The sequence below is a fragment of the Rhodococcus sp. DT1 genome, assembly GCF_049844875.1.
Lineage (GTDB): Bacteria > Actinomycetota > Actinomycetes > Mycobacteriales > Mycobacteriaceae > Rhodococcus.
On the sequence record NZ_JBNCLW010000004.1, the window covers coordinates 516,610 to 566,277 of the forward strand.

A 49,668-nucleotide genomic window follows, 5' to 3' on the forward strand; every position below is an offset into this window, starting at 1 on the left:
TGTTCCTGCTGCCGTACCTCGCGGTCGGCGCGACGATCACCCTGCTGCCTGCCCCGGACATCCCGGAGATCCTGCGCCTGGTCGAATCCGAGCGGATCGGATCCCTGTTCCTCGCCCCCACCGTGTGGGTCCCCCTGGCCAACCATCCCGATCTGGACACGCGCGATCTCTCGTCGCTGCGCAAAGCGCAGTACGGCGCGTCCATCATGCCGGTCACGGTGCTCAACCGGTTGCGCGAGCGCTACCCCGACCTGGGCTTCTACAACTGCTTCGGCCAGTCCGAGATCGGCCCCCTGGCCTGCGTGCTCGGGCCCGACGAGCACGCCGACCGCCCCTCGTCGTGCGGGCGCGCGGTGCTGTTCGTCGAGACCCGCGTCGTCGACGCCGAAGGGAACGACGTTCCCGACGGCGAACCGGGTGAAGTGCTCTACCGGTCGCCGCAGTTGTGCCTCGGCTACTGGGAGAACCCGGATGCGACCGCGGAAGCCTTCCGCGACGGCTGGTTCCACTCCGGTGACCTCGTCACGCGCGATCCGGAGGGGTACATCACCGTCGTGGACCGGATCAAGGACGTGATCAACACCGGCGGCATCCTCGTCGCCTCCCGTGAGGTAGAGGACGCCCTCTACACGCACGGGTCCGTTGCGGAGGTCGCCGTCATCGGGACCCCCGACGAGAAGTGGATCGAGGCGGTCACCGCGGTGGTCGTGCTCAAGGACGGTCACACGGTCACCGAGCGCGAACTCGTCGACCACGTACGGAACCGGCTCGCGGCGTTCAAGGTGCCCAAGATCGTCCGCTTCGTCGACACGCTCCCGCGCAACCAGAGCGGCAAGCTGCTCAAGCGGGAACTGCGCGCCGTCTGACCGGAGGCCGCGTCGGGCACGCCGGCCGGCACTGTGACATCCAGCCGTTCCGGCGGGACATCAACGAAGGGGACACATGAGGAACAAGCACGTGCCGTCGTGGCACGACGACGAGGTGCGGGCACTGTCGGAACTGGCGGGCGATTTCTTCGAACGTGAGGTCATGGCGCACGCGGAGAAGTGGGACGAGCAGCGTTGCATCGACCGCCACGTATGGCTCGAGGCAGGCAAGCTGGGGCTGCTGCTGTGCTCGGTTCCGGAAGAGTACGGCGGTGGCGGCGGCACGTTCGCGCACGACCTCGCCGTGTTCGAAGCGCAGGGATACTCCGGCGACCTCGCGCTCGGCATCTCCGTGCACAGCGGCATCGTTGCGCACTACATCCTGGAGTACGGCACGGAGGAGCAGAAGCGGACCTGGTTGCCCGGGATGGCAACCGGCGAGATCCTCGGTGCGATCGGCATGACCGAGCCGGGAGCCGGTTCGGATCTCAAGGCGATCAAGACCAGCGCGATCCGCGACGGCGACGAGTACGTCGTCAACGGGTCGAAGACGTTCATCACCAACGGGTCGTCGGCCGACGTCATCGTCCTCGCCGTCAAAACCGACCCGAAGGCCGGTGCCAAGGGCGTCTCGCTGCTCATCGTCGATCTGCGCGACTGTGAGGGCTTCGCGGTCGGGCGCGTGCTCGACAAGGTGGGGCAGCATGCCGCCGACACGTCGGAACTGTCGTTCACGGACGTGCGGGTGCCGGTGTCGAACCTGCTCGGCGAAGAAGGACAGGGCTTCGCGCAGCTCATGGCGCAACTCGTGCAGGAACGTCTGATCATCGGCGCGCAGGCGGCCGGCGCCATGCAGCGCGCGGTCGACGAGACCGTTCGGTACACCAAGGCGCGACAAGCGTTCGGGCACAGCCTCTTCGAGTTCCAGAACACGGCGTTCGAGCTTGCCGAGTGTCAGACCATCGCCCGCACCAGCCGCATCTTCCTCGACCACTGCATCGAGCAGCACCTGCGCGGTCGGCTCGACCCCGCCGATGCGGCGATGGTCAAGTACTGGCTCACCGACAAGCAGTGCGAGGTCGTCGACCGGTGTGTCCAGCTGCACGGCGGCTACGGCTACATGCGGGAGTACCTCATCGCCCGGATGTACGAAGACGCCCGGGTACAGCGCATCTACGCAGGTGCGAACGAAGTCATGAAGGTGCTCATCGCACGGTCGCTGTAGCAGCGGCCCGCGTGGTTGCCTCGATGGGCGAGTTACCTCACCACGGCCTTCTCGTGGTGAGGTACGCAGCCATTTCCTGACTCTGGCGACGGTGCGCCCGGCGATGTTCGGCGCGCGCCTCTCCGGAGGCGTTGAGCTTTCGCTCCTCGTCGGACTCCGGGATCACCGGTGGCACCGCGGTGGGTCGCCCGTCGTCGTCGATCGCCACGAACGTCAGGAAGGCAGTCGCTGCGATGCGGCGGTCTCCGCTGCGCAGATTCTCGGCGGTCACCTTCACGAACACTTCCATCGAGCTGTGACCGGTCCAGGTGACGAACGACTCGAGGCACACCGAGTCGGTCTGGTGCACAGGTGCGAGGAACGCCACAGAGTCGGTCGAGGCCGTAACCACGGATGCGCGGCTGTGGCGGGTCGCCGAAATCGACGCGGTCATGTCGATATCACTCATCAACTTCCCGCCGAAGAGGGTGTTGTGATCGTTGACGTCGTTGGGAAAGACCCTATTGGTCTTGACAACTCGTGATTCGCTGCAGGTTTTTGCTTCCACCGGGATCCTTTCGAGCGCGGGACCTGCAGGATCTCTGCCGATCGCACCTATCCAGCGTACGACTGTCGCCGGTGTGCGCGCCTACGGCCGCCGCTCGGATGTGAGGTGGACGTGGTGGTCGATGATCTTCGTCAGCATGGCGACGAGTTGCTCGCGTTCGTCGGCGTCGAGCGGCGCGAAAGCTTCGTCCTGCACGGCGGTGAGCACGCGTTCGAGTTCTGCCAGGCGGTCGCGGCCTTTCCGCGTGAGACTGACGATGTTGCGCCGGCGATCCTTGGGGTCGGAGGCGCGCCGGACGTACATGCGGTCGGCCAGTGCGTCGATGCATGCAACGACGTCGCTCCGGTCGAGACCGCATCGGCGTCCGAGTTCGACCTGGCTGGACGGGCCGAATTCGTCGAGGGCGGAGAGCATCCGGTAGTGATGGCCGCGTGCGCCGGCCGCATCGAGACGGTCGAACACCACGCGGTGCACCCGCATGGCGGACTGCGTCAGCAGAAAGCTCGGGAGATGGTCGAGCCGGGTCGGCACGGGATAGTTGTCGGGGTCGGACATTCGTACACCTCCCTGAGGTCGGCAGTCTGGCGGCGGGAATCGTGCCGATCGGTGACGGCTGTGGTCGTGGCGGCTGTGACAGCGCTGACGATCAGTGACGGCGGTGATCGGTGACCGCGGTACGCGGGCCTCGCCGCGGGACGCTCGAATATCCTCCGGATTCGACGAGCAGCCGCACGGCTCGATACCGATGCGGCCGAAGGGGTTCGAGGTACTCGACCATGCCGGCGTCGTCGAGCGGCGAACCGAGCAGTGCCCAGCCGACGACCGTGGCGAGGTGATAGTCGCCGACAGACAGGGCGTCGGCGTCGCCGAAGGCCCGCTGCGCGACTTCGGCGGCTGTCCAGACCCCGATGCCCGGCACCGAACGCAGTGCGCGACGCGCTCGCACGGGATCGTCGTCGACGAGACGCTCGAGCGAGTCGGCCAGCTGGGCGCACCGCACGATGGTTTTCGCCCTCGCGGGGTCGACGTTCGCGCGATGGAACTCCCACGAGGGAATTCGCCGCCACGACTCCGCGCTCGGCGGCACCCGCATGCCCTGCGGTGCGGGACCGGGTGCGGGCTCTCCGAAGCGGGTGACCAGGTGACGCCAGGAGGCGAACGCCGCGATGCCGTGCACCCGCTGCTCGAGGACGGCGGGGACGAGTGCTTCGAGTACGCGGCCCGTGCGAGTGATGCGCAGACCGGGCATGCGGCGGTGCGCCTCGGCGAGCGCAGGGTGAGCGGGAGCGAATCCGGACGGGTCGTCGTGGGCGCCGAGGAGTGCGGGAAGCCGATCGAGCAGTTCCCCGGAGCCGGGGCCCCACGCGAGACAACGGACCGAATCGGTCCCGGCCTGCGTGATCCGGTAGGTCACGGGACCCGTCTCCATGCGCGACACACGCCAGAGGGCACTTCCGTCACGGCGGTGGCAGGGGTCGCGGGGTCCGTGCTGCAGCGGGCGTAGGGTTTGTGCGACGTCGACGGGCCCGGGCACCCTCACGAGAGTGTCGACAGGTGCGGCATCGTTGACGGACGCGGTCACCGACCTACCGTACCTCTGTAGCGGTCGGACTTCTGTGACGGCCGCGACGGTTTCCCGGTGTCGGACGGAAAGGCTATGGTCGGCGACATGATCATCGTGAGCACCGACGGATCCTGCCTGCGTAATCCAGGCGGCGCCATCGGATGGGCGTGGGTCAATCACGAAGGACCGAGTGCATCGGGGGGTGAACGCTCCGGTACCAACCAGATCGCCGAACTCCGTGCGGTGCTCGAGGCACTGCGTGCGCATCCCGGTACCGAGCCCATGATCATCGAATCCGACTCGCAGTACGCCATCAAATGTGCGTCCGAGTGGCTGCCCGGATGGAAACGCAAGGGCTGGAAGACGTCCACGGGATCGCCGGTGAAGAACATCGAACTCGTGCGTGCCATCGACCGCGAACTCGTCGAACGCGCCGGACCGGTGCGGTTCCGCTGGGTACGCGGTCATGTCGGCAACCACTTCAACGAAGTCGCCGACACGCTCGCCGGCGAGGCGGCCCGGGAAGTCGCGGCCCGGCCCGGGCCCATCGAGGTACCCGACCCGCTGCCGCGCGCGGTGGCGCGGGCAGAGACGGCCAGAGCCGGAGACGTCGAACTCACGCTCTTCTGACGAGGTGTGCGGCCCGGCACGTCGCTCGAGGCCGCTCGGGTACGGTCGCGGCATGAGCGAGGTTGATCAGATCGCGCGGTTCCGGCGGGAACACGGCCTCGACGAACTCGTCGACGTGCACACCCACTTCATGCCCACCAGCGTCATGGACAAGGTGTGGGCATATTTCGACTCGGCCGGGCCGTTGGTGGGCCGGCATTGGCCGATTTCGTACCGGACCAGCGAAGAAGATCGGGTCGCGCAACTGCGGGCGTTCGGGGTGCGGTGCTTCACCTCGATGGTGTACCCGCACAAGCCCGACATGGCGGCGTGGCTCAACTCGTGGGCAGCCGATTTCGCCGGCCGCACTCCCGGTTGCCTCCATACCTCGACCTTCTATCCCGAACCCGGGGCGGGCGCGTATGTCACTTCTGCGCTCGACGCGGGTACGAAGGTGTTCAAGTCACACCTGCAGGTCGGCGACTACACACCCCTCGATCCGCTGCTGACCGAGGTGTGGGGACTGCTCGAGGACGCCGAGGTGCCGATCGTCGTGCACTGCGGATCGGGACCGGCGCCCGGCACCCATACGGGACCGGGGCCGATGGCGGAACTGCTGCGGCGGCACCCGAAACTCACGGTGATCGTGGCGCACATGGGGCTACCCGAATACGTCGACTTCCTCGATCTCGCGGAGAGGTACGAGCGGGTCCACCTGGACACCACGATGGCGTTCACCGACTTCGTCGAGGAGGACACGCCGTTTCCTCCGGAGGCTCTGCCGAGGCTCGACGTCCTGCGGCCGAAAATCCTTCTCGGAAGCGATTTTCCCAATATTCCCTACACGTATCTCCATCAACTGGAGGCACTCGCACGTGTCGCACCGGATTCGGACTGGCTTCGGGCGGTGTGCCACGACAACGCGGCCGCGCTGTTCGGAATCGAACAACGCGGCCGCTCGCCGGGGCAGGGTGACCGTGGCCGGCCGTCCCGTTCCTAGACGGTCACATCGCGTCTCCGGATCTTCCCGGTCGCGTTTCGGGGGAGTGCGTCGCCGGTGATCCGCCAGTGTGCGGGCACCTTGTAGTACGAGAGCCGTTCCGCGCAGAAGTCGCGCAGGTCCTGTTCACTGACGTCGGAGCCCGGACGGAGCACGACCACTGCCGCCACCTCCTGCCCCAGATCCTCGTGATCGACGCCGACCACCGCGCATTCCTGGACTGCGGGATGCTCGTCGAGCACCTGCTCGATCTCGGTGGGGTACACGTTCTCCCCGCCGCGAAGGATCAGATCCGAGCGTCGGCCGGTCAGCCTCAGCCGTCCCTGCTCGAGTACACCGAAGTCTCCGGTGCGCAACCAGCCGTCCTCCGTGATCGCCGCGGCGGTCGCCGCCTCGTCCTCCCAGTACCCCAGCATCACGAAGGGGCTGCGAACGCAGACTTCACCTTCGACGCCCTCGGGCACCACGTCACCGAGAGGATCGCGGATTTCCATCGCGACGGTGAGGATCGGTCGTCCGAGGGTTCCGGGGAACGCCTCGAGCTCGCCCGCGGTGGCTACGGCGACCGCGGTGCTGCACTCGGTGAGGCCGTAGCTGTCCACAAGAGCCTGGTCCGCAAACGGGAACTTCTCGCGCAGCCGCTTCTTGAAGGCCGGCGACGAGGGCGCGGAGGCCAGTGCGAACGCAGACAGCGACGACAGGTCGTAACGGTCGGTGTCCTTGTGCTCGAGCATGCGTGCGGCCATGGTCGGCACCGCACCCCAGTTGGTGACTTTCTCGCGCTCGATCAACCCGAAGACCTGATCGACGTCGAAGCGGCCCTCGGTCATCACGACGGCACTGCCCGTGGCCAGCCTGGGCACCGCGAGGTTGTGGAGGCTCGCGATGTGGAACAACGGCGAGGTCAGGAGATACCGGTTGTCGCTGGGCACGGAGTCGTCGTAGGTCCGGCCGTACATGTGCGCGACCATCGCGTCCGAGTAGCGGTGGTAGTCCACCACGGCCAGCAGGTTGCGCTGAGAATGCAGAGCTCCCTTGGGGCGTCCGCTCGTCCCGCTCGTGAACAGGATGACGGCGGGGTCGTCCTCGTCGACGTCGGACGTGGGAAGTTCCGCTCCGGTCCGCTCGGCGACCAGCCGTGGCAGGTCGTCTTCGACGGTGAGGACCGTGAACCCCGACAGGCCCGTCTGGGCGAGCACGTCGGCACGCTTGGCGTCCGTCACGACGACCTTCGGCCGCACGAGTTCGACACCGTAGGCGAGTTCGGACGCCGTCCACCAGGAGTTGAGGCCGACGGCGACGGCACCCAGGCATTGCGACGCCCAGAAGGCGACGATCCACTCGGGGGAGTTGGCGCCGAGGAGCGCGACCCGGTCGCCTTTGCCGACGCCGTACTCGTCGCGCATCGCGGTGGCCACCGCCGCCACAGCGTCGGCGTGCTCGGCGAACGACATCCGTCGATCGAGCGTGATCAGGTAGTCCCGGTCACCCCACGCCTTCGACGCGGCGACGAGATCGCCGACCTTCCGGTCCCGATTCCGGATCACCGGCATCCGGTTTCCGCGCACGTCCTCTTCGACGACCTCGAATCGTCCACCGGGCCCGGTGAGTTTCGAAGTGACTTGAATCAGCATCTGTTGGAGATCTGCGGGTGCTGTCATGGACGAGCCTTTCCGGTTGCCGACGACTACTCGTGTCACGTGACGCACAAGATGCCACGTCGCCCACCTTCCCGGAAGTGAGCCGTACCACTGAGTGGATGGACCTGTGGTGACGGTCACTATCAGGTCTCACTCACCGGGAGTGCCCAGGGTCGGGCACGATGCGCTGGCTACCTTCGCGTCACCCGACACGCCGATGTGATGCTTCGGCCCTCGCCGTCCACTGTATTCGAGCGGGGCTCGGTCGAGACCAAGGAGACCTCGCAGTGAAACGCAGTTCTACTACGAAACTGGTGGCGGCCTTGGCGGCCGCGATGGTGGTGACGTCCGCCTGTGCCTCCGACCGGGAAGGCGAGGCAGTCGTGTCCGCCGGATCGCCCACTGTCGCCGGCCAGTCGGCCGCGGCATCGGAGGCGACCTTCGGAACTCTCGAATCGCCCTGTGGTGCAGGTGATGCCGGCGGGTCCACCGACCAGGGTGTGAGCGATACCGAAATCCGTATCGGTTACGGAGACGACCGTGGGTTCGCGAAGAGTCCCGGCCTGAACAAGGAGATGGGCGACGCCGTCGCCGCCATGATCGACTGGTGCAACGAGCAGGGCGGCATCAACGGCCGCCGGATTGTGGGCACCCACTTCGATGCCGCGATGACGCAGGCCAACGCTGTCATGCAGAACGCATGCGCCTCCGAGTTCATGCTGGTGGGCCACGGGTTCGCGATGGATCAGACCTCGGAACAGACCCGGGTCGCCTGCAACCTCGCGGCCGTCCCGGCATTCACCGTCTCGCCCGACGCGGCGAACGGGCCGATGACCTATCAGGGTGTTCCGTTCCCCGTCGACTACGCGAACGGGTCGCAGTGGTTCCAGATCGCGGAGATGTACCCCGAACTCGTCGGTGAATTCGATGTCATCGACAGCACGATGCCCACGATCATCAGCGCGAACACCAAGGCCCGCTCGATCGCCGCAGCGGCCGGATTCAACCTGAAGAACTGCGGCGTCACGCTCAACTACGACGGCGAATCGAGCTACGTCCCGTTCGCCGAGAAGGTCAAGCAGTGCGGTGCCAAGGGCTTGTGGACCTCACGTTCGCCGGTACCCGCGGAGTTCAACTTCGTGAAGGCACTCGACCAGGTCGGCATCGATCCGATCCTCCTCGGCGAAGCCACCTGGTACGCCAACGCTGTTCCTGCCTGGAACGGTGAGACCGGCCTGCTCGACAACATGCACGCGGGCATGACGTTCCAGATGCTCGAGAACGCCGACACCGTCCCGGCGGTGAAGAAGTACACCGAACTCGTCGCCGAAGCCGGCGGCAAGACCGCACTCCTCGGTATGCAGGCCACCTCGTCGTTCCTGCTGTGGGCGACGGCCGCGAAGGAATGCGGATCGGACCTGACCCGCCAGTGCATGATCGACCAACTCTCGCAGATCCACGAGTGGGACGGCGGCGGGCTGCACGCCGTCACCGATCCGGGCAACAACATGCCCGCCACGTGCGGTCTCGTCGTGTCCCTGAAGGGCGCTGAGTACTCACAGGCGTTCCCCGCGGAAGCCGCCGAATTCAAATGTGACGACCGGTATCTCGTCGCCACCGACGCGAAGACATGGGGCACCGACCTGGGCCCGGACCGCATCTCCACGAAATACCTGAACCCGAACGTCATCAGGCCGACCGCCTGATCCGTTCGACCGGTGCCGGCGGCGTGATTCGCGACCGCCGGTACCCTCGAGCAGAGGTACTTGCATGGATACCTTCCTGACCTTCACGATCGTGGGGTTGGTGCTCGGATCGGTGTACGCCATCGCCGCATCGGGCCTCGTTCTCACCTACAACACGTCGGGCATCTTCAACTTCGCACACGGTGCGCAGGCCATGCTCGGGGCGTTCGCATACTGGCAATTCCGCTACGGCTGGGGACTGCCCACCCCGGTGGCGCTGCTTCTCGTGCTCGGAGTCCTCGGACCATTGATGGGGCTGGCGCTCTACGTCCTCATCATGCGCGGCATGCGCAACACGGCAGAGGTCACCAAGATCGTCGTCACGGTCTCGATCCTGCTCGGCATGCTGTCGGTGTCACATTGGTTCTGGCATCCCGAGCAAGCCCGGACGATGACGATGTTCTTCGGCGACCAAGCCAAGATCGACATCTTCGGGGTGGGAATCCGATACCACGAACTGATCTGCATCGCGGTCGCTGTCCTCATCGCGATCGGGTTGCGGGTCATGTTCACCCGCACCCGCTCCGGTGTGGCCATGCGCGGCGTGGTCGACGATCCGGATCTGTTGCGGCTCAACGGACACGACCCGGACCGGCTCGCCGCACTCTCGTGGATGCTGGGCTCGACGCTCGCCGTGCTCGCCGGCATCCTGGTGACCCCGATCAACGGCGGCACCCTCGAAGCGAACATGCTGACGCTGCTGGTGATCGATGCGTTCGCCGCCGCGATGTTCGGCCGGTTGCGGAGTATTCCGCGGACCTTCGCCGGTGCTCTGTTCCTCGGCCTGGCCGCGACCTACGTGCTCGCGTACTTCCCGACGGCGTGGACGTGGACGTCGAACCTGCGGGTGTCCCTGCCCATGATCGCGCTGTTCGTCGTGCTCATCGTGCTGCCGCAGGACCGTCTGCGCGGAGCGGTCACCCGAACCAGGGAGCGCTACCACGTGCCGTCGGTGCGCAAGGCTGTCGCGTGGGCGGTGGCTCTGGTGGTGATCGTCTACGCGATCCGGCTTCTGATGGTCACCTCGGCAATCACCACGCTGACCATCGGCATGACCTTCGCGATCATCGCGCTGTCGCTGACCTTGCTGACCGGTTATGCGGGCGAGATGAACCTGGCACCGGTGTCCTTCGGCGCGATCGCCACCATCGTGGCGTTCCACTTCGGGATCTCCGGCACAGGACTGGCAGCCCACCTCAACCTGTGGGGTGTCGCGCTGGGGGTCGCCGCGACCGCGGTGGTCGGTGGCCTCATCGCGTTGCCGGCGCTTCGGCTCCGAGGGCTGTACCTGGCGCTGGCCACCATGGCATTCGGAGTGTTCCTGTCCAACATGGTCTTGCGCGACACCACCGTGCACGAACTGTTCGGCATCAAGTTCTCCATCTTCACCGACGGGAACATCGCGATTCCGCCGCTGAAGGTGGGACCGCTGGACCTGCGCAACGACACCGTCTTCCTCATGACGGTCACGGTGATCTTCGCGGTGCTCGGCGTCGGTGTCATCGCTCTGCGCAACAGCGGTTACGGACGCCGCCTCGCCGCGATGAAGGACAGCCCCGCCGCGTCGGCGATGCTCGGACAGAGCCTCGTCCGGCTCAAGCTCGGTGTGTTCACGCTCTCGGCCGGTATCGCCGGCCTTGGTGGCCTGTTCATGGCGAGCGCGATGGGATCGGTGTCCAACGAGAGCTTCTCGATCATGGTCAGCCTGTCGTTGCTGATGCTCACCGTGGTGGCCGGTATCGGCTACGTATCGGGGGCCCTCTTCGGCGGCCTGATGTCGGGGGTCGGATTCGCGGTCATCATGACCTCGTTCGCGAATCTCGCGGCAGACCAACCGGAACTCGCGGGAATGTGGACGTTCCTCGGCCACGTCGCGGCGGTGAGCCCGGCGCTGATCGGCATCGGTGTCGCGGCCAATCCCAGCGGCAGTGTCCACCAGGTCGTCGAGGGCTACCGCCATCTCGCCAATGCGAAACCCGTCCTGGTGGGCGGCGCCGCCGTGGTCCTGGTGTCGTACCTGCTCGCCCTTGTGGGAGTGCTCGACAACTGGTGGTTCGCGTCGATCACGATCGTGACGGTGTTCATGCTCCCGGTGATGGGGCAGTGGTTGATGCCCGAAGCGGTGCTCGGTGAAGAAGAAGCCGCGCGACGCCGCCCGCTGATCCCGGAACGGGTGGGTGTCGACGAGCCGTACAGCGCGGCGGTGCGCGACGAGATCGATCGTGAGCTCGGGATCTCCGAGTACCTGTCGACCCCGCCCGCCCGGACAGACAAGGAGCTGGTCACCAATGGCTGACACGCCGATTCTCGAAACCCGCGGTATCACCGTCCGATTCGGTGGCCACGTCGCCGTGAAGGACGTGAGTATCGAAATCGGGCGCGGCACCGTCACCGGTCTGATCGGACCCAACGGTGCCGGCAAGACCACCCTGTTCAACACGATCACCGGATTGCAGAAACCCTCTGCGGGCAAGGTGTTCGTCGACGGCCGGGACGTGACGACGTTGCCGCCGTTCAAGCGGGCCCGGATGGGACTGGCACGCACCTTCCAGCGTCTCGAGTTGTTCGTGTCGCTGTCGGTGCGGGACAACCTGCGGGTGGCCGGCGACATCCACAATGCGAACTCGCGCGGGCGGATCGACGTAGAAGCGGAAGCCGATCGGCTGCTTCGACTTACGGGTCTGAGCGACATCGCGGATCAGGATGTGTCCGACATCCCCACCGGGCGGGCTCGTGTCGTCGAGGTGGCGCGGGCACTGATGACCGATCCGCAGATCCTGTTGCTCGACGAACCGGCATCCGGTCAGACGGAGCAGGAAACCGAGGAGTTCGCCGCGTTGCTCACCGGTCTGGCCGACGACGGGCTCGCGATCTGCTTGGTAGAACACGACATTCCGCTGGTGATGAAGATCTGCTCCACGATCCATGTGCTCGATTACGGCGCAGTGCTGGCAAGTGGGGTTCCCGACGAGATCAAGAACGATCCCGCGGTGATCAACGCCTACATCGGAACCGAGAAGGAGGCGATATGAGTCCCGAACCCTTGCTCGAACTGATCGGTGTACGTGCGGGATACGGTTCCATCGAGGTCCTGCACGGTGTGGACCTCGCCCTCGCACCGGGAGCGGTCGTCGCGCTGCTCGGACCCAACGGTGGCGGCAAGACGACGACGCTGAAGGTGTGCTCCGGCATCCACCCGGTATCGTCCGGTGAGTTCCGGCTCGGCGGACATGTCGTGAACGGGGCATCGGCAGCCGAGTTGGCCCGCCTTGGGGTCTGCTCGATTCCGGAGGGGCGAGGGGTCTTCCCCAACCTGACGGTGCGAGAGAACCTGTGGATCGCCACCGGCACGGGTGTCACGCTCGCCGAACTCGAGGACGTGGCCTACGCACGGTTCCCCATTCTCGGTGAACGCCGGACTCAGCTGGCGGGATCGATGTCGGGTGGAGAACAGCAGATGCTTGCGTTGTCGCGGGCGCTCGGGACGAATCCCACGGTGTTGCTGCTCGACGAACTGTCCATGGGCCTGGCACCCCGGATCGTCTCGCAGATCTACGACATCGTGGGGGAGCTTGCGGCGGAAGGGGTCTCGATTCTCGTTGCGGAACAGTTCGCTCGGGCCGTCCTGCCCATCGCCACCAGTGCCGCGCTGATGCTGCAGGGACGCGTGGTGCGCGCGGGCGATCCGGCGGAGATCGAAGAAGAACTGTCTACCAGCTACCTAGGAGGATGACGATGACCACTGCGGTCGACGAACGACGTGAGCAATTCAAGCAGGATGTGGCTGCCCTGGGGCTGGGCACCACGAGCAACGGATCCGGCGGGAAGGGCCGAATTGCCGGCATGGTGCTGATGATCATCGGGGTGGCAGCCGCATTCGTCGTCTACATCGCGTCGCTGACCCTCTCGGACCTGCGAGACATCGCCTCGTATCAGCTGCTGAGCATGGGATTCATCGCGCTCACGCTGGTCGGCGCGGCCGTCTACGTGGCGTCGGTGGTCGCAAAGGTTCTGAGGTTGTGGCTGGTGCGTCAGCTCCTGGAGGGCAACGCGCAGACCGAGCGAATCGTCGAGGCCATGTCGCGCGACAAGATCTGACACGGTGAGCCGGGCACACCCGGCGCCCGAAACGGCAGGCCCGGCCTCGGTTCGTCGAGGCCGGGCCTGCCGTGGGTTCGAGCGGAGGGTGTCAGGAACCCGCTGCCTCGAGGCCGGTGGTGATGTCGGCGAGGATGTCGTCGATGTTCTCGATGCCGACGGCCAGGCGGACCAGGCCGGGGGTGACGCCCGCTGCCAGCTGCTCTTCAGCGGTGAGCTGCGAGTGGGTGGTGGATGCCGGATGGATCACCAGCGAACGGACGTCGCCGATGTTGGCGACGTGGCTGTGCAAGGTCAGCGCGTTGACGAACTTCTTACCGGCGTCGATACCGCCCGCGAGTTCGAACACCACGATGGCGCCGGGCCCCTTCGGCGTGAGCTGCTCGGCCCGATCGTGCCAGGGCGAGGACTCCAGGCCCGCATATGCCACCGAGGTGACCTCGGGCCGGGCTTCGAGGAACTCGGCCACCTTCTGCGCGTTGGCGACGTGGCGTTCCATCCGCAGGCTCAGGGTTTCGATGCCCTGCGAGATGAGAAACGCGTTGAAGGGCGAGACCGCCGAGCCGAGGTCGCGCAGCAACTGCACGCGTGCCTTGAGGGCGTACGCGGGAGCGCCGAGATCGGCGAAGACCACACCGTGGTAGCTGGGATCGGGCGTGGTGAAACCGGGGTGCCGGCCCTGCGTCCAGTCGAAGGTGCCGCCGTCGACGATGACGCCGGCGATTGCCGTGCCGTGACCGCCGAGGTACTTGGTCGCCGAGTGCACCACGATGTCGGCGCCGTGCTCGAGGGGACGCAGCAGGTACGGGGTCGCGACCGTGTTGTCCACGATCAGAGGCAGGCCGTTGTCGTGGGCGACGCCCGAGATGCCGGAGATATCGAGGATGTGGTTCTTCGGGTTGGCGATGGTTTCGCCGTAGAACGCCCGCGTGGTGGGACGCACGGCGTCGCGCCACTGGTCGAGATCGTCAGGATCCTCGACGAACGAGACCTCGATCCCGAGCTTGGGCAACGTGTAGTGGAAGAGGTTGTAGGTGCCGCCGTACAGGTACGGGCTCGAGACGATGTGGTCACCGGAGCCGGCGAGGTTGAGAATCGCGAACGTCTCGGCAGCCTGCCCGGAGGACAGGAGCAGCGCGGCGACGCCACCTTCCAGCGAGGCGATGCGCTGCTCGACCGCGTCCTGGGTCGGGTTCATGATGCGCGTGTAGATGTTGCCCGGCTCGGCGAGACCGAAGAGCGCTGCCGCGTGATCGGTGTTGTCGAAGGTGTAGCTGGTGGTCTGGTAGATCGGCAGCGCGCGGGCCTTGGTGTCGCCCCCGGCAGGCTGACCGACGTGGATCTGTTTGGTCTCGAAGCTCCACGACGCGCTGGGATCGACTGCTTCGGGGGTGTTGTCACTCATGGGTCTACTGCTCCGGATTCGGTGAGGTGAACGGGTCGTCGTGACGCTGACCTTGCGGCTCCGCGCGCGACGCCGTCGAATGCGGTCCGCGGGGGCCGGGGTGGGTGCGGGCGGTCAGCCGGCCGGGCACCCGCACATACACAGGCGACAGGCATGACGGTGCGGTCGCTGTGCCGACCGCTCGTACGTCTTGCTCACGGCTTCGACAATAACGGCTGGCGACGATTCCGACCAGGCCCATAGGAAACCGGGGCAGGTCAGGGGGTGTGGCCGGTGAACGCTACCTACAGCCTGTGTGTTGCCCTTTCGGAGCCGTGTGTGATCCTGCTAACGTGCTGGAACAGATTCTAGTTTCGTGGGGCGCGCAGGGTCGTGGCCAGTGCTTTTGGAGGTAAATTTGACCGCCGTCGACTTCTCGCTCGGGCATGCACCCACTCCCGCGAAGCGCGAACTACCACCTTCGATGATCGATCGGATGACGCTCATCCTCGAGAGTTTCGACAGCAGGGGAGCGCTCACGCTCGAAGAGGTCACCTGCCGTTCGGGGCTTCCCCGCTCGACGGTGCACCGCATCCTCGACCAGCTGGTCGGGCGCGGGTGGATCGACCACGCGTCGTTCGGATACTGCCTGGGAGCACGCGCGCTCGGACTCGGCGGTAGCGACACAGGGCATCGGCGTATCCGAGAGGCGGCAGCGCCGCATCTCCATGAACTCGCGCTGCAGACGGGCGCGGTCGTGCATCTGACCGTCCTCGACGGCAACGAGGTCCTCTACCTCGACAAGGTCGGGGGGCAATTCGCGTCGAGTGTCCCGTCGCGTGTCGGCGGACGTTTTCCCGCATATGCCACCGCATCCGGCAAAGCGATCCTCGCCTGGCTCGAGCCCGAGCGCGTCGACGCTCTCTACGGCAAGCGTCTGCCGCCGTGCACCGATCGCACCATCGGCGACAACGCGACGCTCCACCAGGAACTGAACCGCATCCGCAAGCGCCGGGGTGTCGCTTTCGAACGCGAGGAAGCCGCGTCCGGCATCGGATGTGTGGGCGTAGCGCTGCGCGGCGTCGACGGCCCTGTCGCGGCGCTGTCCCTGGCCGCAGACGCACGTTCGACCCGCCTCGAATGGGTGGCGCCGATCGTCGCCGACGCGGCCCGCAAGATCACCCGCACCCTCTTTCCGGATCACGACCGGGAAGAGACGCCCGGCACGGCACTGCCGGCGTCAGGCTCGCTCGACCGGGTCGTCGCCAAAGCTGCCGGAAGCCGGTAGGGCAGAGAACTCCGGGCGGAAGGGCGACTTCGCCGCGGAAGGCGGGCGGGCGACGTCAGCGTTCCGGGTGCAGCGCCATGTACCGCGCGGGCAGTTCTCCGCCGCCGTGCACGGCGAGGTCTGCTCCGTTCACGTACGACGCCAGCGGGCCGGCGAGAAACAGGCATGCACCCGCGATGTCGGAGGGCACGGCCATGCGCTGCATCGGCAGTGTCTTCGTCACGGCGGCACCGCCGTCTGCCCCGTACACCTCCGCTGCGGCTTCGGTCCGGATCAGGCCGGTGGTGATGTGGTTGACCCGCACTGCCGGAGCCCACTCGAGGGCGAGCGCCTTCGTCAGCGCGAGCAGTCCTGCCTTCGCGGCCGTGTACGCGGCGGTGCCGGGCTGCGGGTCGTGTGCCGACACGCTCCCGATGTTGATGATCGACCCGCCGTCGTCCTGCCGGCACATGACGGCATTCGCCGCCTGGGCGACGTAGAACGGGGCGAGCAGGTTGAGTGCGACGATCTTGTCGAAGAAGCGTGTCGAGACGGTCGCGGCGTCAGAATCGGGCGACCCACCGGCGTTGTTCACGAGAACGTCGAGACGGCCGAATTTTTCGACGGCCGTCTCGACGAGAGACTTCGCCTGCCCGGCATCGCGGATGTCGGCAGCGGTGAACGCGGCGGAACGGGAATCCACTGTGGGCAGCGTGTCGGGCGCGGTGCGACCGCATACGAGTACGTCCGCGCCGGCGGCCAGGAAGGTCTCGGCGATGACGTACCCGATGCCCTTGGTGCCGCCGGTGACGAGGACCGCGCGACCGGTGAAATCGGCAGGATTGTCGAAGAACATGCCGCGGAGACTATGACGAAATGTGCGCCGGTGCCCCGACGTTCCCGCTCAGCAGGTGCCTACAGCAGGTGCACCTTCTTGTAGAGGATCTTCGACGGTCCGCCGATCAGGCCCACGTTGTCGAGGAAGGTCATGAGCTTGGCGCCGGACTTGCGCACCCGGTCGTGGTGGTGCGTGTTGTTCCGGGCTTCTTCGAGGGCGCGCTCGGTGTCGAGGCCCGCGTTGGCGTAGACGTCCGGGTGGATCATGCTCTTGACGACGAAAAACACGACGACCGCGGTGTTGATCCGTTCGATTGCGAGCCGCAAGCGGCTCGCACCGTTCAGTCGGCGTCCCACTTCTTCACGGGCGAACCGGATGTGGCGCGCCTCCTCGAGGACGTGGATCTTCGAGACCGCACGTGTGACGGGCTGGACGCGTTCGTCGCGCATGAAGTCGCGCTGCATCATGTCGAGGATTTCTTCTGCGGCCATGACCGCGGCGTACGCGTTGGCGCCCTTGAAGAAGTGGCCCCACAGGCGGCCGAGGTGGTGGATGTAGCGGGGCGGCCCGTAGCTGGGCATGTTCAGCCGTTCGCCGGCCCGGGCGAACATCACGGAGTGGCGGCACTCGTCGGCGATCTCGGTGAGCGCGAACTGGACGTGCCGGCTGTGCTTGTCGCGATCGTAGACGTCGCGCAGAAGCATCTGCATGAGCAGGATTTCGAACCACAGGCCGGTGCTGGACACACTCGCGGCTTCGTTCTTGGTGAGTTCGATGCGCTGTTCGTCGGTGAGTTCGTCCCACAGGGCGGTGCCGTAGAGCGTGCTCCACTCGGGGGTCATGCCGAACTTGTCGTCGGGGACGGGGGCCTCCCAGTCCACTTCGACGACGGGGTCGTACGACTTGCGGGCGGACGAAGCGAGCAGGCGACCGGCAGTTTCCTCACGATCGGAAAGCCGGATGCCGGGTACGAAACCCTTGCTGGATTCGCGGGTGAGCGATGCGGTCATGTCTCCACCTTTTAGTGTGACGACGGGTAACTGTTAAGTGAGGTTAGCGTGATCGCGCGCACAGCACAACGTCTGCGTCCGACTCCGTGTCGGACGCAGAGAGGAGCGCGAGGGACAGCTACGAGCGCGCGGGTGCCCAGAGTGCCGATGCGATCGCGCCGACCAGCAGAATCGCGGCCATCGCCCACAAGCCCTGCTGCATGCCTGCCAGGAACGCGTCCCGCGCGAACTCCGCGAGCACGTCGCCCTGGGGACCCGCCTGTTCGGCGACCTCGACTGCCGCGGCCAGCGAATCCTGCACTGCGCCTCGTGCCGGTTCGGGAATCGTCGGTGCGATCGGATCGATCCGGTGCCCGTACGCGGCCGCGAGCACACTGCCCGCGAGGGCGACGCCGATAGCAGCGCCCACTTCGCGGGTCGCGTCGTTGACGGCCGACGCGACACCCAGTTGGTCCTCCGGCGTGTTGGTGACGATCGCGTGGGTCGCGGGCGCGGTGCAGACGCCGATTCCGATACCGGCGATCGACATCGCGATGGCGACGTCGGCGTACGACGAGTCCGCGTCCAGCAGACTCATGACGATCATCGACACCCCGATCAGGGCGAGCCCGACGCTCATGAGGATACGGAGTCCGAACCACCGCAACAACATCGGCACCCCGACCGAGAGCACCATCACCACCAGGAAGATCGGGGTGAGGGCCACGGCCGACATCAGCGGCGAATACCCGAGCACGAGTTGCAGGTATTGCACGATGAGATAGAAGACGCCGAATCCGGCGAGATACTGCAGTGTGAGGCCGCCTGCTCCGACCGCGAACGCGCGCTGGGAGAACAGCCGTACGTCGAGCAGGGGTGCTGGTGAGCGCCGCTCGACGAGCACGAACGCCACTCCTGCGGCCACTCCCGTGACCAACGCGCCGACGGTGAGTGCGTCGATCCATCCGCGCTGCGGGCCCTCCATCACGCCGAGGACGAACAGCCCGACCGCCGCCACGACGAGCACGGCTCCGACGATGTCGAACCGCGCCGGTTCCGCCGCGCGGGAGGACATGATCGTGGCGCCCGCGACGACGAGCACGGCCGAGATCACGGCGAACGCGGCGAAGATGAGCTTCCACGACCCGTATTCGAGAATGACGCCCGACCCGAGCATGCCGATGACCGCGCCGGATCCGGCGACCCCCGCCCAGATCCCGATGCCCCGGGAACGATGCTCCTCGGTGAACGCCGCGGTGATGAGGGACAGCGTCGCAGGCATGACGAGCGCCGCACCGACCCCGGCCACGGCGCGCGCCGCGATCACCCAGTTCGGATCGGACAGGAGCAGGGGAAGCGCCGACCCGATCCCGAAGACGACCAGGCCCGCCAGCATGACTCCGCGCCGGCCGAACCTGTCTCCGAGCGCGCCCGCCGGGAGCAGCAGTGCCGCAAGGGCGAGCGTGTATCCGTCGACGATCCACGTGAGCTGGGCTTGGGTGGCCCCGGTTTCGACCGCGATGTCCGGCAGTGCCGTGTTGAGCGACGCCATTGCCGCGATCACGGCGGCGACCGCGGCACATGCGACGGTGAGCAGCCACACCTGCGACCGTGTCATACGGGTCTTCTGGGCCGACGTGGCTGTTTCGGACACGGGTGCCTTCCGGACGAAGGTGGTACCGGAGCATGGGCGAGACTGCGGGCATCGTAACCGCTGATGTTCGGCCCTGCTCGAATTCTCCGGTCCCGTCGCGTCCACGCCGGATGCATCCTCTGATTCTCAACAGGGGATCCGGTGCAACTTCCAGTCGTTCCCGACCCCGACACTGCTTCGACTGCCACCGCTGGTAACCGAATGAATACGCTCTTCGTGCTTAAAATTTTGGCCGTGAGCCTCGTAATGCGTGTCAGATCAACGAATGTGCGAAGGCTGAAGAATCCCTCATTTGCGATCGGCACGCCGGTCCGCAGGTGAAACTGCACCGGGGACCAAGAGACCCAATGTCGAGTTCGTCGACGAGGGACCTACCCGTCCACCCATTAAGGCGGTCAAGGGTGGTTAATCGGCAAGTCCACTGATTAGTTGTCACAAAGCACGATCACTCAAGTCATGATCAACGAGGACAGTCACGCGGCAGGAATACCGACAACATACGTTGGCGACTGATCAAGCCACCGGGCTTGGTTTCGCTGGGTACCTGCAGAGTGGAGGAGGTGAAGATTCATGACCATCACCAAGAAGAACCCCAAGATCGTCGCTGTCGCCGTCCACCTTAAGGACGTTTCAGGCGCCCCTCGACCCGCACTCCTGTGGATTGAGGGGCGCCCAGCAACGCGCCTGCACTCACCAAGGAAACTCCGTGTCAGAAACTTTCACGTCTCCGCTCCTGGCCGCGGTGGTGACCAGAGACCATAACGCTAACTCGCTCACGCTCACCACCAAGGGAACTGAGTATGAGGTCAGCCACCCATCTCTCTCAGGGTTCGAAACAGTGCTCCGAAACCTTGATGGGACAAGCAGCCGTGAGGAACTAGCGGACATGAGCAGCCTCCCGCTATCCGAGATCGACGACATCCTTCGACAGCTGGACAGAGCAAATCTTCTCGACGACCCTCCGACTACCCGAGGCGCTAAGCGAGCGATCGAGGTCCAGTTTGAGCTTGAAGGCCTGATCAACGACGGCTTCGAGACTTACGTTGAAGCAGGGCGCTTCTGGCAAAACCTGAGCACCACTCCCATGGCGGTGTCGGAAGATGTGTATTACGGATTCGCGCTGCAGAACTGGCACTTCTTGTATCGCGAGAATCTCTTCGACTCCGCGGTCCTGACGTTCCCGAGTAGCAGTACTGTTCGAAAGCACGTCAACGAGTTTTATATCGAGGAGCATCGGCACGACGACATCGTGCTCGAAGCCTTCTCTGCCATCGGTCTGTCGCCCGATCAGGTTCAGCGTAGCCGCCCTCTCCGGACAACGACGGCGCTTGTCAACGCCCTCGGTTGGTGGGCGCGGACCGATCCCGTCTTTTTCTTCAGCACGATCAGTGCGCTCGAGGGTGGGATCGCTTCAAGGGGTGATTCAGACTCGTTCATTGAGGCGGCCGAGGTTAAGGGATTGCCGACCGGGTTCATTGAGCCTCTTCGGCGGCACGCAGCGATCAACAACGGGCACGACCACGGATCGATGAGTCGCCAGATTATGGCCATGCTTCCGCCACAAGGTGAGCGCACCGTGTCCCGGCTAAAGAGCCAGGTTCGACTGTTTATCGAACTGTACCGAGATTTTTACGATGGTGTGTATCACTATTACGCCAATCCCGGAAATCCGCTAATTCGTGAAGTTCCTTAGTGTCCCGCCATCGATTGATCTTATGAAAGGCGCAGCCAGTGTCCGCTGACATTGCAACGGATATACAAATGCCAAAGCTTCGCGACGTCGTTTCGGTCGATAAATCCGATGGTCGCCTGGCGCTTTCGGTGGGTGAACGAGAAATCGCGTTCTCGTTTGATGGAGATTTGGCGTATAGACAGGGCGAGGAATTCGTGTCGGATCTTTCCGGCGGTGGCCTATCGCGGGACTTGCTGATTTCAAAGTATCCTGCGCTGCCCATCGAGCATGCACTCAAGGAGTTGGATGAGGATGGCTTCCTGACGGAGTCGCCAGAGGTTCCGCCGGAAGGGATCACCGGCAGGCAGTTGTACCGGGAGGCTCGACGCGTCTATGACGCTGTTATGGCTGAGGCTGCTGATATATATCCGAACCAGGTGTCTGCAAAGTTGCTCGATGACACCGTGACCCGCGCCGAATTGATCGGGTACGCGATTGAGTACTACCATGTCGTCGCGTTTTGTCCACGAGTGTTGGCTCCCGGACTTTCTCAGGCTGACGATTACGAGGCGATGATGGCGTTCAGGCGCTTCTACCAGGCTGAACAGAATCATGATCGAATGCTCCTCAAGTCACTCTCAGCTGTCGGAATCGATCCACGTGTACAGGCACTCCAGCCACTCCCGGCGACCTTCTCCATGATGACCTCGCTGGGAATCTACGCCTATCAGTTTCCGCTCGCGATGAAGGCTGTGCTTTTTGTTCTCGAAGAGCCGCAGTTGGAGTTTAATGATGCGTTCCTACGTAACGCGAAACGACTTGGTTTACCGCAGGACTTCTGGAAGCCGATTAACGCTCATTCCGATGTGAACGAGGACGAAGATCACGAGGCGATCTCCCTCGACCTGATGTCTACCGTCGAGTATGTTGGCTCAGACGAAGCGCATGAAGTGCTTCTGCGAGTTGCCGACATGTGTGAACACCTCGTTGCCACCGGGCATGAGGTTACCGAGTGGTACGGCGGATCAGAGGATGTCAGGCTTCGTGTCTGGTAGCGGCGGCAGCCTGCCAAGTAGCGACACGGCTGGGACTGAAAAACCGACCTATCGGAATTTGCTTCGCAACCGAGCGTTCGCCGCGTTATTTGCAGGCCACGCGGTATCTATGACCGGAGATTTCGTCGCCTCCGTGGCCTTGGCCACGTGGATATTTCAAACGACCAGATCTGCGTTTCTAACGTCTGTAGCCATCAGCCTGGCGTTCGTCCCGAGCCTGATCAGTGTCCCGGTTGTCCCTTGGGTGGTGAGGCGGTTTAAGCCTCGGGGTAGCTTGTTGCTTTCTGCGTTCATTCCCGCTGTAATCACAGCATTCTTGGCGATGAATCTGACGAATGTGTGGGTCACGTTGACGACCATGCTGATAGTCGGCGTCTTCGGCGCTATCTACTTCGGTCTGAGAGCGGCCGTTCTGCCAGAGGTTCTCCCGCAGGAGGATATGTATGTTGCCGGGCGCGCGCTGCTTCGGATTTCCTCGCAAGCTACCCAAGTAGTCGGTTCGATCGCGGGTGGCGCCTTCATCATGACCCTCGGCGTGAGTGAAGCGTTGCTATTCAATGCCGCAACCTTTGTGATCTTGGCCGCGCTGGTGCTCGTGGGTGTCCCTGGGGCGCTCAAGTTCTCCGAGCACGGGGAATTCGAGAAGGACAAGGACAGTGTGCTTACCACGGTTGAAACCATCCTACGCACCCCTGGACTCGTCGGCGTGCTACTTCTCGGCTGGCTCGCACCGTGCTTCGCCATAAGCGTGGATGCACTGGCTGCACCGTACCTTGCGTCGACCGGGCGGGATCCGGCACTTCTGTCGTTGGTTATAGCCGCTAGCGGCGCAGGCATGGTCGCAGGCGACGTCGCAGCTTCGCGATTTCTCTCAAGTGAGCTTCGCGTGCGGTTGATCTTACCTGCAGCGGTCTTATTTGCCGGCGCTCCGATAGTTTTCCTTTTACAGCCGAACCTTGGATTCACAATCGCGATCGTGTTTTTCGCAGGGTTCGGAATTATGTGCCTGCCAGGGCTTGATTTATTAACAATACGACTTACCCCCGTGGCTATACGAGGAACGGTATTGAGTGTGCAGTTCCTTGTATTCCTTGGAATACAAGGGGTGGCTGCGCTCGTTTGGGGCATGCTCGGATCGGTATTTGCCCCCCATGTAGCGCTATCTGTGATCGGAGCGCTGGGCATCGTATTTATCGCGGGGGTGTATGTGACAATAGTCCGAGGCGCTGTGGACATGAGAACTGTTCGCGGAGAGGTCGTGGTTCAGGCATGAACATTGTCGTCGACAATCGGCTGTCGGAAGTAGAACTGTCCCGCACCCTGGATTTCCTGGTCGGCGATGCCTACTGGAACAGGTGGCGGTCTCGCGATCAGATTCGGAAACAGTTCGAGAGCGCTTGGAAGGTCTATGTTGCAAGGGCATCGGATTCCGGACAGTTGCTCGGCGCGGTTCGAGTGTCATCCGACGGTGTGAGCTACGGATACATCGCGGACGGGTTCGTATTCTCGGAGCGTCGAGGCGAGGGCGTTGGAAGCGCCATGCTCGAATGTCTGCTGTCCGATACCGAGGCAGAGGACTTCCGCTGGATGTTGCATACAGCAGACGCGCAGCCGCTCTACTCTCGATTCGGCTTTGTCGCCTACGGTCCGACGTATATGGAACGCCCGAGCAGACACAGTCGGCCCGCCGATTAGACACTGCGCACACAGGTCGGTGCCGGGCAGCTCCAAAGCGGTCCGGCCGGAGTCGAGGCTGAGAAGGTAATCCCGAGTCGAGAACCCAGGCTCGATCCGCCTCTGCCTTCGCCGCCGCGATTTCGGTGCGCACTCTTGTGACCTGTTCGCGTCGCCGGCGATCGTTCCTGCAGGAGATCACGCAGCAGGATCGGGTGGCGCAGCGGATCCTGCAGGGGACGGACCGTTCTCGTTGCGTGCGTCCTTGCTGCGATGCCGCGGAGGGCGCAACACGTAGGCGCGGGAGTGGCGGAAGTCTTTGACCCGCACGTTCCGCACGACGTGGAGCCGGAATTCGTCGTGGTCCTCGAGCGCCTCCGCGAGTTGCTCGTCGACCAGAACGGAACCGGGGCGAGCGGCACCGGTCAACCGTGCGGCGATGTTGACCACCGATCCGAACAGGTCGCCGAACCGGGCCAGCGCCGGGCCCGAGGCCAGACCGATCCGCAGGGCGGGTGTGTCCTCGAACGCGGCGAACGCTTGCTGCAGTTCGAGTGCGATCCGCGCGGCGTCGACCGCATCTTCGGAGGCGAACATCACCTCGTCGCCTACGGTCTTGATCACCCAGCCGGCGTGCCGGGTGATCACGCCGGACACCGCGGCTTCGAAGTGATCGAGCAGCACGTTGAGTTCGTCGGCATCGATACGCCGCGTCAACTGGGTGTACCCGACCATGTCGGCGAACCCGACGACGAGCGGACGGGTCTGCGCGTCCCCCTGTGCCCGGACGGCGGTGCGGTTGGTCGTGGCGACCAGGTGCCGACGCCACATGTAGCCCTGGAGGCTCTCGGCACGGTTCGCCACCCGGCGGAGGATGTCGTCGACGAACTCTCGGATCTCCTCGTCTTCCGGGGGTGTCGACGCGGTGCCGTACGCGGTGGAGAGCTGGGAGACGACATGGCTGCTCAAGAGGGCGAACTGCCATTCGCTCAGTCGCGACATCGATTGTCCCAGCGAACGCGCCGCGGATATCTCGGCGGAGGGGTCGACGGCGCCGCTGCCGAGAATCGCTGCGATATTGCGCAGGGCGCCGAGATCCCCGTCGGTGAACATGACCGCACCCGGGTCGGGGTCGACCGTGAATCCCAGGGCCTGCCACAACTGGCGGACCCGGGTCGGCTCCAGCCCGGCGAGGTCCGCGACCTCGCGCAAGGTGTATCGGCGAACGCCCAGCAGGGTGCGTTCGAGCTCGGCTCGGATCGTCGCAACCACCTCGGGGGTGGCCTGCGACCGCTCATCGGACGGGGTCACGAGACCATCCTTACCTGTCCTCCGGTTGCGGGGGCTGTAGATTCCGCCACCGGCGCTCGGTGTCGTGTCGTACACATGTGCGACAGTTGGCGTCGAAAAAGCGCCGGACAATCCAGCGAGCCGAGAAAGGACATGGCATGCCGCCCCGCACACGCGCGGACCATCTGACGGAGGAGCAACTCGGCGAGCTGAGTAATGCACTCGCAGAGGGTCGTCGCGCGACTGTATATCTCACCGACGGCATTCCGAGCCTCGGCATCGAACCCGGCGCGTCGGCGCGGGTGATCTCGGTATCCGGCACCACCGTCATGGTGCGGCCGAAAGGGGTCGACGACGAGTTGCCCTTCGAGTCCGACGAACTGCGCCTGACCCGGCAACCCGCCGGGGCGCCTGCGAAGAAGACAGCGGCCACGAAGTCCGCTCCCGCGAAGGCGGCGGCGTCGACGTCCCCGGCTGTGACCCCTTCTGCCGGGAGGCCTGCTGCCACCAAGCCTGCTGCACCCCAGCCTGGCGCCGCCGGTCCCGCTGCCGCCAAGCCCGCGTCGAGGCCTGCTCCTCCGGTGCGTGGTGCCCAGACCAAGAGCGTCGAGGAGACGAAATCCGTGAACGACACGACCCCCGGTTCCGCTGCACCCGCGTCGCCTGCCAAGCCGAAAGCCCCGGCGCGCAAGGGTAAGAAGGCGCCCACGATCAGCATCACCATCACCATCGACCCCGAGAGCGAATGGACCGTCGGAATCGCGCACGGCACACGGAAGGTCGGCAAGCCGGCAGCCGTGGCGCCCGACGCCGTCGAACGGGCCGTCAAAGAACTCGGTGATCCCGGTGCCGTCGAGGCGGTCCAGTCCGTGATCGACGCGGCCCGCAGCGCAGCCGAGGAACGTGTTGCGCAGCTCAGCCGCGAACTCGAGGAAGCCCGAAAAGCTCTCGAAAGTCTCGGCGCAACCCCGAAAACAGGCATCGACCTCTAGTACCCTCACAACGAAGGTCGCCCGCCGCGCGAGAGGGACACGATGTTCAAAAGGTTCGCTCTACTGGCCGCCGCAGTGATGGCGTTGGCGGGCGGTGGGATGGGGATAGCCACCGCAGCACCCCCTGTCACCCTCGGCGGTGGTTCGGGGATCACTCTCGGTGATGGTGGCCAGGACATCTACGACTGCACCCTCACCACCATCGGAAACGACGCCTCGGGTCGTCTCGTCGGCCTGACCGCGGCGCATTGCGGTCTCCCCGGCATGACCGTGAAGGCCGAGTACGACACCGCGGCCGGTCCCGTCGGGCGGGTCGTCTCCGCGAACACCGTGCTCGACTACGCGGTCATCGAGTTCGATCGCGGCAAGGTCGTGCCCGTCAACCGGGTGGGAAACACGTCCATCACCGGAGTAGGGGCTCCCGCCGGTTTCCCCGATATCGCGTGCAAAGAAGGCCGTACGACGGGCAACACGTGCGGTGTCGTGTGGGGCGACGTCTTCGGTTCGCAGGAAACCTGGACCCAGGTGTGCGTGATCGAAGGCGATTCGGGTGCGCCACTGGTCGTCGGCACGACGCTCGTCGCTATGGTCAACGCCTACCTGTTCGCGCCGTGTGCCGGCCCGCAGGTCGGAACGAACATCGACGTGATCTTCGGCGACATCGACGCTCGTGGCGGCGCGGGAGCAGGGTTCCGGCCGATCTAGCCGGAACGCCCACTCCCGCAAGACCGGTCGGCGGTCACCCGCACACCGCGCCGTGCGATGCCGAGCCGACGAGCTTGGTGTATTTGGCGAGCACACCACGTGTGTACCGCGGCGGCAACGGTTCCCACCCTTGCTGCCGCGCCGCCATCTCCTCGTCGCTCACCAGCACGTCGAGGACGCCGTTGGCCACGTCGAGCCGGATCCGGTCGCCGTCGCGGACGAAGGCGATGGGTCCGCCGTCGACTGCTTCGGGTGCGACATGCCCGACGCACAGGCCGGTCGTGCCACCGGAGAAGCGCCCATCGGTGAGCAACAGGACATCCTTTCCGAGACCCGCGCCCTTGATGGCGCCGGTGATCGCGAGCATCTCCCGCATCCCGGGCCCACCCTTCGGCCCTTCGTACCGGATCACGACGACGTCTCCCGCCGTGATGGTGCCGTCCTCGAGCGCGTCCATCGCCGAGCGTTCCCGCTCGAAGACTCGCGCGGTGCCCTCGAACACCGACTCGTCGAATCCCGCCGACTTCACGACCGCGCCGCCGGGAGCGAGGGTGCCGCGCAGGATGGTGATCCCACCGGTGGGATGAATCGGGTTGCTCAGAGCGCGCAGCACCTTGCCGTCGGGATCGGGCGGGGCCATGCCGGCGAGATTCTCCGACAGCGTGCGGCCGGTGACGGTGAGACAGTCGCCGTGGAGCAGTCCGGCGTCGAGCAACGCCTTCATGATCACCGGTACGCCGCCGATGTGGTCGACATCTTTCATGACGTGGGTGCCGAACGGTTTGACGTCGGCGAGGTGCGGCACCCGAGCGCCGACGCGCACGAAGTCGTCGAGGGTGAGTTCCACCTGCGCCTCGTGTGCGATGGCAAGCAGATGCAGGACCGCGTTGGTGGATCCACCGAACGCCATGACCACGGCAATCGCGTTCTCGAACGCTTCCTTCGTCAGGATGTCGGACGCGGTGATCCCGCGGCGCAGCATCTCCACGACCGCTTGGCCGCTGCGCCGCGCGAACCCGTCGCGCCTGCGGTCGGTGGCGGGTGGTGACGCGCTGCCGGGCAGCGACATGCCGAGGGCTTCGGCGGCACTGGCCATCGTGTTCGCGGTGTACATGCCTCCGCATGCGCCTTCTCCCGGGCAGATGGCCCGCTCGATGGCACCGAGGTCGGCTTCCGACATCAGGCCCCGCGCGCATGCGCCGACGGCTTCGAACGCATCGATGATCGTGACGTCGCGTTCGGTGCCGTCGGACAGTTTTGCGACACCCGGCAGGATCGATCCGGCATACAGGAACACCGACGCGAGGTCGAGGCGGGCGGCGGCCATGAGCATGCCCGGCAGCGACTTGTCGCACCCTGCGAGCAGTACCGATCCGTCGAGTCGCTCGGCCTGCATCACCGTCTCCACGCTGTCGGCGATCACTTCCCGCGACACGAGCGAGAAGTGCATCCCCTCGTGCCCCATCGAGATGCCGTCCGACACGGAGATGGTGCCGAACTCGAGCGGGTATCCCCCGGCCGCGTGCACACCCTCCTTGACGGCCTGCGCCAACCGATCGAGCGACAGATTGCACGGGGTGATCTCGTTCCACGACGACGCGACGCCGATCTGGGGTTTTTCCCAGTCGTCGTCGCCCATGCCCACCGCGCGGAGCATGCCGCGGGAGGCGGTCTTCTCGATTCCGTCGGTGACGTCGCGGCTTCGGGGTTTGAGGTCGGGCAGATGCTGCTCGGGCCGATCGGTCATGAGGCTCCGTGCCGGCGGGGGTCGCGCCCGGTGAGGGCGAGCAGGCGGTCCTGCACAGACGCATCGTCGCCGACGGGAACGGGATCGGCGAAGAGCCCGCTGCCCGCAAGCATGTCGCTCTGCGGCTCGAGGTCCTTCCAGACGGCGTCCACGAGAGCCGGATCGAGTTGCTCGTCCGATCCGGTGGCACGGGCGAGGTCCCACGCGTGCACGGTGATGTCGCCGACCTGCTGCCGCAGATAGTCGATGCACGGCACGGCGCCGTAGGACAGTTGGACTTCCTGGTCGGCCGGCGTCGCGGCCCACGCCTCGGTTGCCTGCTCGGAGAATGTGGACCAGTCGGCGGCAAGGTCGTCGCCGAGGGGTTCGAGAGCGGACTCGGCCTCTTCGAGTGTGCGTCCCGACAGCAACGGCGCCACCCAGCGTTGTTCGTCGACGACGTGCCGGACCAGAGTTGTGATGTCCCATTCGGTGTCGGGGGTGGGGGCGTGCCAGTCGGTGATCTGCGCGACGCGGCTGTCGAACTCGCGCCGAGCGGTGCGTTGTAGTGAAACCCAGTCGTTCGCCATGGTTCCCACCCTAGACACGGGCGGGCTGTGATCACGGCGATTTCAATCCGTGCGTCCGCGCTCGGCGTGCGTCAGGATCGACCGGGAGTCCGCCGTTCGCGGTGCCCGTCGCCGATCCGAGGAGAAATGCATGTCCGTCCCCATCGTCGAGCTCGCCCCCGGGCTGAACGTCAGTGCTCAGGGCTACGGCGCGATGTCGGTTTCCCCCGCATACGGACCGATCGATCCCGACGAGGCCCTCGCCACGCTGCACCATGCGGTGGACCTGGGAGTGACCTTCGTCGACACGGCGAACGTGTACGGCAACGGCACCAGTGAAACCGTGGTCGGGAAGCTGCTTCAATCTCGCCGCGACGAGGTGCAGATCGCGACGAAGTTCGGTCTGGTCGGCGCCATCGGCTCTGCCGGGATCGGCAACCGCCGCATCGACGGCCGTCCCGAATACGCGAAGCAGGCAATCGACGAATCACTCGCTCGACTCGGGGTGGACAGCGTGGATCTGTACTACCTGCACCGTGTCGATCCGGAGGTGCCCATCGAGGAGACCGTCGGTGCGCTCGCCGAACTCGTGCGGGCCGGCAAGGTCCGTCACATCGGATTGTCCGAGGCAACCGGCGACGAGGTCCGTCGCGCCCACGCCGTCCACCCGATCGCAGCGGTGCAGTCCGAATGGAGCATCGTGTCGCGAGATGTCGAACGACACGTGGTGCCGACGGCCGCCGAACTGGGCATCGGGTTCGTGCCGTACTCACCCGTGAGCAGGGGCCTGCTCACCGATTCGTTCGACCCGGAGCAGCTCGGGGAGGGAGATCTGCGGCGCAGATTCCCGCGATTCGCGTCCGGTGCCCTCCCAGGCAACCTCACTGTGCGAGACGAGGTCCGGACGGTCGGCGACGAAGCCGGAGTGACGGTCGCGCAGGTCGCGCTGGCGTGGCTGGACGCGAAAGGCCGCGAGTTCGGTCTCCCGTCGGTGTCGATTCCCGGCACCCGGTACGCCGCGCGGGTCGCCGAGAACGTGGGCGCGCTCGACGTCACGTTGACACCGGACCAGATCGCGCGGCTCGATCTGCTCGCCGACAAGGTCGCCGGACCGCGGTCCGCAGACCCACAGTGGGTGTCGCTCGGTCGCGAGTAGTCGGCGTCGCTCTCGAGCGTGGGAGTAACGTTCGTCCACCATGAGGGCGTGGCTGGTCTGGAGTGTCGGAGTATTCGCCTACATCGTGGCGGTCCTGCACCGGACGGCGTTCGGCGTTTCCGGGCTTGCCGCGACCGAGCGTTTCGAGATCTCCCCGGCGGTGCTGTCGGGGTTCGTCGTCCTCCAGCTCGTCGTGTACGCGGGCATGCAGATCCCCGCGGGAGTGCTCCTCGATCGGTTCGGTTCGCGCTGGGTCATCGCGATCGGTGCGGCGGTCATGGCGGTGGCTCAGTTGGTGCTCGCCACCACGGAGTCGTTGCCGATCGCCTATATCGCCCGGGTTTTCGTCGGCGCGGGTGATGCGCTCACGTTCATCTCGGTTCTCCGGCTGGTGCCGGTGTGGTTCGCACCGCGCCGGGTGCCTCTCGTCTCCCAGCTGACCGGGATCCTCGGCCAGATCGGGCAGGTGCTGTCCGCGGTTCCGTTCGTGCTGGTGCTCACCGGTGTGGGATGGACGGCGGCGTACGGCAGCGCCGCGTCGATCGGTGTGTTCGCCTGCATCCTCGTCATCGCGACGGTGCGTGATGCGCCGTACGGGGACGCGCCGGCGTCACAGCCGATGGGACTTCGCGAGTTGGTCGCACAGATCGGTGTGGTGTGGCGCCGTCCGGGTACCAAGCTGGGTTTCTTCACCCACATGGGCACCCAGTTCTCGGTGACGACCTTCGCGTTGATGTGGGGTGTTCCCTATCTGGTCTCCGCGCAGGGGCTGTCGGCGGCTACTGCCGGCACGATGCTGACGGTCTCGGTAGTTACCGCGATCGCGGCGGGCCCCGTCCTCGGCATCCTGTCCGGCCGCTTTCCTCTCCGCCGCTCCTGGATGGTGCTGGCGATCATGCTGGCGAACGCGACGATCTGGACCGTGGTGCTGGCGCTGCCCGGTCCGGCGCCGATCGCGTTGCTCGTGCTGCTGATCGTCGTCATCTCCGTGGGTGGCCCCGGTTCGATGATCGGGTTCGACTACGCCCGCACGTTCAACCCCGGCTCCGCACTGGGGACCGCGAACGGCATCGTCAACATCGGAGGGTTCCTCGCGACCCTGCTCGTCGTGCAGACGATGGGACTCGTCCTCGAACGGCTCGGCGGGTACACCTTCGACGCGTTCCGTGTCGCGTGGCTCGCGCAGTATCCCGTCTGGGTGATCGCGATCATCGGTGTTCTTGTGACGCGCGGCCGTGCGCGCCGCGAGGCGGGTGTGCATCCGCGCAGCTCATGGCAGGTTCTACGGCAGCGGACCGCGACGCGTCGCGGGGAACTGGCAGACTCGGAGGAGAACATCCAGAGGAGGACGAGCAGTGACACCGACGGTGGGCGACCCTGATCCGGGCGCCCCGATTCCGGAACCTCCCACGGACGGACAGAGCGCGACGTCGCTCTCACCGCGCGAACTCGCCAGGTTCTTGATGGTGTACAAGTTCGGCATCGACGAGATGATGACCAAGATCAACATCTTGCGGGACGAATTCACCTACGCCCACGACTACAACCCGATCGAGCACGTCAAGTCGCGACTCAAGACCCCCGAGTCGATTCTCGCGAAGGCCGCCCGCAAGGGCGTCGAACCCTCGCTGGACGGCATCCGAGCCAACGTCCGCGACATCGCGGGTATCCGCATCTCGTGCAGTTTCACGTCCGACGTGTACCGGATCTCGGACATGATCACCCGGCAGCGCGACGTACGGGTCGTCGACGTGGTGGACTACATCGCGCACCCGAAGCCGAACGGGTACAGCAGCCTGCACGTGATCGTCGAGGTCCCGGTGTTCATGTCGGACCGGGTGGAATCCGTTTACGTGGAACTCCAGATCCGCACGGTCGCGATGGACTTCTGGGCCAGCCTCGAGCACAAGATCTATTACAAACACGATCGTGCCGTGCCGAGCGATCTGCGCGAAGAACTACGGCTCGCCGCCGAAACGGCCCGTGCACTCGATGTACGGATGGAAGCGCTGCACGAGCGGGTACACGGCCGGTTCGACGACTGACGCTATCGGGTTCGTCCTCGAACGGCTCGGCGGGTGCGCTTTCGTGTCTTGTCAAGTAGGAGCACGTAATTCGCGGGGTCGCGGTGAGGCTTGTGGCTCAGGCACATGGGGGCTGCACACGTACCCGTCCACCCGGGGTCCGCTGATCGATCAGGAATCGAGAAGGCGCCGCCCACGGTAAGGACCTAATCTGGGAAACGTGCATGTGACCGACACCGGGAGGGGCACCATGACCACGAAATCGACTGCGGACGAGAGCTTCTCTGCGCAAGAGCGCGCTGCCATGAAGGAACGTGCAGCAGAAATCAAGGCCGAGAACAAGCGCGCCAAGAGCGCCGAGAAGGCTGCTGCGGAGGAGGCGGATGTCCTGGAGAAGATCGCCCGGATGCCGGACGGCGACCGCGAGATGGCGGAACGCGTCCACGCGATCGTCACAACCGTCGCTCCGGAGCTGGCCCCGAGGCTCTACTACGGACAGCCCGGGTACGCCCGCGGCAGCAAAGTGCTCTGCTTCTTCCGTAGTGGACAGATGGACAAAGAGCGCTACTCGACGTTCGGGTTCAGCGTTCAGGCCGAACTGGACTCCGACGACGGATTCTGGCCCACCGCGTACGCGCTACAAGAGCCGTCCGAGAACGCATGGGAACGCCTCGGCGAACTCGTCCGCCTGGCCGTCGGCGCATCCGGCAGCGACTGACTCTCGGGCGACCGGCGCGGTTCAGCCCTTCTCGGACTCGTCGGACGCAGCGTCCTTTCCGTCGCCGCCCGCGGTCACGGTGCCTTCCTCCGTCACCTCACCGTTTCCGCCGACCGTCTCGATGACGAGGGCATCGTCTCCCGCGTCGACGCGTACAGTGTCTCCGCTGGACAGCGTGCCCGCGAGCAGCAGGTTCGAGAGTTTGTTGTCGAGTTCCTTCTGAATCGTGCGACGCAACGGACGCGCCCCGAACTCCGGCGCGAACCCCGTGTCGACCAGCCAATCCACCGCGCTGTCGGTGATCTCGAACTCGACGTTCTGCGCCCGCAGCAACCGTTTGGTTCCGCCGAGCAGCAATCCGACGATCTGGTGCAGTTGTTCCTTCGCGAGTCGGTGGAACACCACGGTCTCGTCGATCCGGTTGAGGAACTCCGGCCGGAAATGCGCGTGCAGGCGTTCCATCAACCGCGGTGTGAGGGACTCGATGTCGTCACCGGAATGGGCCAGGATCATGTCCGACCCGATATTGCTCGTGAGGATGACGATCGTGTTCTTGAAATCCACCGTGCGGCCCTGGGCATCGGTGACGCGCCCGTCGTCGAGCAGTTGCAGCAACACGTTGAACACGTCCGGGTGCGCCTTTTCGATCTCGTCGAAGAGGACCACCGAATACGGCTGACGACGAACCTTGTCGGTCAACTGTCCGGCCTCTTCGTACCCGACGTAACCGGGAGGAGCGCCCACCAGGCGCGACACCGTGTGCTTCTCCTGGAACTCGCTCATGTCGAATCGAATCATCCGGTCTTCGTCACCGAACACCGCTTCTGCCAATGCTTTTGCAAGTTCTGTCTTGCCGACCCCGGTGGGCCCGAGGAACAGGAACGACCCGATCGGCCGATTCGGGTCGGCGAGTCCGGCACGTGCCCTGCGAACACCTTCGGCAACCGCCGTGACCGCTTGCTCCTGGCCGATCACCCGCGCGTGGAGCACGTCCTCGAGGTCCAGGAGCCGCTGTCGTTCCTCCGCCGTCAACTCGGACACGGGAATACCGGTCTGCCGGGAGATCACCTCGGCGATGTCGAGCACTTCGACCTGCGGGGTGGACTCGGTTTCTCCCACTCCGGTGCGCTCCTCCAGCGCGGTGATCGCCTTCTTCAGTTCCCCCGCCTTCGCATAGTCTTCGGCGGCGACGGCGGAGTCCTTCTCGCGTTCGAGGCGTGCCAGCTCCTCCTCGTGGGAGCGGGTGTCTGCGTCGGGAGTCTTCGTGCGCAAGCGGACTCGCGCCCCGGCCTGGTCGATCAGGTCGATGGCTTTGTCCGGCATGAACCGGTCGGTGATGTACCGGTCGGACAGTTCGGCCGCGGCGATCAGCGCCTCGTCGGTGTAGTGGACCTGATGGTGTTCCTCGTAGACGTCGGCGAGTCCGCGCAGGATTTCGATGGTGTCGTCGACCGACGGTTCGACCACCATGACCGGCTGGAACCTGCGTTCGAGCGCAGCATCCTTCTCGATGTACCGGCGGTACTCGTCGATCGTGGTCGCGCCCACCGCGTGGAGTTCCCCGCGCGCGAGAGCGGGCTTGAGCAGGTTCCCGGCGTCCATCGATCCCTCACCGCCGCTGCCCGCGCCGACGATGGTGTGCAACTCGTCGATGAACAGCACCAATTCGTCGGAATGGTCGCGCACCTCGTCGAGAATCTTCGTCAGTCGTTCCTCGAATTCGCCGCGGTATTTGCTGCCCGCGACCAGCGACCCCACGTCGAGCGCGACGACTCGCCGGTCGGCGAGCGTGGAGGGCACATCTCCGTTGACGATGCGCTGGGCCAAGCCCTCGACGATCGCGGTTTTACCCACGCCGGGATCCCCGATGAGCACGGGATTGTTCTTCCTGCGCCGGGAGAGGATCTCGACCGTCTGCGCGATCTCGTCGGAGCGGCCCACCACGGGGTCCACGTTGCCGGCGCGTGCTTCGGCGGTGAGGTCCCGCCCGTACTGGTCGAGTGTGGGCGTCGTGCTGGATGAGCCGTCGCGACGGCTACCGGTGTCGAGTTTCGCGCCGGCGAGCGCATGTGCGGCAGGGTTCTCGTTGTTCTCCGCGATCCCGTACAGGATGTGTTCGGGCCCGATGTAGCTTGTGCCCGATTGTCCTGCCTGCTGCTGGGCGATACGGAATACGCGCTTCGCCGCCGGACTCAGCACCGGCGGCTCGGCTTCGCCCTCACTCTCGCTCTTGCCCGCGAGCGAACGCATCTGCTCGGCGACGGTGTCGGGATCGAGTCCCAGGCTGCTGATCACGCCACGGGTCGGGTCGTTGAGGGTGGCGGCATACAGCAGATGTTCGGGAGTCAGTTCCGAATTACCCCATTCTGTTGCGGCATTTCGGGCATCCGCGACAAGTCTCTTGGCATCGTCGTTGAGCAGTCGGCTCAGATCGACGCGCTGGACCGGTGGTTGGCGCATTCCACCGGGGCCGAAGAATCGGTCGAAGATGTCTTCGAACGGATCGCGCGAAATCCAGCTGTCGGTCATCGTCACTCCACGGTGTTCGGACCTCAGTTTCCGACACTCACCAGCGGTGCAGCGTATTCGGATCGAGGGATTCGCCCCGATGACCCGGTGGTTGATGGTTGTCGGCCGATAGGTCGATCGTAGTGGCGACGACGAAGTTTGTACGTCGCTCCGGAACTTCCGGCCCCGCGCAGCGTGGACCACCGGTCGCGGAGGTGAGGGGCGGGTCCTGCCGAACCGTGACGACGCGTCGGGCGGAATCGCAAGACGCGCAAGGTCACCCGCCGCGTGCAGGACGAAGGCGCCCCCTCGGTCCGGGATGGATCGAGGGGGCGCCGTCGACGGAGGGCTTTACCCGTCGGTGCCTGTATGTAGCGAGTGCCTACTTGTAGCTGTAGAAGCCTTCGCCGGTCTTGCGGCCGAGACGGCCGGCGTCGACCATGCGACGCAGCAGTGCCGGGGGAGCGTAATGCGGCTCGGCGAACTCTTCGTACAGCGACTGCGCGGCGTTGAGCGTGATATCGAGGCCCACGGTGTCGATGAGGGTGAGCGGGCCCATCGGGTATCCGCAGCCGCCCTTCATCGCGGCGTCGATATCTTCCTTTGTGGCATAGCCCGATTCGAGCATGCGCACCGCCGAGCACAGGTACGGGATGAGCAGCGCGTTGACGATGAAGCCGGCGCGGTCGCCCGCACGCACGGCGGTCTTGCCGAGCGTGTTCTGCGCGTAGTCGAACACGGTGTCGGCGGTGTCGGCGTCGGTGGTGAGCGCGGAGATGATCTCCACCAGCGGCATGACGGGCACCGGATTGAAGAAGTGCACGCCCACGACCTTGCCGGGCCGCTTCGTCGCCTGCGCCACCTTGATGACGGGGATGGACGACGTATTGGTGGCGAGGATGCCTTCCGGCTTCACGATCCGGTCCAATTCGGCGAAGATCTCGACCTTGAGGGCCTCGATCTCCGGCGCCGCCTCGACCACGAGGTCGCGGTCCGCGAACTCCTCGATGTCGGTGGTGACCCGGATCCGTGCGAGCACTGCGTCCGCATCGTCCTGCGTGATCTTGCCGGACTTGACGCCGCGTCCGACCGACTTCGCGAGGCGCTCACGCGCAGCCGCGGCGAATTCCTCGGTGGTCTCCCGGACGAGGACGTCGCTTCCGGCCTTCGCGCACACTTCGGCGATTCCGGCACCCATGGTGCCGCCGCCGATCACGCCTACCTTTTCCACTGTCACTACGAGTACTCCTGATCGGTGTGATGGTTCAGCGGTGTCAACCTACGCGTGCCGCTCAGCGGAGCAGTGCACGCGACATGACGACCCGCTGGATCTGGTTGGTGCCCTCGTAGATCTGGGTGATCTTGGCGTCGCGCATCATGCGCTCGACGGGGAAGTCGGTGGTGTAGCCGGCGCCGCCGAACAGCTGGACCGCGTCGGTGGTGACCTCCATCGCGACGTCCGAGGCGAAGCACTTGGCTGCCGCCGAGATGAAGCCGAGGTTGGGCTCGCCGCGCTCGGCGCGGGCCGCGGAGGTGTACACCATGAGGCGCGCAGCTTCGACCTTCATCGCCATGTCGGCGAGCATGAACTGCACGGACTGGAAGTTGGAGATCGAGGTGCCGAACTGCTTGCGGTCCTTGGTGTATTCGATCGCGGCGTCGAGTGCGCCCTGCGCCAGTCCGACGGCCTGCGCGCCGATGGTCGGGCGGGTGTGGTCGAGGGTCGCGAGTGCGGTCTTGAAGCCGGTGCCGGGCTCGCCGATGATGCGGTCGCCGGGGATGCGGCAGTTCTCGAAGTACAGCTCGGCGGTGGGGGAGCCCTTGATGCCGAGCTTCTTCTCCTTCGGTCCGACGACGAAGCCTTCGTCGTCCTTGTGAACCATGAACGAGGAGATGCCGTTGGCACCCTTGTCGGGGTCGGTCACGGCCATCACCGTGTACCAGGTGGACTTTCCGCCATTGGTGATCCAGCACTTGGAGCCGTTGAGGATCCAGTCGTCGCCGTCGGCCTTCGCGCGGGTGCGCATGGACGCGGCGTCGGAGCCCGCCTCACGCTCGGAGAGCGCGTACGACGCCATCGCGCCGTTGACGATGTCGGGAAGGACCTTCGCCTTGAGCTCGTCGGAGCCGCGGAGGATCAGGCCCATGGTGCCGAGCTTGTTGACAGCCGGGATCAACGACGAGGAACCGCAGACGCGGGCGACTTCTTCGATGACGATGCAGGCCGCGACGGAGTCGGCGCCCTGACCTTCGAACTGTTCGGGGACGTGGATCGCGTTGAAGCCCGAACGGTTGAGAGCGTCGAGTGCTTCCTGCGGGAAGCGGGAGTTCTCGTCGACGTCTTTCGCGTGCGGCGCGATCTCCTTCTCGGCGAGGGCGCGGATCGCGGCGCGCAGTTCGTCGTGCTCGTCTCCGAGCTTGAAGAGATCGAAGTCGGGATTGAGGGCCACGGTGGCAAACTCCTAACGGCACTCGGTGCCATTAATCGGGTCGGATCCGCACCACCTTATCGACAGCAAGGGTGTGCGACGTCACGGAATTCTTCCATTTTACCTCGGGCACTGAGTGCCAGGTCAATGCCGGGGGACGTTCGTCACGAAGTCGGCGGGTTTTGTTCCAGCTCGCGACGGACCTGCTCGGCGACCTCGGCAGGCGACGCCCCGACCGGAAAGGTCACCACCGTGACGGCCCGCTGCGGCAGGTCCGCACCCGGGTGGGCGCCGGCGGCCGCCTGGGGTACCACCCCGAATGTCCGGCGAACCTCGTAAAGCGCTCGGTGCAGTTGCTCGGACGTGGCCGTGTCATCCCCCCGGATCATCGCCCGGAGCAGATAGTTGTGCGTCGCCGTCATCGCGGCCGCGAAACTCACGATGTGCACGGGCTTCGCCGAGGGCACCGCGGCCCGCAGGAAGTCGGTGAACAGCCGTTCGTAGCGATAGGTCGTGACCAGTTCGCGTTCGCGCAGCGCCGGTACCCGTTGCACCACGCGGTACCGCCAGACTGCCAGCTCACGCCGGTCGCGAAAATGCCCGAACACCAGTTCGGCGGCATCGCATGCCGCCAGCCACGGATCGGCGAAGTCGCCCGAGAGGTACCCGGCGACCTGCTCGAGCAGTGATTCGTGGTCGGCGAAGATCACGTCTTCTTTCGACCGGAACTGACGGAAGAAGGTCCTGCGGGACACACCGGCCGCCGCCGCGATCTGCTCGACCGTGGTGGATTCGTATCCGAATTCGGAGAACAGCCGGATCGCCTGGGTTACGACATGCACCCGGAACTGAGCCGGGTCGGGTCCTGCCGCGTCGGGACGGCGCGGGGCGCCGGTGCCTGATGTCATGACAGTCCAGTATTCAAGGTCGGCGCGTCGGGGGTACGCAGCCCCGCCGGTCTGCGCAGCAACACCGGACTACGCCGCGCGGCTTCCGGTGCCACGGAAGAACGCGCGCAGCCGCTGCACGACACGCCGGTGCCAGGCCACGCGCCCGGTCTCGGTCGCCGGCCGTTCGAGAACACCGGTGCTGCCGATTTCGGGCCGGCGCACCGGCCAGTTGTCGTCGATGTCGGTGACGTCGCGGCCGAGGCCACGGAGATATTCCGCGAAGCTGCGCTGCCGCTCCGCGTGCCACGCGGCCTGGTCGGCCATGATGTCGAGGTCTGCCAGCTGCGGGTACCGGGCGATGAGCGCACGAGTGAGGTGACCGGCGGCGAGCGCGTCGGCCTCCGCTTCGTGGGGGCTGGCGAGCTGGACGCCGTACACCTCGCAGACCGCCTGGAGTGTGCGCCTGCCGCTGCGTGTGCGGTCCATCTCGCGATCGATGACGTACGGGTCCACGACCGTGCCGATGTCGAGTTCCGGTAACCCGAGTCGCCGGCCTTCGGCGTCGAGGATCGTCAGGTCGTAGCTGGCGTTGAACGCGACCACGATGTGTCCGCGCTCCCACGCGTCGCACACCGCCTGCCGGATCTGAAGATAGCCGGCGAGGTAGTCCATGCCCTCTGCGCGAGCGCGCTCGGTGCTGATGCCGTGAATGGCGGTGGTTTCGGGCGGTATCGCGATGCCTGGGTCGAGCAGCCACGAACGGGACTCGATCTTGTCACCGTCGAAGGTGGCGACGCAGGCAGCGACGATGCGTGCGGTGCGGGGATCGCGGTCGGTGGTCTCGAGGTCGAATGCGCAGATCGGTCTGTCTGGCCAGTGCGTCATTCGTGTGTCCTCGCGTTCTGTTCGATCGTGTTCTGCCTACAGCCCGCATTGTTGCCGGGGGTACCGACACGCCCGTGGTGCTGCGCGGTGGCGAGCGATGCCTCAGAACGAATCGGTGCACACCACGAAGTTGCGTTCCTCGTAGACGTATCCGGAGTCCGAGAACGAGCACTCGTTCACATCGGAGGTGCCGGTGAGGATCTCGCTGACCTTTTCTCCCAGGATCGCGGTCGCGGAGCAGTCGATCCGCTGGGGATCCTCTCCGCCCAGGTCCATGCACTCGCCGACCTTCCAGTCGATGTCGAGGCACAGGGCACCCGTCTCGACGCCCCAGAGCGTTTCGAAGTACGTCTGGTCGATGTCCTCGGAGCACTCGTCGCTCGATGTGACGACGTCCACGACCTTGTAGTTGGAGGTGCGACTACCGCAGTCGGCGTTGTCGATGGTGGCGGCGTCGACCGCGCCCCCCAGTGCGACACAGTCCCCGGGTTCGACGTCGACTTCCAGATCCAGGTCTGCGGCCGTCGTGCTCGCGGTGGTCGAACGCGAGGTCGCCGGAGCCGGGGTGGTGGTCGTGCTCGCCACGGCGTCGGCGCCGGGCAGCGCGCGGCCCTCGGTCTCGGAGGCGCATCCGCCGAGCACGGCCACCGCCACCACCGTCACGAGAGCGAGCCCCGCCCGCCGGAGAATGATCATGTGTGGAGGGTACGGAATGTCTGTTTCCGTCGATCCGTCCAGGTCGCGGATTTCATGCGATCCCGAACGCGGAATGCCCCCCGGAGTGCGACCATGTGCGGATGGACCTCCCCGTGGTTCCACCCCTGGCACCGATGCTGGCGAAGGCTGCCACCGCGGTTCCGGCACAGCCCGACGACGGAACGGCCGTGTGGTCGTACGAGCCCAAGTGGGACGGCTTCCGGGCGATCGTCTTTCGCGACGGTGAGGAGGTGGTGTTCTCGTCGCGCGGTGGCAAGGATCTGGCGAGGTACTTTCCCGAACTCGTCGCGGCCGTCCGCGCGGAACTTCCCGCGAGATGCGTCGTCGACGGAGAAATCGTCGTTCCGCGCGAGCGCGACGGGCTGACCCGGCTCGACTGGCAGTCGTTGTCCGAACGTATCCATCCCGCGGCGAGCCGGGTGGCGCTGCTCGCCGAACAGACACCGGCCCAGTTCGTGGGATTCGACCTGCTTGCACTCGGCGACGAGGACCTCATGACCAGTCCGTTCGCCGACCGTCGTGCACGGTTGCGCGACGCGCTCGGAGGAGGACCCAGCTGTCACGTCACGGCGTCCACCACGGACGCCGCGACCGCGCAGCGATGGTTCGAGGAATTCGAAGGCGCCGGCCTCGACGGTGTGGTCGCCAAGCGGCTCGACGGAATCTACCGACCCGACAAGCGAGAGATGATCAAGCTCAAGCACGCTCGCACGGCGGACTGCGTTCTCATCGGATATCGCAAGCACAAGAGTGTCGACGGTGTCGGTTCCCTTCTGCTCGGTCTCTATCACGACGGTGAACTCGCCATGGTCGGCGGCGCTTCCGCTTTCACCACCGCGCGGCGGAAGGCACTGCTTGCCGAGCTCGAGCCGCTGCGTGTCGGTGCGGACGTCGTCGCCGAGGGGGAAGCGACCCGCTGGCGATCGGGAGTGGATCGCAGTTGGGTGCCGTTGCGTCCGGAGCGCGTACTCGAGGTGGCGTACGACCAGATGGAAGGCACGGCCGGAGCAGGGATGCGGTTCCGGCACGCCGCGCGGTTCCAGCGGTGGCGACCCGACCGGGACCCGGCAAGCTGCACATACGATCAGCTGGACGTGCCCGTGCGATACGACCTGGGCGACGTGCTGGACCGGACGGAGGAATGATCGTGGCTGCCGAACGCTCGCCCGCAGAGGAACTCGACGTCGACGGAGTTGCTGTCCGGCTGTCGAATCCGGACAAGATCTACTTCCCCCGACTGGGCTCGTCCGGCGGCACGAAACGGCACCTGGTGGAGTACTACCGGACGGTGACCACCGAACTCGGTGCGCCGCTGCTCGCCGCGCTGCGTGAACGGCCCACCCATCTCCAGCGGTTTCCCGGCGGCATCGACTCCGAGGAGATCTACCAGAAGCGGGCACCCGCCAAGCGGCCCGATCATGTCGCCACGTGCGAGATCACGTTTCCCTCGGGCCGTACCGCGGATGCGCTTCGCGTGCGCACGGCGGCCGACGTCGTCTGGGCGGCGAATCTCGGTACGGTCACCTTCCATCCGTGGGCGGTGCGCTGCGGCGACGTGGACCGGCCGGACGAACTCCGCATCGATCTCGATCCGCCCGACGGGACGGGGTTCGGCGCGGCACGTGCCGTCGCACTCGACGTGGTGCGGCCCCTGCTCGACGAGCTGGGGCTGACCGGATTCCCCAAGACGTCGGGGGGGCGCGGCCTGCACGTCTACCTGCGGATCGTGCCGGAGTGGGATTTCGTCGGTGTGCGACGCGCCGGTATCGCGCTCATGCGCGAAATCGAGCGTCGCAGCGACGGGCGCGCGACCACCTCGTGGTGGAAGGAGGAGCGGGGCGACCGCTTGTTCCTCGACTACAACCAGAATGCCCGTGACAAGACCATCGCCTCGGCCTATTCGGTGCGGCGGACACCCATCGCCACCGTGTCGACGCCGCTGACCTGGGACGAACTCGCCGACGCCGAACCGGACGACTTCACCATCGCGACGGTGCCGGAGTTGCTCGCACGCCGCGGCGATCCGATGTCCACACTCGACGACCACGCTCACTCGCTCGATGTGCTGCTCGAGATGGCGGATCGGGACGCTGCCGACGGCCTCGGCGATCTTCCGTATCCCCCGACCCATCCGAAGATGCCCGGCGAACCCAAGCGGGTACAGCCGTCGCGCGACACCGACCGGAAGACCACCGGCTGAGAAGCAGGCACGATCCGCCTCGCTCGCCCGGTCCGGTCGCTGCCGAAATCGGTCCCCGGTCGTTACCTCGACGGAAGATCAGCTTCCCGGGATTTCCATAGACTGTGCGGGAACCTGTTCGCCGGAGTTTCGGGAGGATCGTGACTGTGTCTCGCACGTGGATGTCGGGTCGGCTGGTCGGTGCCGGTGTGATCGGCGCCGCCGTCGTGGGGGCAGGTCTCCTCGTTCCGGGATCCGCGCTCGCGGCGACCACGTGCGCGGCACCGCCGGGAGGCCCGGCGGAGGTGACTCGGGTCGACGGCCCCGCGGCCTGCGGGGCGACCACCGACGGGACGGGCGGTGCCTGGAGCCTCGGTGAGTCCGGCGTCGGGTTCGCGGAGGCCGGTGCAGGTGCGACGGTCGGGGCCGCAGGGTTCGCCGGTGGAGTCGGCGCGGGCGAGAGTCGTGGCGGGCGACTCCTGGCGGTCGGATACGGGGTCGAGTCCCTCGCGCTGGGGTTGCTGGACGAGCCCGGCACCGCCCTGGTCGTGACGGGTCCTCGATCCCAGGCTTTCGTCGGTGACGCCGACGATCCGGTGTTGTGTGAGGGTGAGCTGGCCGCGACGATCAACTTCGCGACCGGGTCGGGGTGCGTCGTGGCCGGCGCCTTTCGCTACGTGACCCCGACCGCCCCTTGATTCCACGGGCCCCGGCTCGTGTTGCCACGTCCCTAGTTCGCGCCCGCAGGCCGCGCGCCGGCGGCACCGAATTGGGAATACAAACAGCCTGTACGGAAAGCCTTCCGTTCGCTGCCGTCCGCACGTAGCCTTTCGGCACATGTCGAGGGGAGGGTGTCGATGACGACCGGAGCGGTGCTTGCCGCGGAGGGGCACGACGACCACCTGTCGCGGACCGAGATGCACGTCGATCCGCGGTTCCTCCCGCTGGCCGACAGGTTCTTCGCGCTGTACACACAGCCTCACCACGGCGGTGGAGCACTCACCGCCTACCTGCACGGCGAGAAGGTCCTCGACGTCTGGGCAGGCTGGGCCGACCGCACGCGCCGGTGGACGCAGGACACGATGGCGCTGTCCTTCTCGACGGGCAAAGGCGTCGCGTCCACCGTCGTGCACCGTCTCGCCGAACGCGGACTGATCGACTACTCCGCCCCGGTCGCCCAGTACTGGCCCGAGTTCGCGGCCGGCGGCAAGGGATCTCTCACCGTCGCAGACGTCATGACGCATCGGGCCGGATTGCACCGCGTCCGGGGGCTCGTCCCCGGAAAAAGGGGCATTCTCGACTACGACGCGACCGTCGCCGCGCTTGCTGCGGCCACCCCCGACCGTCGCAGAATGTCGGGTTCGGGTTACCACGCCGTGACCTATGGCTGGCTGGTCGCCGAAATCGTCCAGCGCGTAACCGGGTTGCCGTTCACCGAAGTCGTCGACCGTGAGATCGCGCAGCCCCTCGGGTGTCAGGACTTCTGGTACCGGGTCCCGCACGACGAGCGCGGCCGCATCGCACGACTGTTCCCGCGGATCAATCCGGTGGGGCTCGACTGGGGTGTCAGTGCGTCCGTCCTGTCGCGGGTCGCGCCGACGCGGGGCCTGGTCGAAGCGGCGATGCCCGCGGGTTTCGACGAACTCGTTCGCGATCCGGCGGTGCACGATTCGGTGATGCCGGGCTGGAACGGCGTCTTCACCGCACGGTCGCTCGCTCGTATGTACGGCGCGATCGCGGGTGGCGGCACGATCGACGGAGTGAAGTTCCTCGATCCGTCGACCATTGCCGCGATGGACGAGGTGCGGTTGCGGAGCCGCGACTACGTGCTCGGCGTGCCGATGGCGTGGCGTCTCGGCTATCACCAGCCGATATTCGCCAGCCGCGAGCGCCCGCGCGGCGCGTTCGGTCACTACGGGGTCGGTGGTTCCGGAGCATTCGCCGATCTGGATTCGGGAATGTCGCTCGCATTCGTCACCAACCGCCTCGGCGTGGGCGCGATGCCCCTCGGCGACCTGCGCCTTGCCCGGCTCGGCGCCCTGGCGCGCGACTTGGCTCGCCTGGCCTGACGACGCAGCGGTCTCTCCGGCCGATGTCTTGCCATTTTCGCGGATTCCGGCACGCGGACCCAGCGTGAGCGGGAGTATCCGACCAGGACACGGACCGGTGTTCGGTGGCGATGCAAGGAGCGGTGGGAATGAACCACGTCTATCGAGTGATCGAAGTGGTCGGCTCGTCGACCACCGGGGTGGACGACGCGATCGCGAAAGCGGTGGCGCGGGCGGCGGAGAAGACGCGCCATCTCGAATGGTTCGAAATGGTCAATGTGCGCGGTCACATCGACGACGGAAAGGTCGCTCATACCCAAGTCACGCTCAAGATCGGATTCAGGATAGAGTCGGGAGACGAGTTGGCGCGTTGAGGTCATTCTCGAGCACTGAAATGCCCTGCTAGAGTGACGATAACGACGTTCTCGACCAGACTTGCAACGTGTTATAGTCTGGGGCCCCGATCGTCGTACCCCACCGGCACTTTCAGGCAGGTATCCACTGTGGCTTATGTGATCACCCAGGCATGTTGCAACGACGTCTCGTGCGTCGAAGTCTGCCCGGTCAACTGCATCCATCCCACGCCCGACGAAGCGCCGTTCGCTACGACGGAGATGCTCTACATCGATCCCGATACGTGCATCGACTGCGGGGCGTGCGTCGACGAGTGCCCGGTCGACGCCATCGCGGCCGACAACGAGCTCACGCCCGCCCAGGAGCCGTACCTCGAAATCAATGCCGAGTACTACCGGCGTTACCCGATCGGACCGGACTGGCCGGAGCTGCGGTCGCGCCGCAAGATCCCTGCCGACCTCGGAACGCTGCGGGTCGCGATCGTCGGATCCGGGCCCGCGGCCTGCTACGCCGCACAGGAACTGACTTCGCATTCGGCCGTGCAGGTCGACATCTTCGATCGGCTTCCGACGCCGTTCGGCCTGGTCCGGGCCGGCGTCGCGCCGGACCACCAGAGCACCAAAGGCATTGCCAACGTCTTCCGCAGTGCCATCGGCCACAAGAACACCCAGTGCTACTTCAACGTCGAGGTGGGTACGCACATCACCCACGAGGAACTGCTCGCGCACCACCACGCCGTGCTCTACGCCGTCGGCGCGTCCAGCGATCGGCGCCTCGGCGTTCCCGGTGAAGATCTGCCCGGCTCGTTCGCTGCCACCGAGTTCGTCGCTTGGTACAACGGCCATCCCGACTATGCCCACCGCACATTCGACCTTTCCGGCGAACGCGCGGTGATCATCGGCAACGGCAACGTGGCCCTCGACGTCGCGCGTGCTCTCGTGATGAACCCGGACGAACTCGCCCGCACCGACATGGCCGAGCACGCCGTCGAAGCGTTGCGCAACTCCGCAATCCAGGAAGTAGTGGTCGTGGGCCGGCGCGGTCCCGCCCAGGCGGCCTACACGAACCCGGAACTGCTCGCACTCGGCGGCCTCGACGGCGTCGACGTGATGGTCGATCCCGCCGAACTCGAACTCGATCCCGCGAGCCGCGCCCTCGTCGACGACCCCGATGTCGAACCCCGCATCGCACTCAAGGTCCGGCAGGTCGCCGAGTACGCGAAGACGAGCCCGACGCCCGGCAACAAGCGAATCGTCCTTCGCTACCTCGCGTCGCCTGTCGAGATCACCGGGGACGACGCCGTCACATCGATCACCCTCGAACGCAACGAACTGGTCGAGGTCGACGGACGCCTCGAAGCCCGGCCCACGGGCGACACCGACACGCTCGGCGCAGGACTGGTCCTGCGTTCGATCGGGTACCGGGGCACCCCCGTCAAGGGCGTGCCGTTCGACGAGCGCCGAGGAGTGCTCCCGAACCACCTCGGCCGCGTCCTCGACCCCGAGACCGATGAGCCGGTGCCGGGTGTCTATACCGCCGGATGGATCAAGCGTGGTCCGAGCGGCGTGATCGGCACCAACAAGCAGTGCTCCAACGAGACCGTCGAGCAGATCCTCGACGACTTCATCGCCGGAAAGCTGCCCGAACCCGTCGCGGATCGCGAGAAGCTTGCGACCCTCGTCGCCGAGCGGCGGCCCGAGTTCGTCGATTACCGCGGGTGGCAGCAGATCGACAAGCAGGAGAAGTCGCGCGGGTCGGCGGCCGGCCGGTCTCGTCTCAAGTTCGTATCGGTGGAGGAATTGCTCGCGGCATCGCGAACCGGCTCCTGAATGCGTTAACGCTTCCACAAGCGTCCGACCTGGGGCGATGCGGGTTTTATGGATACCCGAATTGCCCGGGTCGAGTTTGCGCGTGTCTAATAAGAAGTAACGAAAGCGTCGCGACGGGGAATTAGGGTCACGACGCACCGTCCAACGATGGGTTGTGGAATGGTCGAAAAGCATGTCTTGTCGAACCGTCGCCGCCGGGCTGGACGCCGGTCCGCACGCGTAGCGATCGCATTCACCGGTGCCGCCGCAGTCGCCCTCACCGCCGCCGGCCCCGCCGCCGCAGTGCCGTTGTGGCCGGGTGGGCCGGAAGTACCGAGTGTCGAGGACGTCATCCGGAGCGTCGTCCCGCAGGGGCCGGGGGCGCCCCAGTTGCCGCCGCAGCTGCTTCCCGAGCAGCCCGCTCCGTTCTCGGCCCCGTCGGTGAACCCGTCGAACGGTGAGACGGTCGGTGTCGCGCAGCCGATCATCATCCGTTTCAACGAGGCCGTCGGCGACCGCGCCGCCGCCGAACGTGCCATCCGCATCACTTCCCAGCCGCCGGTCGACGGCCATTTCTACTGGGCATCCGACAGCCAGGTGCGCTGGAAGCCGTTCGAGTTCTGGCCGGCGAACACGTCGGTCACCGTCGCGGCCGGTGACTCCCGGTCGTCGTTCACGATCGGTGACGCCCTTGTCACGGTGGCGGACAACAACACCAAGACGATCACGGTCACCCGTAACGGTGAGGTCGTGCGGACGATGCCGACGTCGTTCGGCAAGCCCGGCCACGACACTCCGAACGGCACCTACATCGTCGGTGACAAGTTCCGCGACATGTACATGGACTCGTCGACCTACGGGGTGCCCGTCGACAGCCCGGAGGGTTACCGCACGTACGTCGAGTACGCGACCCGCATGTCCAACAGCGGCATCTTCCTGCACGCGGCGCCGTGGTCGGTGGACGCACAGGGCAACACGAACGTCAGTCACGGCTGCCTCAACGTGAGTACCGAGGACGGCAAGTGGTTCTTCGAGAATTCCAAGAAGGGTGACCCCGTAATCGTGCAGAACACCGCCGGCGGCACCCTCAACGGCTGGGACGGCCTCGGAGACTGGAACCTCTGAGTTTCGGCCCCACCGGGTTGTCGTCTGCACGTATCTCGCCCGACGCCTCCTCCTTCCGGCACCGTCTACGGTCCGGAAGTGCAGGGGGCGTCGGGCTTTCGTGTCGGTTCGGCGAGCACCGCGATCAGGTGGGCGAAAACGGTTCGGCGATCACGAGCGCGGGCCCGTAGGCATCGCGCTGTTCGGCGGCCAGTCCGGAATCCGACACGAGCGTGTCGATGTCCTCGACCGCGGCAACTTTCGCAAGCGCACGGTGCCCGAACTTCGAATGGTCGGCGACGAGCACTGTGCGCGCCGCAGCCTGGATCAAGGCCCTCTTGATCGGAACCTCGAGCGTGTTGGTGTTCGTGATGCCCGCCGTCGGATCGATCGCGTCGGCGCCGAGGAACGCCCAGTCCGCCGAGTACGACGACATGAACCGGACGGCGTGCTCGCCGACGAGTGTGAACACCGAACCGAGCAGTTCGCCGCCGGTGACGAGTAGCCGTACTTCGGGAAAGCTCGCCACGTACTTGGCGATCCGCAGATCGTTGGTGATGACGGTCAGCGACGTGCGACGACGCAACGCGACAGCCACTTCGTAGGTGGTCGATCCGCTGTCGAGAATCACGCTGTCCCCGTCGGAGACCATGGCCGCTGCGACGGCGGCGATCGCCGCCTTCTCGGCCCGGCGCACGTCCTTTTTCACCGCGTAGGGGACCTCGGGCCCGGCGCCCTCCACCGGGCGTGCGCCGCCGTGGGTGCGTTCGACCTTTCCTTCGCGGGCGAGCGCGTCGAGGTCCCGCCGGATCGTGGATGTGTCGACGCCCAGGTCGCCGGCGAGCGTTTTCGCGTCGACATAGCCGTCGGCCATCAGTCGGTGGAAGATCTCACGTCGCCGTGCACTCGCGGACACGAATACTCCTCCGGATTCTGCTGGGATGCTGCGCTGTTCGGGCTGCGCGTTCATGTTGTGCATCTGGGATGCCCGCGGGGGGATCACGCGGTTCGGTTGTGCGGAACGATCGCACGACGATAGCGCACCCATAGCCGTGCACGCACAGATATTGACACAAACACCAGGAAATGTGCATTATTTCGTGCAGTATATGCGCGAATTTGCGTGATCATTATGAGCATCACCAGGGCCGCCGAGGCTCCGGGCGCCGGGTCGACGTTGCCCTCCTCTGTGGCGAGGCGATGTCGACGTGGAGGCGGACGGACATGCTGAAGTTGGGATACAAGGCGTCGGCGGAGCAGTTCGAGCCGCGTGAGCTGGTCGAACTCGGGGTGCTCGCCGAGGCGCACGGGATGGATTCGGCGACGGTGTCGGATCATTTCCAGCCGTGGCGGCACAACGGTGGGCATGCCCCGTTCTCGCTGGCGTGGATGACTGCGGTGGGCGAGCGGACCGAGCGGTTGCAGTTGGGGACGTCGGTGCTGACTCCGACGTTTCGGTACAACCCGGCGGTGATCGCGCAGGCGTTCGCGACGATGGGGTGTCTGTATCCGGGGCGGGTGTTTCTGGGCGTGGGGACCGGTGAAGCACTCAACGAGATCGCGACGGGCTATTCGGGGCAGTGGCCGGAGTTCAAGGAGCGGTTCGCGCGTCTTCGTGAGTCGGTGGCGTTGATGCGGCAGTTGTGGCTGGGAGATCGGGTGGATTTCGAGGGGGAGTTCTATTCGACGAAGGGGGCGTCGATCTACGACGTGCCCGAGGGTGGGGTTCCGGTGTATGT

The 49,668-nt window shown here is 65.8% G+C and carries 46 protein-coding genes (1 of these 46 only partly in view); 28 read left to right on the plus strand and 18 right to left on the minus strand.

Translation table 11 applies throughout. The features are described 5' to 3' along the window. Both ACLQ3J_RS13120 and ACLQ3J_RS13125 read left to right on the plus strand, forming a co-directional pair. Positions 1–866, plus strand: the 3' portion of a protein-coding gene (locus tag ACLQ3J_RS13120) for an acyl-CoA synthetase (RefSeq protein ID WP_296549194.1). It extends 652 nt beyond the left edge of the window; only the last 866 of its 1,518 coding nucleotides appear in the window; its start codon lies off the left edge, out of view; the stop codon is at positions 864–866. A 76-nt stretch (positions 867–942) separates the two neighbouring features. Next, complete coding sequence (locus tag ACLQ3J_RS13125; protein WP_169622865.1) at positions 943–2,091, plus strand: acyl-CoA dehydrogenase family protein; 1,149 nt, start codon at positions 943–945, stop codon at positions 2,089–2,091. Between the two features lie 37 nt (positions 2,092–2,128). Here ACLQ3J_RS13125 and ACLQ3J_RS13130 read toward each other — a convergent pair whose 3' ends face one another. The 3 genes from ACLQ3J_RS13130 to ACLQ3J_RS13140 form a co-directional block, all read right to left on the minus strand. Continuing rightward, positions 2,129–2,638 carry an acyl-CoA thioesterase gene (locus ACLQ3J_RS13130; RefSeq protein WP_169622866.1) on the minus strand — a complete coding sequence of 170 codons (510 nt, stop codon included), beginning with the start codon at positions 2,636–2,638 and terminating at the stop codon, positions 2,129–2,131. A gap of 81 nt (positions 2,639–2,719) precedes the next feature. Then, on the minus strand, positions 2,720–3,193 hold the full coding sequence (locus ACLQ3J_RS13135; RefSeq protein ID WP_169622867.1) for a MarR family winged helix-turn-helix transcriptional regulator: 474 nt from the start codon (positions 3,191–3,193) through the stop codon (positions 2,720–2,722). Positions 3,194–3,284: 91 nt separating this feature from the next. Further along, entirely contained in the window at positions 3,285–4,220 is a 936-nt protein-coding gene (locus tag ACLQ3J_RS13140) for a DNA-3-methyladenine glycosylase family protein (RefSeq protein WP_422423689.1), read from the minus strand. Positions 4,221–4,307: 87 nt separating this feature from the next. Here ACLQ3J_RS13140 and ACLQ3J_RS13145 point away from each other — a divergent pair, with 87 nt between their 5' ends. Both ACLQ3J_RS13145 and ACLQ3J_RS13150 read left to right on the plus strand, forming a co-directional pair. Beyond that, positions 4,308–4,832 (plus strand): ribonuclease H family protein, encoded by a 525-nt coding sequence (locus ACLQ3J_RS13145; RefSeq protein WP_169622869.1) that lies wholly within the window; start codon positions 4,308–4,310, stop codon positions 4,830–4,832. Between the two features lie 52 nt (positions 4,833–4,884). Then, the gene (locus ACLQ3J_RS13150; protein ID WP_425903488.1) at positions 4,885–5,811 is read left to right on the plus strand and encodes an amidohydrolase family protein; all 927 of its coding nucleotides are present in this window, start codon (positions 4,885–4,887) and stop codon (positions 5,809–5,811) included. Here the strand turns inward: ACLQ3J_RS13150 and ACLQ3J_RS13155 are convergent. Further along, on the minus strand, positions 5,808–7,472 hold the full coding sequence (locus ACLQ3J_RS13155; RefSeq protein WP_425903490.1) for a class I adenylate-forming enzyme family protein: 1,665 nt from the start codon (positions 7,470–7,472) through the stop codon (positions 5,808–5,810). The genes ACLQ3J_RS13150 and ACLQ3J_RS13155 overlap by 4 nt on opposite strands. A gap of 266 nt (positions 7,473–7,738) precedes the next feature. Here ACLQ3J_RS13155 and ACLQ3J_RS13160 point away from each other — a divergent pair, with 266 nt between their 5' ends. From ACLQ3J_RS13160 to ACLQ3J_RS13180, 5 genes are all read left to right on the plus strand, one after another. Further along, positions 7,739–9,157: an ABC transporter substrate-binding protein gene (locus tag ACLQ3J_RS13160; protein ID WP_296549202.1), complete on the plus strand. Its 1,419-nt coding sequence runs from the start codon at positions 7,739–7,741 to the stop codon at positions 9,155–9,157. 64 nt (positions 9,158–9,221) lie between these two features. Next, positions 9,222–11,492, plus strand: coding sequence for an ABC transporter permease (locus ACLQ3J_RS13165; protein ID WP_425903492.1), 2,271 nt, complete (start codon positions 9,222–9,224; stop codon positions 11,490–11,492). Further along, on the plus strand, positions 11,485–12,228 hold the full coding sequence (locus tag ACLQ3J_RS13170; RefSeq protein ID WP_425903494.1) for an ABC transporter ATP-binding protein: 744 nt from the start codon (positions 11,485–11,487) through the stop codon (positions 12,226–12,228). The genes ACLQ3J_RS13165 and ACLQ3J_RS13170 overlap by 8 nt, the downstream gene beginning before the upstream one ends. Beyond that, the gene (locus ACLQ3J_RS13175; protein ID WP_169622875.1) at positions 12,225–12,929 is read left to right on the plus strand and encodes an ABC transporter ATP-binding protein; all 705 of its coding nucleotides are present in this window, start codon (positions 12,225–12,227) and stop codon (positions 12,927–12,929) included. The genes ACLQ3J_RS13170 and ACLQ3J_RS13175 overlap by 4 nt, the downstream gene beginning before the upstream one ends. Further along, positions 12,926–13,294: a hypothetical protein gene (locus ACLQ3J_RS13180; RefSeq protein ID WP_206037392.1), complete on the plus strand. Its 369-nt coding sequence runs from the start codon at positions 12,926–12,928 to the stop codon at positions 13,292–13,294. The genes ACLQ3J_RS13175 and ACLQ3J_RS13180 overlap by 4 nt, the downstream gene beginning before the upstream one ends. Before the next feature lie 91 nt (positions 13,295–13,385). On the opposite strand, the gene ACLQ3J_RS13185 is transcribed toward ACLQ3J_RS13180, so the two are convergent. Next, positions 13,386–14,699 carry a bifunctional o-acetylhomoserine/o-acetylserine sulfhydrylase gene (locus ACLQ3J_RS13185; protein WP_169622877.1) on the minus strand — a complete coding sequence of 438 codons (1,314 nt, stop codon included), beginning with the start codon at positions 14,697–14,699 and terminating at the stop codon, positions 13,386–13,388. A gap of 397 nt (positions 14,700–15,096) precedes the next feature. On the opposite strand from ACLQ3J_RS13185, the gene ACLQ3J_RS13190 reads away from it, so the two are divergent. Beyond that, the gene (locus ACLQ3J_RS13190) at positions 15,097–15,966 is read left to right on the plus strand and encodes an IclR family transcriptional regulator (protein WP_240952787.1); all 870 of its coding nucleotides are present in this window, start codon (positions 15,097–15,099) and stop codon (positions 15,964–15,966) included. A gap of 55 nt (positions 15,967–16,021) precedes the next feature. Here ACLQ3J_RS13190 and ACLQ3J_RS13195 read toward each other — a convergent pair whose 3' ends face one another. The 3 genes from ACLQ3J_RS13195 to ACLQ3J_RS13205 all read right to left on the minus strand — a co-directional run bounded on the left by ACLQ3J_RS13195 (position 16,022) and on the right by ACLQ3J_RS13205 (position 19,390). Continuing rightward, on the minus strand, positions 16,022–16,801 hold the full coding sequence (locus ACLQ3J_RS13195) for an SDR family oxidoreductase (RefSeq protein ID WP_169622878.1): 780 nt from the start codon (positions 16,799–16,801) through the stop codon (positions 16,022–16,024). Positions 16,802–16,860: 59 nt separating this feature from the next. Then, a complete protein-coding gene (locus ACLQ3J_RS13200) occupies positions 16,861–17,793 on the minus strand; it encodes an AurF N-oxygenase family protein (RefSeq protein WP_296549207.1) in 933 nt (310 codons plus the stop codon). Positions 17,794–17,911: 118 nt separating this feature from the next. Further along, a complete protein-coding gene (locus tag ACLQ3J_RS13205; protein ID WP_425903543.1) occupies positions 17,912–19,390 on the minus strand; it encodes an MFS transporter in 1,479 nt (492 codons plus the stop codon). A gap of 922 nt (positions 19,391–20,312) precedes the next feature. On the opposite strand from ACLQ3J_RS13205, the gene ACLQ3J_RS13210 reads away from it, so the two are divergent. From ACLQ3J_RS13210 to ACLQ3J_RS13225, 4 genes are all read left to right on the plus strand, one after another. Beyond that, entirely contained in the window at positions 20,313–21,119 is an 807-nt protein-coding gene (locus tag ACLQ3J_RS13210; protein ID WP_358473690.1) for a hypothetical protein, read from the plus strand. Positions 21,120–21,187: 68 nt separating this feature from the next. Beyond that, positions 21,188–22,153 (plus strand): iron-containing redox enzyme family protein, encoded by a 966-nt coding sequence (locus ACLQ3J_RS13215; protein WP_358473688.1) that lies wholly within the window; start codon positions 21,188–21,190, stop codon positions 22,151–22,153. Further along, positions 22,131–23,426 carry an MFS transporter gene (locus ACLQ3J_RS13220; RefSeq protein WP_425903496.1) on the plus strand — a complete coding sequence of 432 codons (1,296 nt, stop codon included), beginning with the start codon at positions 22,131–22,133 and terminating at the stop codon, positions 23,424–23,426. Before ACLQ3J_RS13215 ends, ACLQ3J_RS13220 begins: the two co-directional genes overlap by 23 nt. Further along, positions 23,423–23,848: a GNAT family N-acetyltransferase gene (locus tag ACLQ3J_RS13225; protein WP_358473686.1), complete on the plus strand. Its 426-nt coding sequence runs from the start codon at positions 23,423–23,425 to the stop codon at positions 23,846–23,848. The genes ACLQ3J_RS13220 and ACLQ3J_RS13225 overlap by 4 nt, the downstream gene beginning before the upstream one ends. Positions 23,849–24,025: 177 nt before the next feature. On the opposite strand, the gene ACLQ3J_RS13230 is transcribed toward ACLQ3J_RS13225, so the two are convergent. Continuing rightward, positions 24,026–25,138 (minus strand): adenylate/guanylate cyclase domain-containing protein, encoded by a 1,113-nt coding sequence (locus ACLQ3J_RS13230; protein ID WP_358473684.1) that lies wholly within the window; start codon positions 25,136–25,138, stop codon positions 24,026–24,028. A 137-nt stretch (positions 25,139–25,275) separates the two neighbouring features. Between ACLQ3J_RS13230 and ACLQ3J_RS13235 the strand changes: the two genes are divergently transcribed. Next, positions 25,276–26,109 (plus strand): DUF6319 family protein, encoded by an 834-nt coding sequence (locus ACLQ3J_RS13235; RefSeq protein WP_397517217.1) that lies wholly within the window; start codon positions 25,276–25,278, stop codon positions 26,107–26,109. A gap of 42 nt (positions 26,110–26,151) precedes the next feature. Continuing rightward, positions 26,152–26,814, plus strand: coding sequence for a serine protease (locus ACLQ3J_RS13240; protein ID WP_425903498.1), 663 nt, complete (start codon positions 26,152–26,154; stop codon positions 26,812–26,814). 34 nt (positions 26,815–26,848) lie between these two features. Here the strand turns inward: ACLQ3J_RS13240 and ilvD are convergent, their stop codons facing one another. Together ilvD and ACLQ3J_RS13250 are read right to left on the minus strand one after the other, a co-directional pair. Further along, positions 26,849–28,561, minus strand: a complete 1,713-nt coding sequence (gene ilvD, locus ACLQ3J_RS13245) for a dihydroxy-acid dehydratase (RefSeq protein ID WP_425903499.1) — start codon at positions 28,559–28,561, stop codon at positions 26,849–26,851. Further along, positions 28,558–29,130, minus strand: a complete 573-nt coding sequence (locus ACLQ3J_RS13250) for a TIGR03086 family metal-binding protein (RefSeq protein ID WP_169622883.1) — start codon at positions 29,128–29,130, stop codon at positions 28,558–28,560. Before ACLQ3J_RS13250 ends, ilvD begins: the two co-directional genes overlap by 4 nt. 130 nt (positions 29,131–29,260) lie before the next feature. On the opposite strand from ACLQ3J_RS13250, the gene ACLQ3J_RS13255 reads away from it, so the two are divergent. The 4 genes from ACLQ3J_RS13255 (at position 29,261) to ACLQ3J_RS13270 (ending at position 33,007) form a co-directional block, all read left to right on the plus strand. Then, a complete protein-coding gene (locus tag ACLQ3J_RS13255; protein WP_425903500.1) occupies positions 29,261–30,265 on the plus strand; it encodes an aldo/keto reductase in 1,005 nt (334 codons plus the stop codon). Between the two features lie 40 nt (positions 30,266–30,305). Beyond that, positions 30,306–31,646, plus strand: a complete 1,341-nt coding sequence (locus tag ACLQ3J_RS13260) for an MFS transporter (RefSeq protein WP_425903502.1) — start codon at positions 30,306–30,308, stop codon at positions 31,644–31,646. Continuing rightward, positions 31,621–32,310: a GTP pyrophosphokinase gene (locus tag ACLQ3J_RS13265; protein WP_378528904.1), complete on the plus strand. Its 690-nt coding sequence runs from the start codon at positions 31,621–31,623 to the stop codon at positions 32,308–32,310. Before ACLQ3J_RS13260 ends, ACLQ3J_RS13265 begins: the two co-directional genes overlap by 26 nt. 229 nt (positions 32,311–32,539) lie before the next feature. Next, positions 32,540–33,007, plus strand: coding sequence for a DUF1801 domain-containing protein (locus ACLQ3J_RS13270; protein ID WP_425903504.1), 468 nt, complete (start codon positions 32,540–32,542; stop codon positions 33,005–33,007). A 21-nt stretch (positions 33,008–33,028) separates the two neighbouring features. Here the strand turns inward: ACLQ3J_RS13270 and ACLQ3J_RS13275 are convergent, their stop codons facing one another. The 6 genes from ACLQ3J_RS13275 to lppU all read right to left on the minus strand — a co-directional run bounded on the left by ACLQ3J_RS13275 (position 33,029) and on the right by lppU (position 40,415). Beyond that, positions 33,029–35,536, minus strand: coding sequence for an ATP-dependent Clp protease ATP-binding subunit (locus ACLQ3J_RS13275; RefSeq protein ID WP_425903506.1), 2,508 nt, complete (start codon positions 35,534–35,536; stop codon positions 33,029–33,031). 361 nt (positions 35,537–35,897) lie between these two features. Then, the gene (locus ACLQ3J_RS13280; RefSeq protein WP_169622910.1) at positions 35,898–36,746 is read right to left on the minus strand and encodes a 3-hydroxybutyryl-CoA dehydrogenase; all 849 of its coding nucleotides are present in this window, start codon (positions 36,744–36,746) and stop codon (positions 35,898–35,900) included. Between the two features lie 61 nt (positions 36,747–36,807). Then, positions 36,808–37,965 (minus strand): acyl-CoA dehydrogenase, encoded by a 1,158-nt coding sequence (locus ACLQ3J_RS13285; protein WP_425903508.1) that lies wholly within the window; start codon positions 37,963–37,965, stop codon positions 36,808–36,810. A 143-nt stretch (positions 37,966–38,108) separates the two neighbouring features. Beyond that, positions 38,109–38,852 carry a TetR family transcriptional regulator gene (locus ACLQ3J_RS13290; RefSeq protein ID WP_425903510.1) on the minus strand — a complete coding sequence of 248 codons (744 nt, stop codon included), beginning with the start codon at positions 38,850–38,852 and terminating at the stop codon, positions 38,109–38,111. 69 nt (positions 38,853–38,921) lie between these two features. Then, positions 38,922–39,719 carry a 3'-5' exonuclease gene (locus tag ACLQ3J_RS13295; protein ID WP_425903512.1) on the minus strand — a complete coding sequence of 266 codons (798 nt, stop codon included), beginning with the start codon at positions 39,717–39,719 and terminating at the stop codon, positions 38,922–38,924. A gap of 102 nt (positions 39,720–39,821) precedes the next feature. Next, positions 39,822–40,415 (minus strand): LppU family putative lipoprotein, encoded by a 594-nt coding sequence (gene lppU, locus ACLQ3J_RS13300; protein WP_425903513.1) that lies wholly within the window; start codon positions 40,413–40,415, stop codon positions 39,822–39,824. A 101-nt stretch (positions 40,416–40,516) separates the two neighbouring features. Here lppU and ACLQ3J_RS13305 point away from each other — a divergent pair, with 101 nt between their 5' ends. The 7 genes from ACLQ3J_RS13305 (at position 40,517) to ACLQ3J_RS13335 (ending at position 47,950) form a co-directional block, all read left to right on the plus strand. Then, complete coding sequence (locus tag ACLQ3J_RS13305) at positions 40,517–41,581, plus strand: ATP-dependent DNA ligase (protein ID WP_425903515.1); 1,065 nt, start codon at positions 40,517–40,519, stop codon at positions 41,579–41,581. Beyond that, on the plus strand, positions 41,578–42,636 hold the full coding sequence (locus ACLQ3J_RS13310) for a DNA polymerase domain-containing protein (RefSeq protein ID WP_425903516.1): 1,059 nt from the start codon (positions 41,578–41,580) through the stop codon (positions 42,634–42,636). Before ACLQ3J_RS13305 ends, ACLQ3J_RS13310 begins: the two co-directional genes overlap by 4 nt. A 140-nt stretch (positions 42,637–42,776) precedes the next feature. Then, complete coding sequence (locus ACLQ3J_RS13315; protein ID WP_425903517.1) at positions 42,777–43,313, plus strand: DUF6764 family protein; 537 nt, start codon at positions 42,777–42,779, stop codon at positions 43,311–43,313. 159 nt (positions 43,314–43,472) lie between these two features. Continuing rightward, entirely contained in the window at positions 43,473–44,684 is a 1,212-nt protein-coding gene (locus ACLQ3J_RS13320; protein WP_169622895.1) for a serine hydrolase domain-containing protein, read from the plus strand. A 128-nt stretch (positions 44,685–44,812) separates the two neighbouring features. After that, positions 44,813–45,037, plus strand: coding sequence for a dodecin (locus ACLQ3J_RS13325; protein WP_169622896.1), 225 nt, complete (start codon positions 44,813–44,815; stop codon positions 45,035–45,037). A 129-nt stretch (positions 45,038–45,166) separates the two neighbouring features. After that, the gene (locus ACLQ3J_RS13330; RefSeq protein ID WP_169622897.1) at positions 45,167–46,846 is read left to right on the plus strand and encodes an FAD-dependent oxidoreductase; all 1,680 of its coding nucleotides are present in this window, start codon (positions 45,167–45,169) and stop codon (positions 46,844–46,846) included. A 159-nt stretch (positions 46,847–47,005) separates the two neighbouring features. Further along, positions 47,006–47,950 (plus strand): L,D-transpeptidase, encoded by a 945-nt coding sequence (locus ACLQ3J_RS13335; RefSeq protein ID WP_425903518.1) that lies wholly within the window; start codon positions 47,006–47,008, stop codon positions 47,948–47,950. Positions 47,951–48,074: 124 nt separating this feature from the next. On the opposite strand, the gene ACLQ3J_RS13340 is transcribed toward ACLQ3J_RS13335, so the two are convergent. Beyond that, on the minus strand, positions 48,075–48,845 hold the full coding sequence (locus ACLQ3J_RS13340) for a DeoR family transcriptional regulator (RefSeq protein WP_169622899.1): 771 nt from the start codon (positions 48,843–48,845) through the stop codon (positions 48,075–48,077). A gap of 308 nt (positions 48,846–49,153) precedes the next feature. Here ACLQ3J_RS13340 and ACLQ3J_RS13345 point away from each other — a divergent pair. Next, the coding region (locus ACLQ3J_RS13345) for an LLM class flavin-dependent oxidoreductase (protein ID WP_425903519.1) at positions 49,154–49,668 on the plus strand (515 nt) is incomplete at its 3' end.

Coding starts and splice junctions, on each gene's coding strand:
- ACLQ3J_RS13125 (WP_169622865.1), top strand. CDS start 943: ATGAGGAACAAGCACGTGCCGTCGTGGCACGACGACGAGGTGCGGGCA.
- ACLQ3J_RS13135 (WP_169622867.1), bottom strand. CDS start 3,193: ATGTCCGACCCCGACAACTATCCCGTGCCGACCCGGCTCGACCATCTC.
- ACLQ3J_RS13145 (WP_169622869.1), top strand. CDS start 4,308: ATGATCATCGTGAGCACCGACGGATCCTGCCTGCGTAATCCAGGCGGC.
- ACLQ3J_RS13150 (WP_425903488.1), top strand. CDS start 4,885: ATGAGCGAGGTTGATCAGATCGCGCGGTTCCGGCGGGAACACGGCCTC.
- ACLQ3J_RS13155 (WP_425903490.1), bottom strand. CDS start 7,472: ATGACAGCACCCGCAGATCTCCAACAGATGCTGATTCAAGTCACTTCG.
- ACLQ3J_RS13165 (WP_425903492.1), top strand. CDS start 9,222: ATGGATACCTTCCTGACCTTCACGATCGTGGGGTTGGTGCTCGGATCG.
- ACLQ3J_RS13170 (WP_425903494.1), top strand. CDS start 11,485: ATGGCTGACACGCCGATTCTCGAAACCCGCGGTATCACCGTCCGATTC.
- ACLQ3J_RS13175 (WP_169622875.1), top strand. CDS start 12,225: ATGAGTCCCGAACCCTTGCTCGAACTGATCGGTGTACGTGCGGGATAC.
- ACLQ3J_RS13180 (WP_206037392.1), top strand. CDS start 12,926: ATGACGATGACCACTGCGGTCGACGAACGACGTGAGCAATTCAAGCAG.
- ACLQ3J_RS13185 (WP_169622877.1), bottom strand. CDS start 14,699: ATGAGTGACAACACCCCCGAAGCAGTCGATCCCAGCGCGTCGTGGAGC.
- ACLQ3J_RS13195 (WP_169622878.1), bottom strand. CDS start 16,801: ATGTTCTTCGACAATCCTGCCGATTTCACCGGTCGCGCGGTCCTCGTC.
- ACLQ3J_RS13200 (WP_296549207.1), bottom strand. CDS start 17,793: ATGACCGCATCGCTCACCCGCGAATCCAGCAAGGGTTTCGTACCCGGC.
- ACLQ3J_RS13205 (WP_425903543.1), bottom strand. CDS start 19,390: ATGACACGGTCGCAGGTGTGGCTGCTCACCGTCGCATGTGCCGCGGTC.
- ACLQ3J_RS13210 (WP_358473690.1), top strand. CDS start 20,313: ATGAGCAGCCTCCCGCTATCCGAGATCGACGACATCCTTCGACAGCTG.
- ACLQ3J_RS13215 (WP_358473688.1), top strand. CDS start 21,188: ATGCCAAAGCTTCGCGACGTCGTTTCGGTCGATAAATCCGATGGTCGC.
- ACLQ3J_RS13220 (WP_425903496.1), top strand. CDS start 22,131: ATGTCAGGCTTCGTGTCTGGTAGCGGCGGCAGCCTGCCAAGTAGCGAC.
- ACLQ3J_RS13225 (WP_358473686.1), top strand. CDS start 23,423: ATGAACATTGTCGTCGACAATCGGCTGTCGGAAGTAGAACTGTCCCGC.
- ACLQ3J_RS13235 (WP_397517217.1), top strand. CDS start 25,276: ATGCCGCCCCGCACACGCGCGGACCATCTGACGGAGGAGCAACTCGGC.
- ACLQ3J_RS13240 (WP_425903498.1), top strand. CDS start 26,152: ATGTTCAAAAGGTTCGCTCTACTGGCCGCCGCAGTGATGGCGTTGGCG.
- ilvD (WP_425903499.1), bottom strand. CDS start 28,561: ATGACCGATCGGCCCGAGCAGCATCTGCCCGACCTCAAACCCCGAAGC.
- ACLQ3J_RS13250 (WP_169622883.1), bottom strand. CDS start 29,130: ATGGCGAACGACTGGGTTTCACTACAACGCACCGCTCGGCGCGAGTTC.
- ACLQ3J_RS13255 (WP_425903500.1), top strand. CDS start 29,261: ATGTCCGTCCCCATCGTCGAGCTCGCCCCCGGGCTGAACGTCAGTGCT.
- ACLQ3J_RS13260 (WP_425903502.1), top strand. CDS start 30,306: ATGAGGGCGTGGCTGGTCTGGAGTGTCGGAGTATTCGCCTACATCGTG.
- ACLQ3J_RS13270 (WP_425903504.1), top strand. CDS start 32,540: ATGACCACGAAATCGACTGCGGACGAGAGCTTCTCTGCGCAAGAGCGC.
- ACLQ3J_RS13275 (WP_425903506.1), bottom strand. CDS start 35,536: ATGACCGACAGCTGGATTTCGCGCGATCCGTTCGAAGACATCTTCGAC.
- ACLQ3J_RS13290 (WP_425903510.1), bottom strand. CDS start 38,852: ATGACATCAGGCACCGGCGCCCCGCGCCGTCCCGACGCGGCAGGACCC.
- ACLQ3J_RS13295 (WP_425903512.1), bottom strand. CDS start 39,719: ATGACGCACTGGCCAGACAGACCGATCTGCGCATTCGACCTCGAGACC.
- lppU (WP_425903513.1), bottom strand. CDS start 40,415: ATGATCATTCTCCGGCGGGCGGGGCTCGCTCTCGTGACGGTGGTGGCG.
- ACLQ3J_RS13305 (WP_425903515.1), top strand. CDS start 40,517: ATGGACCTCCCCGTGGTTCCACCCCTGGCACCGATGCTGGCGAAGGCT.
- ACLQ3J_RS13310 (WP_425903516.1), top strand. CDS start 41,578: ATGATCGTGGCTGCCGAACGCTCGCCCGCAGAGGAACTCGACGTCGAC.
- ACLQ3J_RS13320 (WP_169622895.1), top strand. CDS start 43,473: ATGACGACCGGAGCGGTGCTTGCCGCGGAGGGGCACGACGACCACCTG.
- ACLQ3J_RS13325 (WP_169622896.1), top strand. CDS start 44,813: ATGAACCACGTCTATCGAGTGATCGAAGTGGTCGGCTCGTCGACCACC.
- ACLQ3J_RS13335 (WP_425903518.1), top strand. CDS start 47,006: ATGGTCGAAAAGCATGTCTTGTCGAACCGTCGCCGCCGGGCTGGACGC.